This window comes from Enterobacter sp. PL_is379 (assembly GCF_055817355.1).
Genome location: NZ_JBVPGT010000026.1, coordinates 1 through 56,880, shown reverse-complemented (window position 1 = coordinate 56,880; position 56,880 = coordinate 1). Strand labels below are relative to the sequence as shown.

At 53.6% G+C, this 56,880-nt stretch carries 52 protein-coding genes, 3 tRNA genes and 3 pseudogenes (1 of these 58 only partly in view); 17 read left to right on the top strand and 41 right to left on the bottom strand.

The window, feature by feature from the left end:
* Positions 1-665, top strand: the 3' portion of a protein-coding gene (locus AC0TOY_RS08205; protein WP_097751240.1) for an HNH endonuclease. Its footprint begins 193 nt before the window's first position; 665 of the gene's 858 nt are visible here — the last part of the coding sequence; the start codon falls outside the window, past its left edge; the stop codon is at positions 663-665.
* A 210-nt stretch (positions 666-875) separates the two neighbouring features.
* Positions 876-1,037 (top strand): annotated as a pseudogene (locus AC0TOY_RS08200) (porphobilinogen synthase); the annotation flags it as partial.
* 40 nt (positions 1,038-1,077) lie between these two features.
* On the opposite strand, the gene AC0TOY_RS08195 reads toward AC0TOY_RS08200, so the two are convergent.
* Together AC0TOY_RS08195 and AC0TOY_RS08190 are read right to left on the bottom strand one after the other, a co-directional pair.
* Entirely contained in the window at positions 1,078-1,815 is a 738-nt protein-coding gene (locus AC0TOY_RS08195; protein ID WP_267217166.1) for a phosphatase PAP2 family protein, read from the bottom strand.
* Positions 1,812-2,084: a hypothetical protein gene (locus AC0TOY_RS08190; protein ID WP_267217167.1), complete on the bottom strand. Its 273-nt coding sequence runs from the start codon at positions 2,082-2,084 to the stop codon at positions 1,812-1,814. The genes AC0TOY_RS08195 and AC0TOY_RS08190 overlap by 4 nt, the downstream gene beginning before the upstream one ends.
* Before the next feature lie 223 nt (positions 2,085-2,307).
* On the opposite strand from AC0TOY_RS08190, the gene AC0TOY_RS08185 reads away from it, so the two are divergent.
* Together AC0TOY_RS08185 and AC0TOY_RS08180 are read left to right on the top strand one after the other, a co-directional pair.
* Positions 2,308-2,646, top strand: a complete 339-nt coding sequence (locus AC0TOY_RS08185; protein WP_267217168.1) for a response regulator transcription factor — start codon at positions 2,308-2,310, stop codon at positions 2,644-2,646.
* Positions 2,647-2,756: 110 nt separating this feature from the next.
* Positions 2,757-2,963 (top strand): annotated as a pseudogene (locus tag AC0TOY_RS08180) (winged helix-turn-helix domain-containing protein); the annotation flags it as partial.
* A gap of 42 nt (positions 2,964-3,005) precedes the next feature.
* Here the strand turns inward: AC0TOY_RS08180 and AC0TOY_RS08175 are convergent.
* The 6 genes from AC0TOY_RS08175 to AC0TOY_RS08150 all read right to left on the bottom strand — a co-directional run bounded on the left by AC0TOY_RS08175 (position 3,006) and on the right by AC0TOY_RS08150 (position 10,754).
* Entirely contained in the window at positions 3,006-3,779 is a 774-nt protein-coding gene (locus tag AC0TOY_RS08175) for a COG4705 family protein (protein ID WP_267217189.1), read from the bottom strand.
* Positions 3,780-3,792: 13 nt separating this feature from the next.
* Positions 3,793-4,368 carry a class I SAM-dependent methyltransferase gene (locus AC0TOY_RS08170; protein ID WP_085803545.1) on the bottom strand — a complete coding sequence of 192 codons (576 nt, stop codon included), beginning with the start codon at positions 4,366-4,368 and terminating at the stop codon, positions 3,793-3,795.
* A gap of 99 nt (positions 4,369-4,467) precedes the next feature.
* Complete coding sequence (locus AC0TOY_RS08165; protein WP_267217170.1) at positions 4,468-5,874, bottom strand: heavy metal sensor histidine kinase; 1,407 nt, start codon at positions 5,872-5,874, stop codon at positions 4,468-4,470.
* Complete coding sequence (locus tag AC0TOY_RS08160; protein ID WP_267217171.1) at positions 5,855-6,556, bottom strand: heavy metal response regulator transcription factor; 702 nt, start codon at positions 6,554-6,556, stop codon at positions 5,855-5,857. Before AC0TOY_RS08160 ends, AC0TOY_RS08165 begins: the two co-directional genes overlap by 20 nt.
* Positions 6,556-9,633, bottom strand: coding sequence for an efflux RND transporter permease subunit (locus tag AC0TOY_RS08155; protein ID WP_267217172.1), 3,078 nt, complete (start codon positions 9,631-9,633; stop codon positions 6,556-6,558). Before AC0TOY_RS08155 ends, AC0TOY_RS08160 begins: the two co-directional genes overlap by 1 nt.
* The gene (locus AC0TOY_RS08150) at positions 9,633-10,754 is read right to left on the bottom strand and encodes an efflux RND transporter periplasmic adaptor subunit (protein WP_267217173.1); all 1,122 of its coding nucleotides are present in this window, start codon (positions 10,752-10,754) and stop codon (positions 9,633-9,635) included. Before AC0TOY_RS08150 ends, AC0TOY_RS08155 begins: the two co-directional genes overlap by 1 nt.
* A gap of 239 nt (positions 10,755-10,993) precedes the next feature.
* Here AC0TOY_RS08150 and AC0TOY_RS08145 point away from each other — a divergent pair.
* The 3 genes and pseudogenes from AC0TOY_RS08145 to AC0TOY_RS08135 form a co-directional block, all read left to right on the top strand.
* Positions 10,994-11,207, top strand: a pseudogene (locus tag AC0TOY_RS08145) (GNAT family N-acetyltransferase); the annotation flags it as partial.
* 16 nt (positions 11,208-11,223) lie between these two features.
* Positions 11,224-11,436 (top strand): hypothetical protein, encoded by a 213-nt coding sequence (locus AC0TOY_RS08140; RefSeq protein WP_473713222.1) that lies wholly within the window; start codon positions 11,224-11,226, stop codon positions 11,434-11,436.
* A gap of 443 nt (positions 11,437-11,879) precedes the next feature.
* The gene (locus tag AC0TOY_RS08135; RefSeq protein WP_267217175.1) at positions 11,880-13,820 is read left to right on the top strand and encodes a tetratricopeptide repeat protein; all 1,941 of its coding nucleotides are present in this window, start codon (positions 11,880-11,882) and stop codon (positions 13,818-13,820) included.
* A 394-nt stretch (positions 13,821-14,214) separates the two neighbouring features.
* Here the strand turns inward: AC0TOY_RS08135 and AC0TOY_RS08130 are convergent, their stop codons facing one another.
* Together AC0TOY_RS08130 and AC0TOY_RS08125 are read right to left on the bottom strand one after the other, a co-directional pair.
* Positions 14,215-15,867: a coiled-coil domain-containing protein gene (locus tag AC0TOY_RS08130; protein ID WP_001575467.1), complete on the bottom strand. Its 1,653-nt coding sequence runs from the start codon at positions 15,865-15,867 to the stop codon at positions 14,215-14,217.
* Complete coding sequence (locus AC0TOY_RS08125) at positions 15,867-16,952, bottom strand: DUF4297 domain-containing protein (protein ID WP_172951202.1); 1,086 nt, start codon at positions 16,950-16,952, stop codon at positions 15,867-15,869. The genes AC0TOY_RS08130 and AC0TOY_RS08125 overlap by 1 nt, the downstream gene beginning before the upstream one ends.
* Before the next feature lie 218 nt (positions 16,953-17,170).
* On the opposite strand from AC0TOY_RS08125, the gene AC0TOY_RS08120 reads away from it, so the two are divergent.
* Positions 17,171-17,353: a hypothetical protein gene (locus tag AC0TOY_RS08120; RefSeq protein ID WP_473721757.1), complete on the top strand. Its 183-nt coding sequence runs from the start codon at positions 17,171-17,173 to the stop codon at positions 17,351-17,353.
* Positions 17,354-17,806: 453 nt separating this feature from the next.
* On the opposite strand, the gene AC0TOY_RS08115 is transcribed toward AC0TOY_RS08120, so the two are convergent.
* The 3 genes from AC0TOY_RS08115 to proB all read right to left on the bottom strand — a co-directional run bounded on the left by AC0TOY_RS08115 (position 17,807) and on the right by proB (position 20,362).
* A tRNA-Thr gene (locus AC0TOY_RS08115) sits at positions 17,807-17,882 on the bottom strand.
* A 111-nt stretch (positions 17,883-17,993) separates the two neighbouring features.
* The gene (gene proA, locus AC0TOY_RS08110) at positions 17,994-19,247 is read right to left on the bottom strand and encodes a glutamate-5-semialdehyde dehydrogenase (protein WP_473721696.1); all 1,254 of its coding nucleotides are present in this window, start codon (positions 19,245-19,247) and stop codon (positions 17,994-17,996) included.
* An 11-nt stretch (positions 19,248-19,258) separates the two neighbouring features.
* Positions 19,259-20,362 carry a glutamate 5-kinase gene (proB, locus tag AC0TOY_RS08105; protein WP_008501877.1) on the bottom strand — a complete coding sequence of 368 codons (1,104 nt, stop codon included), beginning with the start codon at positions 20,360-20,362 and terminating at the stop codon, positions 19,259-19,261.
* A gap of 304 nt (positions 20,363-20,666) precedes the next feature.
* Between proB and phoE the strand changes: the two genes are divergently transcribed.
* A complete protein-coding gene (gene phoE, locus AC0TOY_RS08100; protein WP_032646978.1) occupies positions 20,667-21,719 on the top strand; it encodes a phosphoporin PhoE in 1,053 nt (350 codons plus the stop codon).
* A gap of 160 nt (positions 21,720-21,879) precedes the next feature.
* Here the strand turns inward: phoE and crl are convergent, their stop codons facing one another.
* The 3 genes from crl to gpt form a co-directional block, all read right to left on the bottom strand.
* Positions 21,880-22,281 carry a sigma factor-binding protein Crl gene (gene crl, locus AC0TOY_RS08095; protein WP_024909470.1) on the bottom strand — a complete coding sequence of 134 codons (402 nt, stop codon included), beginning with the start codon at positions 22,279-22,281 and terminating at the stop codon, positions 21,880-21,882.
* A gap of 57 nt (positions 22,282-22,338) precedes the next feature.
* A complete protein-coding gene (frsA, locus tag AC0TOY_RS08090; RefSeq protein WP_045909843.1) occupies positions 22,339-23,583 on the bottom strand; it encodes an esterase FrsA in 1,245 nt (414 codons plus the stop codon).
* Between the two features lie 104 nt (positions 23,584-23,687).
* On the bottom strand, positions 23,688-24,146 hold the full coding sequence (gpt, locus tag AC0TOY_RS08085; protein ID WP_010427903.1) for a xanthine phosphoribosyltransferase: 459 nt from the start codon (positions 24,144-24,146) through the stop codon (positions 23,688-23,690).
* A 260-nt stretch (positions 24,147-24,406) separates the two neighbouring features.
* Between gpt and pepD the strand changes: the two genes are divergently transcribed.
* On the top strand, positions 24,407-25,864 hold the full coding sequence (gene pepD / locus AC0TOY_RS08080; protein WP_032646976.1) for a cytosol nonspecific dipeptidase: 1,458 nt from the start codon (positions 24,407-24,409) through the stop codon (positions 25,862-25,864).
* Between the two features lie 76 nt (positions 25,865-25,940).
* Here the strand turns inward: pepD and dinB are convergent, their stop codons facing one another.
* The 8 genes from dinB to AC0TOY_RS08040 all read right to left on the bottom strand — a co-directional run bounded on the left by dinB (position 25,941) and on the right by AC0TOY_RS08040 (position 33,147).
* Entirely contained in the window at positions 25,941-26,999 is a 1,059-nt protein-coding gene (gene dinB, locus AC0TOY_RS08075) for a DNA polymerase IV (RefSeq protein WP_473721695.1), read from the bottom strand.
* A gap of 107 nt (positions 27,000-27,106) precedes the next feature.
* Positions 27,107-27,310, bottom strand: a complete 204-nt coding sequence (gene nqrM / locus AC0TOY_RS08070) for a (Na+)-NQR maturation NqrM (protein WP_023615899.1) — start codon at positions 27,308-27,310, stop codon at positions 27,107-27,109.
* Positions 27,310-28,533 (bottom strand): NADH:ubiquinone reductase (Na(+)-transporting) subunit F, encoded by a 1,224-nt coding sequence (gene nqrF, locus AC0TOY_RS08065; protein WP_407859471.1) that lies wholly within the window; start codon positions 28,531-28,533, stop codon positions 27,310-27,312. Before nqrF ends, nqrM begins: the two co-directional genes overlap by 1 nt.
* A gap of 10 nt (positions 28,534-28,543) precedes the next feature.
* Positions 28,544-29,140, bottom strand: coding sequence for an NADH:ubiquinone reductase (Na(+)-transporting) subunit E (gene nqrE, locus AC0TOY_RS08060; protein WP_023334613.1), 597 nt, complete (start codon positions 29,138-29,140; stop codon positions 28,544-28,546).
* A 6-nt stretch (positions 29,141-29,146) separates the two neighbouring features.
* Complete coding sequence (locus AC0TOY_RS08055) at positions 29,147-29,785, bottom strand: NADH:ubiquinone reductase (Na(+)-transporting) subunit D (protein WP_024909466.1); 639 nt, start codon at positions 29,783-29,785, stop codon at positions 29,147-29,149.
* On the bottom strand, positions 29,778-30,572 hold the full coding sequence (locus AC0TOY_RS08050; RefSeq protein WP_024909465.1) for a Na(+)-translocating NADH-quinone reductase subunit C: 795 nt from the start codon (positions 30,570-30,572) through the stop codon (positions 29,778-29,780). The genes AC0TOY_RS08055 and AC0TOY_RS08050 overlap by 8 nt, the downstream gene beginning before the upstream one ends.
* Positions 30,565-31,800 (bottom strand): NADH:ubiquinone reductase (Na(+)-transporting) subunit B, encoded by a 1,236-nt coding sequence (locus AC0TOY_RS08045; RefSeq protein ID WP_061715914.1) that lies wholly within the window; start codon positions 31,798-31,800, stop codon positions 30,565-30,567. The genes AC0TOY_RS08050 and AC0TOY_RS08045 overlap by 8 nt, the downstream gene beginning before the upstream one ends.
* Before the next feature lie 3 nt (positions 31,801-31,803).
* On the bottom strand, positions 31,804-33,147 hold the full coding sequence (locus AC0TOY_RS08040; RefSeq protein ID WP_407820552.1) for a Na(+)-translocating NADH-quinone reductase subunit A: 1,344 nt from the start codon (positions 33,145-33,147) through the stop codon (positions 31,804-31,806).
* Positions 33,148-33,445: 298 nt separating this feature from the next.
* Between AC0TOY_RS08040 and dpaA the strand changes: the two genes are divergently transcribed.
* A complete protein-coding gene (gene dpaA, locus AC0TOY_RS08035; protein WP_024909462.1) occupies positions 33,446-34,186 on the top strand; it encodes a peptidoglycan meso-diaminopimelic acid protein amidase in 741 nt (246 codons plus the stop codon).
* Here dpaA and AC0TOY_RS08030 read toward each other — a convergent pair.
* Both AC0TOY_RS08030 and lpcA read right to left on the bottom strand, forming a co-directional pair.
* A complete protein-coding gene (locus AC0TOY_RS08030; protein WP_267214421.1) occupies positions 34,157-34,924 on the bottom strand; it encodes a class II glutamine amidotransferase in 768 nt (255 codons plus the stop codon). The genes dpaA and AC0TOY_RS08030 overlap by 30 nt on opposite strands.
* A gap of 46 nt (positions 34,925-34,970) precedes the next feature.
* Complete coding sequence (lpcA, locus tag AC0TOY_RS08025) at positions 34,971-35,549, bottom strand: D-sedoheptulose 7-phosphate isomerase (RefSeq protein WP_010427884.1); 579 nt, start codon at positions 35,547-35,549, stop codon at positions 34,971-34,973.
* A gap of 239 nt (positions 35,550-35,788) precedes the next feature.
* Between lpcA and fadE the strand changes: the two genes are divergently transcribed.
* Both fadE and AC0TOY_RS08015 read left to right on the top strand, forming a co-directional pair.
* Positions 35,789-38,233, top strand: coding sequence for an acyl-CoA dehydrogenase FadE (gene fadE / locus AC0TOY_RS08020; RefSeq protein WP_024909461.1), 2,445 nt, complete (start codon positions 35,789-35,791; stop codon positions 38,231-38,233).
* Between the two features lie 108 nt (positions 38,234-38,341).
* Positions 38,342-39,112 carry an amidohydrolase gene (locus AC0TOY_RS08015; RefSeq protein WP_407820550.1) on the top strand — a complete coding sequence of 257 codons (771 nt, stop codon included), beginning with the start codon at positions 38,342-38,344 and terminating at the stop codon, positions 39,110-39,112.
* Between the two features lie 51 nt (positions 39,113-39,163).
* Here AC0TOY_RS08015 and AC0TOY_RS08010 read toward each other — a convergent pair whose 3' ends face one another.
* From AC0TOY_RS08010 to dnaQ, 9 genes are all read right to left on the bottom strand, one after another.
* On the bottom strand, positions 39,164-40,765 hold the full coding sequence (locus AC0TOY_RS08010) for a gamma-glutamyltransferase family protein (RefSeq protein WP_032646956.1): 1,602 nt from the start codon (positions 40,763-40,765) through the stop codon (positions 39,164-39,166).
* Between the two features lie 9 nt (positions 40,766-40,774).
* A complete protein-coding gene (locus AC0TOY_RS08005) occupies positions 40,775-41,650 on the bottom strand; it encodes an ABC transporter permease (RefSeq protein ID WP_048990101.1) in 876 nt (291 codons plus the stop codon).
* Positions 41,651-41,652: 2 nt separating this feature from the next.
* Positions 41,653-42,594 (bottom strand): ABC transporter permease, encoded by a 942-nt coding sequence (locus AC0TOY_RS08000; protein ID WP_015571382.1) that lies wholly within the window; start codon positions 42,592-42,594, stop codon positions 41,653-41,655.
* Between the two features lie 18 nt (positions 42,595-42,612).
* Positions 42,613-44,127: an ABC transporter substrate-binding protein gene (locus AC0TOY_RS07995; protein WP_075201592.1), complete on the bottom strand. Its 1,515-nt coding sequence runs from the start codon at positions 44,125-44,127 to the stop codon at positions 42,613-42,615.
* A gap of 2 nt (positions 44,128-44,129) precedes the next feature.
* Positions 44,130-45,212 carry an ABC transporter ATP-binding protein gene (locus AC0TOY_RS07990; protein ID WP_032646950.1) on the bottom strand — a complete coding sequence of 361 codons (1,083 nt, stop codon included), beginning with the start codon at positions 45,210-45,212 and terminating at the stop codon, positions 44,130-44,132.
* A complete protein-coding gene (locus tag AC0TOY_RS07985; protein ID WP_290094492.1) occupies positions 45,209-46,222 on the bottom strand; it encodes an ABC transporter ATP-binding protein in 1,014 nt (337 codons plus the stop codon). The genes AC0TOY_RS07990 and AC0TOY_RS07985 overlap by 4 nt, the downstream gene beginning before the upstream one ends.
* Positions 46,219-46,938: a FadR/GntR family transcriptional regulator gene (locus AC0TOY_RS07980; protein ID WP_473721694.1), complete on the bottom strand. Its 720-nt coding sequence runs from the start codon at positions 46,936-46,938 to the stop codon at positions 46,219-46,221. The genes AC0TOY_RS07985 and AC0TOY_RS07980 overlap by 4 nt, the downstream gene beginning before the upstream one ends.
* Before the next feature lie 379 nt (positions 46,939-47,317).
* Positions 47,318-47,394 (bottom strand) — tRNA-Asp (locus tag AC0TOY_RS07975).
* Between the two features lie 132 nt (positions 47,395-47,526).
* Positions 47,527-48,258: a DNA polymerase III subunit epsilon gene (gene dnaQ / locus AC0TOY_RS07970; protein ID WP_055726119.1), complete on the bottom strand. Its 732-nt coding sequence runs from the start codon at positions 48,256-48,258 to the stop codon at positions 47,527-47,529.
* Between dnaQ and rnhA the strand changes: the two genes are divergently transcribed.
* Positions 48,212-48,790, top strand: coding sequence for a ribonuclease HI (gene rnhA, locus AC0TOY_RS07965; RefSeq protein WP_175557791.1), 579 nt, complete (start codon positions 48,212-48,214; stop codon positions 48,788-48,790). The genes dnaQ and rnhA overlap by 47 nt on opposite strands.
* On the opposite strand, the gene AC0TOY_RS07960 is transcribed toward rnhA, so the two are convergent.
* Positions 48,787-49,506 (bottom strand): class I SAM-dependent methyltransferase, encoded by a 720-nt coding sequence (locus AC0TOY_RS07960; RefSeq protein WP_024909452.1) that lies wholly within the window; start codon positions 49,504-49,506, stop codon positions 48,787-48,789. The two genes, rnhA and AC0TOY_RS07960, sit on opposite strands and share 4 nt — an antisense overlap.
* A 32-nt stretch (positions 49,507-49,538) precedes the next feature.
* On the opposite strand from AC0TOY_RS07960, the gene gloB reads away from it, so the two are divergent.
* A complete protein-coding gene (gloB, locus tag AC0TOY_RS07955) occupies positions 49,539-50,297 on the top strand; it encodes a hydroxyacylglutathione hydrolase (RefSeq protein WP_267214414.1) in 759 nt (252 codons plus the stop codon).
* Between the two features lie 68 nt (positions 50,298-50,365).
* A complete protein-coding gene (gene mltD, locus AC0TOY_RS07950; RefSeq protein ID WP_032645479.1) occupies positions 50,366-51,730 on the top strand; it encodes a murein transglycosylase D in 1,365 nt (454 codons plus the stop codon).
* A gap of 52 nt (positions 51,731-51,782) precedes the next feature.
* Here the strand turns inward: mltD and AC0TOY_RS07945 are convergent, their stop codons facing one another.
* From AC0TOY_RS07945 to AC0TOY_RS07935, 3 genes are all read right to left on the bottom strand, one after another.
* Positions 51,783-52,556 (bottom strand): class I SAM-dependent methyltransferase, encoded by a 774-nt coding sequence (locus tag AC0TOY_RS07945; protein ID WP_420277808.1) that lies wholly within the window; start codon positions 52,554-52,556, stop codon positions 51,783-51,785.
* A gap of 75 nt (positions 52,557-52,631) precedes the next feature.
* Complete coding sequence (locus AC0TOY_RS07940) at positions 52,632-53,432, bottom strand: endonuclease/exonuclease/phosphatase family protein (protein WP_473721693.1); 801 nt, start codon at positions 53,430-53,432, stop codon at positions 52,632-52,634.
* Positions 53,433-53,568: 136 nt separating this feature from the next.
* A complete protein-coding gene (locus AC0TOY_RS07935) occupies positions 53,569-54,744 on the bottom strand; it encodes an MFS transporter (protein ID WP_473721692.1) in 1,176 nt (391 codons plus the stop codon).
* A gap of 104 nt (positions 54,745-54,848) precedes the next feature.
* Here AC0TOY_RS07935 and yafC point away from each other — a divergent pair, with 104 nt between their 5' ends.
* The gene (gene yafC / locus AC0TOY_RS07930) at positions 54,849-55,754 is read left to right on the top strand and encodes a DNA-binding transcriptional regulator YafC (RefSeq protein ID WP_032646938.1); all 906 of its coding nucleotides are present in this window, start codon (positions 54,849-54,851) and stop codon (positions 55,752-55,754) included.
* A gap of 29 nt (positions 55,755-55,783) precedes the next feature.
* On the opposite strand, the gene dkgB is transcribed toward yafC, so the two are convergent.
* A complete protein-coding gene (gene dkgB / locus AC0TOY_RS07925; RefSeq protein WP_473721691.1) occupies positions 55,784-56,587 on the bottom strand; it encodes a 2,5-didehydrogluconate reductase DkgB in 804 nt (267 codons plus the stop codon).
* 160 nt (positions 56,588-56,747) lie between these two features.
* Positions 56,748-56,824, bottom strand: a tRNA-Asp gene (locus AC0TOY_RS07920).
* Positions 56,825-56,880: the final 56 nt, after the last annotated feature.

Sequence of the window (56,880 nt, the reverse complement as noted above, 5' to 3'; positions counted from 1 at the left end):
ATGAGGAAGACCCTATTGTTGTAGGTCGGTTAAAGAAATCTGACTTTGTTAAGCTTTATGGAAATTATGTTGTTGGGAAGAAAAAGCCTGCTCGAACTATTTATGATGCCCTGATGACTGCTGCTAATGAAAAATGCCCATTTTGTGGTGGGATTGGGCGACCTCGAAATTTAGATCATTATTTGCCTAAAGCTCACTATCCTCAGTTTTCTATATTGCCTGTTAATCTTGTGCCAGCTTGTCGAGATTGTAATATGGATGGTAAAGGGGAAGCTTTTGCAAGAAATGAAGCAGAACAGATAATACATCCCTATTTAGACGATAGCCGTTATTATGATGAACAGTGGATATCGGCTAGATACTTGGTTGGCAAAAATGATGAGCCTGGAGTTATTGAGTATTTTGTTTCGCCACCTGCTGATTGGGATAATGCACATAAACAAAGAGTGGAAAAACATTTTAACGATTTTGATTTATCTTTAAGATACTCTAAAGAAGCTGGTGCGAGGTTAGTTGTGCTTTTAGCTCTATATAACTCAGTACTACCAATCTCCGTAGATAAAAATGCTGCTAAACACCTTATATTTCAAACAATAATCAATAATTCGCCTTTTGTGAATCACTGGGAACGGATTATGTGTTTGGCTCTAATGTCAGACTTGTAGTAATGCTTGGAATGTTTATTTCTGTTCTTATTGATCTGCTCTCCATTGATTAATACGCCGTAATGTGAGTAATGCAACTATTTGACTGCGAGATTAATCGCGAAGTTCCGCTCTTCGCTCACAGCGGACATCGATCTTCGCGCCGGTCCGCTCAGTGCCAGCAGCGGACATTGCTGGCATCATAATATGTTAATCATCGGGTAGCAGGTCAAAGTGAGCGGAGAATACGCGATGATCAAGTTTGCCGCTCAGGCAGACGCGATTGATGAAGACAAAGTGGTGCTGGAAAGCCTCGGCGCCATCAAACGCGCAGGGGCGGATCTGATTTTCAGCTATTTCGCCCTCGATCTTGCCGAACGCGGCACCCTCTGAAACTGTAACCCTCTCCGCCCGGAGAGGGCTTTTTTTCCTCTTACAGAATGTTGTCGCCCGGTGGCGGCAAATAGCGGTTTATCGCAACCACCGACGGACGAGTGAGGATAAACGCCAGGCCAATAGACGCCAGTAAATCCACCGGCCAATGCATACCTAAAAACAGGCGGCTAACCAGTACGCCGGCAGCCCATGCGGTGAGGATAAACGCAGCAAGAAAGCGTTTTCGCGGCCACAGCACGCCAACGCCCAGCAGCGCCCAGGCCGCGGCAAAAATCGAATGCCCCGACGGGAACGACCAGGTGCTCTCCTTCGCCCAGTGATCTTGCTGCCAGCTAGGGATCGCGCGGTTATCATGCAGCGTATTCAGCACGGTCATACCTCGCTTCGCCGGTTCTTCACTGTAAAATTGCGCAACCGCCTGCGGTTGATCATGGTTCAGCCACATCACATAGGGACGTGGTTCCTGTACCACTCGTTTCAACACGCTAACCGCCACCTGTCCCAACGCAATCGGTGCCATAATCAGCAATGCGCATTTCCACCGATGCGCTTTACCCGGTTTCAGCACCCACAGTAACGCAGCCAACAGCACGACGGCAGTGAACACCCCAACGGGGTTGCTCACCGTCTGTGTGAGTAAGTAGAAAAAACCGAGTTGTGGCGATTGTGCTTCCGCCTGCCAGTGCCAACCGGTTAGCCAGGCCACCACCGGCACAGCTATCAGCACAGGCAGGCAAAATCCTAACCCGGTAGCTATCTTTGGACGTTTTTTCATTCCGTGAATAACACCTCAGTGTGGGAATCCTGTTGCGACTGCGCTTTTTTCTGTGTGGAAAGTAGCTTTGCAGAGTCCGTATCACCGGTCGATTTTTCATTTAAATCGAAGGGATAGTTTTCATGGATTTTATTCGGGTTAGGGTGCCAGGCAGCGGGTGAAAGCACCCAGGTTTCCCCAACTTTATTCACTCTGGCTTCCGCGGCGGTTTGCCCGAATGTAAATAGTGCAGAAATGATCAGCAGCAGATAAATCATATTTCGTTTCATTGTGGTATCTCCCGACAGGAATAGTTGACGGAAGAATTATCTCATTAGCGTAGTGACGCGAGTCCAACGTCAACATGACAATATTGTCATGTTGACGTTGAGACCCTCTAATTATTAGACGGTGATAATTGCAGGTAATAAACCCGCCTGGCGGGAAATCTTCTGACAACAAGAGGTGAAGCAATGCAGCCACAAGAAAATAAACCAACCATCTTAATAGCCTATGCCAATAAACATACCGACAATTCGTCGGCATATTAAAATAAAATTTTCGCGTGAAATTTTCGAAAACAGCTATCACGGTTTTAATTTCACGCTAATTAATAAATCTGATTTTATTGTTATTGAATCTCCGCCGCAAAAGGGTCTGGAATTGCTGCAAGCAATAAAACGCCAAAGCACGGTGCCGGTAATCGTCCTCTCTACGCTAAATAACGATAAGGATATGGTGAATGCCCTCAACCTTGACGCGGAGGATTATCTGGTGAAATCCTTTAGCATCGCCGAACTGGTTGCACGCCTGCATGTGATCCGCCGTCGCCTGCTACCTGCTGCAAGCTAGAACGCACAGACATACAACGCCCTCACGGTGGAAATTCATCGCGACACGCACCAGGTGTTTGTAGGCAGCCAGCGTAAAGAGATTTCCGCACTGCTCACGCCACAGAATACTGGCTGCTGTGCCATATTATTCACCAGCCAATGCGTGTATTTTTCCGTTCAGAGTTGTTGCACCACTGTCTGCCAGACCTCGATGGCAGCGAACGAGCGGTAGATGGGCATATCAGCAACTTACGCCGCAAGTTAAGCGATCCTGGCGTCACATTGCTACTGGAGAACGTTCGTGGTTTTGGTTATCGGCTGGGATGTGTGGGTTAAACGTGTAAAGGCGCCCATCAGCGGCGCCCTTACACAAGGTGATTAACGCTTTTGCGTTGGTTTGCGGTATTCCACCAGTGAAAGTCCTCCAACCAGTACAACAATGATGGTACTGAAAATGACACTGGTAACATTGGCGCCAAAACCGAAGCCGCCATTCTCCAGCGGTTGCGATAACAAATCGCCCCAGGCCGCACCAAACGGGCGAGTCAGAATATACGCCGCCCAGAAACAGAACACCGCGTTCGCCCGGAAAACGAACCGTGCCGCAGCAATAAACAGCAACCAAAGGCCAAAAAAGCCGGCAGTAACGTCATATCCCATGCTCAATCCTTCCGCCAGCCAGTCACCCAGCGCGGTGCCCAGCGCAAAGGTAAAGAGGATCGCCAGCCAGTAAAAACCTTCACGTTTTGCGCTATCGACATGATGGATAGAGAGCGTTTTTTCCCGGCGATACCAGACAGCAAAGGTCGTGATCAATGCCAGCGTGAAAAAGGCTGAAGACCATGCCAGCGGCACATGCCAGGCATCGGTTAAATTATCGGTAACCAACGTACCAAACACACTGATAAACACCACGACCAGCCAGTACAACACCGGAATATAACGCGTGGCGCGCATCTGGAAATAAAGTGTCACCGCCAGCAATCCGCCGACGACAAATGATGTATTAATCAGACCAAAGCCTAAATCCATATTCAGAAAATCTGCCGCGGTTTCCCCAACCGTCGTCGACATCATTTTTATCAGCCAAAATATTACCGTGACCTCCGGGACTTTATTAAGCCACGGCGTATTTTTTTGTACAGAGTTCATGATCGCTATCTCGCTAAATAGAGGTTTCGTTAATTTTTCGTGGCGTACAGATATAAACCAGAGCAGGCGGTACATTTTTCACCACCACGACGCGTTGCCAGTAGAAATAACGCGACAATAATTTCTCTGACAGCGGGCTGTATTGAAACTGAATATAGGTTCCCTGCGGCGAGAGACTCTGATGGATTTGTCGCATAATCCGCGTTACCACACGCACCGGCAGCGATAACAATGGTAAGCAGGAGAAGATAGCGTCGTAAGGGCGAAGAAGCTGCTCCGCCGAGGCGGCAACCACCTGCAATCGTCGGTCGTTAATTGCCCCCAGTTGTTGAAGAAAGCGCGGGTTAATTTCGTACGCATCTAACTGGGCGTCTGCGCGCATCCGCGTCAGTAGCCCTTTCGTTAGTACGCCGTTTGCCGCCCCCAGTTCGGCAACGACGAGGCTGTCGCACCAGTCGATCTGATTCATCATTGTTTTGCACAGTGCAGCCGATGACGGAACCACAGACCCCACCGTGCGCGGGGAAGCGATAAACTGGCGAATATAGGAGGCATAAGCGCTGAAGCGTGTTTTCGTGGAATCAGACAAAGAGTGTGTTTGCATAACGTAAACCTGAGTGAGGAGCGGATAATGCCCATTATCCGCCTGCTATGATGACTCTCACTCAACGCCTGGATGACAATTCTGTCAGGTTGGCTTGCGCTGCGGCAGCACCAGCGTAAAGCGACTGCCCTTGCCCTCCTCACTGGTCACCGTGATCTTACCGCCGTGCATTTCGGCGATGGTTTTCACTAACGCCAGCCCCAGACCGGTATTCTCCGCTTTGCTGCGTGCATCATCCACGCGATAGAAACGATCGAAAATGTGCGGCAGATGACGCGAGTCAATGCCTTCGCCATTATCCACTACGCTGAGCCAGACATCGTTAGCCTGCTGCGTTGCGCTGAGCACGATATGCCCGCCTGCAGGGGTATGGCGTAATGCGTTTGACAACAGGTTAGAGAGCGCACGCTGCAAATGAATAGGATCGGCGTAAAACGTCACTTCACCTTCGCTGGTAAGCGTAATGTGTTTCTCTTCTGCCAGCACATCGTAGAAATTCACCAGCCGGGCGAACTCCGTTGCGCTGTTAAGTGATTCAAGCTTCAACGGTTCACGGCTATTGTCTGCACGCGCCAGAAACAGCATCGAGGAGATCATTCGTGACAGACGTTCTCCCTCTTCGACAATAGCGGTCAGCGCTTCGTGATACTCCTGCGCAGTGCGCGCTTTACTTTGCGTGACGCTGGCGGCTGAGATCAGATTGTTGATAGGGCCACGCAACTCATGCGCGATATCCGAAGAAAAGCGAGTCAATTGGGCAAACGAGGCTTCCAGCCGCATCATCATACCATCGAACGAGGCGGAGAGCGTGTTCAGCTCCGAAGGCCAATCTTGTATGGAGAGACGGGTATGTAAATCTGCGGCATGAATATGCGCGATCTCACGGCTCATGGTACGCAGCGGCAGCAGCCCGCGACGAGCCAGCCAGTAGCCAATGGCGGCGAATAGCACAATCGCCAGCGCCACCACACCCTGCATGCGCGTCCAGTAATCTTCAATAATCTCGTTGTTTTGCGACACATTGAGCGCTGCCTGCACCAGCCACGACTGATTGTCTTTAAGGACGAAATTGGTGGAGGCAATCAGGTACTTTTCACTGACCTCGTGCTTATGGTAGCGCCACGAGGTATAACTAAACTCCGGAGACGGCGTGGGGAAATCTTCCTGCGGCACTCGCATCTTGCTCGATTGCGCCCACACTTTACCGTCCGGGCTGATAATGCGCAGCGACAAGCGTTCCTGACGCGCCACGAACTCAAACAACTCCTGCTGCCAGAGATCTTTCGGCCCCTGGCGCTCGCTGATAGTGGCGGCAATCTCCTGCTGAAAGCGCAGTGTACTGCGCAACTCATCTTCGTCCTTCTGGCTCAACTGATTGCGCATGGTGGAGTACAACAGACCCGAAACGATATACAACACCAGCCCCATGGCGATGGAAAAATAGAGCGTCAGCCGCAGGGTAATAGGGAAATTACGCGGGATCAGCATCATTTCGCTCTTCCAGCACATAGCCTGCGCCGCGCAACGTGTGCAACAGCTTCACCTCGTAGCCGTCATCAATTTTGCTGCGCAGGCGGCGGATCGCCACATCGATAACATTTGTTTCCGGGTCAAAATTCATATCCCATACTAGCTCCGCCAGCACCGTACGCGACAGCACTTCCCCGCTGCGACGCATTAACAGGCTGAGCAACATAAACTCTTTCTGGGTCAGTTCAATGCGTTTACCACCGCGCATTACCCGGTGTTTAAGAAAATCGAGTTGCAGATCGCTTATCTGCATTACCGACTCATCCACCACCGGCGTATGTGCCGCTCGCCGCCGCATAATTACCCGCACGCGTGCCAGCAGTTCACTAAAAGAGAATGGTTTGATCAGGTAATCTTCCGCGCCCAGCTCCAGCCCGCGCACCCGATCATCCACATCATCACGCGCGGTCAAAAACATCACTGGCGTTAATCTGCCCGCCTGACGCACCAGCTCAAGGATTTTCCAGCCGTTCATCCCCGGCAGCATCACATCCAGGATCGCAAGGTCATATTCATTGGTCAGCAAATAGTGCAGGCCATCGACGCCATCGTTAGCAACATCGACGACAAAATCATTCTCTTTCAGCCCCTTGGCAATATAGTCAGCGGCCATAGTTTGGTCTTCGACCAGCAGTAATCTCATTATGCCTCCACCCGATCGCGCAACTGCGCTTGCTTGTCACCAACGCTTGCGAACAACAGATAAAACACAGGCGTAATAAACAGGGTAACCAGTTGTGAGAACAGCAACCCGCCGACCACCGCCACACCCATCGGCTGGCGTAGCTCAGCGCCCGCCCCCCAGCCAAACGCGATGGGCAGCGCCCCCATCATCGCGCACAGCGTGGTCATCATTATCGGCCGAAAACGCTGAATACAGGCCTGAATAATTGCATCATGCGGCGACATCCCCTGCGTACGCTGAGCCGCAAGCGCAAAGTCTATCATCATGATAGCGTTCTTTTTCACAATACCTATCAGCAGCAAAATGCCAATCATGGCGATAAACGTCAGATCGAGATTCAGCAACCGCAGCGCCAACAATGCGCCGACCGCCGCCGATGGCAAACCCAGCAAAATGGTCAGCGGATGGATCCAGCTTTCATACAGCACACCTAAGATCACGTAGATCACCGCCAGCGCAATGACAATCAACCAGATTTGGCTGCTCTGGGACTGCTGGTACAGCGCCGCTTGCCCGGCATAGCTGCCAAACACCGAACCCGGCATCTGGATATCCTGCTGCACCTGATTAATGGCGCGCGTGGCGTCCGACAGCGATTTACCCGGCGCCAGATCGAACGAAACCGTAATGGCCGGAAGCTGCCCCTGGTGGTTGACCGCCGTGATCCCCTGGCTGCGCGTCACATGCGTAAAAGTGGTTACCGGTAGCAACGTATTTGCCGACGAACGCACATAGATTTTCGACAGATCGCTCTCGTTTTGCCGGAAAGCATTGTTCACCTCCATGATAACCTGATAGCTATCTTCCGGCGCATAAATTGTCGATACCTGCTGCGTACCAAACGCGGCGTACAAATTGCTGCGGATCTGATCGATATCGACGCCCATCAGCGAGGCTTTGTTGCGGTCGATTTGTAAATCTGCCTGCAAGCCGTTGAGCTGCGCATCGCTGTTAATACCCACAAACACGCCGGTTTTCTTCATGCCGTCCATTAACTTGTTGGCCCAGTCATTTAACGATAGCCCATCACCACTGTTGACCGACTGCAAGGTGTACTGATAACTGCTTTTCGCTGAGCGACCGCCCACTTTCAGATTCTGCACCGCGCTAAAGAACGGCGTGATGCCGGGCAGATACTGGGTTTCTGCGCGCATTTGGGCAATCACTTGTGCCATCGGTGGGCGTTGCGACTGATCTTTAAGCGTCAGCACCAGTTGCGTCGTGTCATGATCGACCTTAGTCAGCATTGCGCTCACCGCCGGATCCGCGACTAGCGTTTTGCCCAACTGTTGCGCCACCACTAATCGCCCGTCATAGGACATATCCTGCGGCGTATCGATATTTACCGTCAGTTGCCCAATATCTTCCTGCGGGAAAAATCCTTTTGGCGCGCTGATATACAGCAACGCGGTCAGTACCACGGTCGCCAGTGCCGCCAGTACCATCCATAATTTATGATTCACCGCCCAGTGCAGCGCCTTGCTGTAACGGCACAGCACCGCATCGAAGCCGCGCTCGAATGCCCGGCTCCAGGCAGGTTCCGCGGCTTCGGCGTGGCTCTTTTTGATAAGCATCGGCACCAGCAGCGGAATAAGCGTCAGTGACGCAGCCGCCGAGACAGCAATCGCCAGCGAGACCACCCAGGCGAACTCATGGAACAGCAAACCCAGCGTGCCCGGCATAAAGAAGATAGGAATAAATACGGCCACCAGCGACAGCGATATCGACAACACGGTGAAAGCCACTTCTCGCACGCCAAGCAGTGCGGCGCGCCAGCTTGTCTCTCCCTGCTCGCGATAGCGCATAATATTTTCCAGCACCACGATCGCGTCATCCACCACCAGCCCAACGGCGATGGTCAGCCCCATCAGGGAAATGTTGTCGAGACTCATACCCAGCGCATACATCAGGGCAAACGCTCCCAATAACGACACCGGCACGCTCAGCGCCGGGATAAGCGTGGCGCGGAAATGACGCAGGAACAGCATGATCACCATAATCACCAGCGCAATCGTCAACACCAGGGTGATATTGACATCATGAATGGCCTGGCGAATCGATAACGAGCGGTCATTAAGCAACTGCATGTTGACCGACGGCGGCATCTGCGCCTGCAATTTGGGCAGCAACTGGTTGATGGCATCCAGCGTAGAAACAATGTTCGCCCCAGGCTGGCGGTTAATGCTCAGCACGATAGCGGTGTGTCCGTTAACCGCACTGTAGCTCAGCGCGTTTTCGATGCTGTCCTGCACGCTGGCAACATCCGACAAACGCACCGGCTGCCCGTTGCGGGTGGCGATAATCACATTGGCGAAATCGGCGGCGTTCATCAGATCGCCGTGCGTTTGCAGCATCATCATTTGCCGTTTGCCGTCGAGTTCACCAATTGGCGAGTTGGCGTTGGCTGCTTTCAGCGCAGCCTGCACATCGGTTAAGGTCAGATCCGTTGCCGCCAGCCGCTCCGGGTCAATTTCCACCCGCACCGCATAGCGTTTTTGCCCAATCACCGTCACTTCCGCCACACCTTTAATGGTCGACAGCGCGGGCGAAATCAGGTTGTCAGTAAGACGGTTAAGATCGGACAGCGTCATGGAGGGCGAATCAATGGCAATCGCGGCAATCGGCGCATCCGCCGGGTTTACCTTGCGAAATGACGGCGGCGTGGTCATCTGCGACGGCAGCTTTTTCATGGTCTGATAGAGCGCCGACTGCACATCCACGGCTGCGGAGTCGATATTCACCGAGGGATCAAACTCCAGCACAATCGTGGTCGCCCCTTGCAGGCTGGTAGATGTGAGCATCGACAAGCCTGGCACCGTGGACAAATTCTTTTCCAGCGGCGTCGCCACCGACGAGGCCATCGTCTGCGGGCTGGCGCCGGACAATGACGCATTGACGCGAATGGTCGGCATATCAAAAGATGGCAGCGCCGCCACCGGCAGTTTTGTCCAGCAGATAACACCCGTGACGATCACCGCCAGCCACAGCAGCATCACCGCAATCGGGCGGGACAGGCAGAGCTCAGCAAATTTCATCAGTTCTGCCCCACGTTTTTCGCTACCGCCACGGTCACGCCAGGACGCAGGTTATTCGCCCCTTCCACCACCACCGCTGTACCCTGCGCGAGGCCATCCACCACCGCCATCGACTGCTGGATCCGCAGCAGATTAACCGGCTGCGTGACCGCCTGGTTTTGCTTATCTACCAGGAAGACAAAATGCCCATCCGGGCCGTTTTGAACGGCCTGCGGTGGCAGCACAACAACTTGCTCGGCCCCCGCTTCAACGGTGACCGACTGAAAGGCTCCCGGCCACAGCAGACGCCCGGCATTAGCGAAATGTGCTTTTAGCGCGATGGTGCCAGTCTCGGTATTCACCGTGTTATTGATAAAATCCAGCGTGCCGCTGACTTTTTCACCTTTGGCATTACTGACTGATACCGCGATCGGCCCCTGAGATTGTGCCGCAAGTACTGCATTGAGGTTTTTTTCCGGCAACGTGAACGATACCCCGATAGGGTCAAACTGACTGACGCTCACCAACGGCGAAGCGCTGCCGGGCTGCACCAGGCTCCCCGGATGAACATTCAACGCACCGGTTTTACCACTCACTGGAGCATAAATGCGGGTATAACCGAGCTGCGCCTGCGCGGTACGGATATCCTCCTGCGCGGCGGTGTACTGAGCACTGTACTGCTGCTGCACACTTTGCAACGTGTCCCAGTCGGAGGCCGAAATGTAGTTTTGTGCTTTCAACCCGCGTCCGCGGACGACATCACGCTGCGCTTTATCCAGCAAAGTGCGCGATTCCGCCTGAGCGGCTACAGCACGGCGTAGCGCCGCCTGCTGGGTGCTATCATCCAGCGTAAAAAGTAGCTGCCCCTGCTGAACAAAATCCCCCTCCCTGAACGCCACGGTTTTCACCGTACCGGTGATCTGTGACTGGATATCCACCTGGTTGAGCGACACCACATGGCCTTGCGTCGTCAGCATTAACGGCAGATTTTTTACCTGCGCCTGCGCCAGGCTCACCAGCGGGCTGGCGGATTTATGCGGCGTGGCAGCGACGCTACTTTGGCGAAAGAAAAGGAGATAAACGACAGAGAAGCCCACCAACAGGCAAATTATCTGAAATGGCCTTGAGTGAAGTAATTTCATGGCAATCATGCGTCCGGGAAGAAATACCGCTAGTCTACAGCGCGCAGAGAGACAGAAAGCGGCTCGCCAGATGACAATTTTGTCATTTAAAAACCGTCCATCGATCACAACCTGCGCGGCTAACCATACGTTAACTGTGATCATTCTCCCGTCTTAAAGTGTCGTTTATTCATTGTAATGAAATGTAAGCGTCATCTTCGGCCTATACTGTCATCGGCAAGATGGGAGGAGAAATCACCATGTTTAGTTTCGATAATGTACTTGAGGATCTCTGGCCACAGGCCAGCCCCCTGGCAAAAAAATCTGCTCAGACGCCTGCTCTATGAGCAAGAGTTTCAGCAATTCGCCGCGCGCCACCCCCACCTGAAAGGGCTGGATATGGTGGAACAAGTACTTGAACACCTACAAATCCGCTGCTCCATTCTCGCTCACTGCTTCAAACAAATCTCTGAACAATATTCGGCAGATTATGCCATCCTGGGAGCCAGCGGCGTTACAGCTGACCGGCGAAGCGTTGATTGATTGCGGTATGATTTATAACACCATGATTCAACGGTCGAACAAGAGCTTAATTGTGGTGGATCACTCAAAATTAGATAAGGTATTTCCTTCCAATTACGCTTCATGGCAGGCTATTGACCGTATTATTACGGACAGCCCACCAGCGGATTCAATACCCTAGTCGATATTTCCGTGTGCGAGTGATGTGCTGTTGGCGGAGCAGGGCTGTGTCATTGTGGAGAGGGCGGTATCTGATATTCCTTCGTAATACCTGTGAATACAACGATAATCTGCTACCACAACTTTACATGTCAGTCTTCCAGTTTCTGGCATGACGTTGAATGTCTGCTCCTCGCTCTAAGCAGATTTCGCGGTGTTCCAGGCGGTCCGCTTCGGGCCAGGAGCGGACATTGCTGGCATCACTATGTATTAATCAACGGATAGCAGTTCAGTTCGCTAGTGATGGGATTGAGTTATCAAAAGTTGTCGCCCGCCGGCACCGCCAGCGGGGATTCCAGGCTGTACACGCTCTAAGTTACAGTTGCTTCAAATTGTTGCCAAAATACTGAAATCGAGTTTAATAGAGAGGTTGATATCTCCGTGCACAGTATATAGGGACAGAAAATGCAGCATTTGAATGATTTCCCCAAAAGAGACAGGAATCATAGGATTGAAAGACTTGCAATATCAGCTTTTGAAAATTTCCTCAGAGATTCAAACGATTTTTTTATTCAAAGTCAGGATATAAATGATTACGGCGTTGACTATCAACTTGAAATTACTACAAATGGTCAAGCAACTAACATTAGATTGTTTGTTCAATTGAAAGGAACTGAACAAGAATTAAACAATGATGGTTCGATTAGTATATCTGTTAATAGAGCTAACCTAAATTACCTACTAATGCATCCTTATTCATTCTATGTATGTTTTCATGCTCCAAGTAATAATCTAAAAATAACATTCGCCGAAGCCGTAATAAGGGATTATGAACAATCTGAAAAACAATGGATTGAGCAAGAAACATTGACTGTAAAGTTCATTGAGGATATTTCCGAGTCTCGTTTGCATGAAATCGCAGAGGTGGCGAGGTTTAACGCCATAAATAATCGCAATGCAAGAATCGATTTGATAACCAAACCTATTTCAAACATTACTAAGGCTATTAATAAAGCCATACCTAAGATACATATACCGGAAGATAAAAAGTTAGCTCAAGAACTGCTTAACTCACTATATGAAAATAATCATGACGATGTGATAAGTGCTAATTTCGATGAGTTTTTAGCTATTTTCGGCGCCAACCATCCAGCTATGATCGTTCCATATATGTCGGAAATAAATAAAGGCATGGACAAAGTTGATAGTAATGAAGAAAGGATCTTGGATGGTATAAAATATCTTAGAGAAAGAATCGATGAGGGTAATATAAATAAGATGAGTTTATATTATTCATTAGGTAATGGATATACAGCTCTTGAAAGAGACAAAGAAGCTATTCAAGAGTATAAGAACGCTCTGGGACATTTGGTTGAGGAAGGAAAACTAGCTGCACAATGTTACAAAAACATGGGTAGCAGTTATTCACGATTGGGGAAAGAAAATGAAGCTTTTGAATGCTATAAGAAGGCACTGGATTTAGAACCGAACTTAAATGAAGCTAATTTAGCGGTAGGTGTTATTCATAATCGTAAGGGTAATTATGAACTAGCATTGGAGCACTTAGATTTAGTTCTTTTCCCAAGGAATCATCAACATAAAATCATCTTTGTTGAAAAGTGGCGCATAAATACTCTTTTCAATATGGAGGATTATCGCTCGGCATATAGAGAGATTAATAGTTTATTAACTCGAAATGATAATAAAGATGAATTGTGGCAATGGTGCTTGATGTTAGTTGCTACGTTCTGTCGAACCTCGCCTGTTTCTACTAAGTTAAGCTTGCCTTTTTGGACTCGCTTTTTAGAAATGCATCCGAACCACCCTGATGCATCAAGAGAAATTCTATTAGCGAAAAATTATCTAAGAGTAAATGATAATTCATCTAAGTACTCGTATCATGAATTTAAAAAAGAGTTTGAGATGCGAATACAAAATGTTAATGATGAAGATACTGCTTTTCTTTGGGATCGTATAGGCCATTGGGCTCAAGATGAAGATGAATGGGAAGATGCAACGATGTATTTTCGTAAAGCTTATGAGATTGCTGGTGGTGAATATGGGTACTGTCTCGGAGTTGCTCTTAATCAACTTGAGCGCTTCAAAGAAAGCTTACCTATCTTAGTTGAGCAAGCTGAAAAAATTCAACCTGATGATTTTAGCTGGTTCCAGGTCGCAGTTGCATACGAATTTCAAGGATATATCCAAGAGGCAATCGATTCTTATGAAAAATGCTTATCATTAAACGAGAAAAACGAACTTGCTTTGTTCAATCTTGGAGGGCTGTATTGGAATTCGCGAAATTATGATGAGGCAAGCCGGGTGTGGAAACTAGCAGTAGAGTATTATCCTGATCATGAACTTTCGCATAAACTTCGAAAGGATATTCCATTTATTTTGAGTTGAGCAACTTCATTAGCAACGAACTTAGCGTCAGAATTTTTAATCAATCATGTTGACCGACCACTTAGTGCTGTGGATTTAACAGGTCGATTCAGTCGTTCAGGTGCCTCTGACCGCCGAACGACAATCTCTGATTCGAGCTGCTAATATGACCTACTCCCAGTCGATTAGCACCCGGCGTGTTAGCAATACCTTACGAACTTCCGCTTTTCGCTCACAGCGGACCTTCAAACCAGCCATCTCGTCCGCTCTGTGCCGAAAGCTGAAGTAGCTAATAGCACTTATTGTTGATCAATGAAGAGCTGGTCAATTGAATAGGCTAATTTAATTGATAGCTAGCGTAACTATGAGGAGACACACTCATAGTGATGAGCGTGTTCCCATATAAATGATCAGATTATGATAACGCAGCTCGTTCATAAAGAGGCATAATCTCTTGATAAACCTGATTGTAAAGCTCTGATTTTAGCAGACTGTATTTTTCAGTCATAATAAGTGTTTTAAACTGATTCGTTTCTCTTTCAAATGAAACTGAGCCGATAATTAGCTGGCTATTAGTTGATAAACCATTAATACATAAATCGAATAACTTTTTTGTTGTACGCGGATCTGGATCTTGTTGTTTAGGCGAGTCAATTACTACTGGAAGCATAGGACTTGTCGATTTATCTTCTATTGTTTTTAGAAGAGCATAGTGATAAGCCAATATTGATCTTGGAGCACGGCTGCCTGTTTCGCTCTTAGAAATCGGACCATATTGAAGAATAGTTCCAACTTTAGGATCTTTGATACCTAACTCAGTTTGCGCAAACTTCAGTGACTCTTTAAACTTATCATTGATTTCTTTTGCTCGCTTTTTATCTTCGAACTTTGCTATTTCTTTTGAAAGCTGAGTTCTAGCAACATCCAATTCGCCTATTTTTAGCAGTAATTCGTTAATTTGCTCATCGAAAGTTACCTCAACCTGCTTACTTGCTTGAGACTTAATAACGTCTTGAAGAGTCAGTTGCTCTTTGACTTCCAGAAGCATGTTTTTGAGTTCTGAGCTTAAGCTTATAGCCTGTTTCAAATCTTCTTTAATTTTAGAGAGTTGATCATCATATACAGATTTTTCCTCATACAACTTTGGTATGATTTGCAATAGCTTTTCTTTATTCTCAAGTACTACATATCTTGCTTCTAAGCCTGCCGATGGTAGCAAAGAATCTATATCATTTTCATCGAGCTGTCTTTTTGATTCCTCTATTTCTGTTACTAATTCATCTCGTAGAGATAATATTTTTATGAGCTTAATTCTGTATTCTGTTTCTTCTTGATGTAAGTCTTGGCACTTACGAAGGAAACGTTCCAGCAGCTCTTCATAATATTTTACATCCACATCGAAAAGTACTCTTCCAAATGACTCTTCGAATCGCTTTTTAGCTCTCTTTAGAGCTTTTAACGTCGTTCGGATTTCAACAAGATCGATATCAATTAAATTAATCTTTCCTTGTAAAGTATAGTACTCCTTTGGTTTTACACCAGTATGAAAATTCAAGATATTTTTTTGCCAGTCCTCATACATAGCCAAACTGCTAAATGAATCTAAAACTTTCCCCCAACCGTTATCTTGATCAATATAGTAAGGGAGATAAAGACTTGCTGGTTGTGCTTGTCCCTGAACCAAATTAGTTTTAGTCACAAGCTCCAAATTGAAATCAAAGACATCACGCACAGCTAATGCAATCTCTGCACGAGAGCTAGAGGTCACTAAGTGATGCTCTTGTCCTGCTGTTATATCGAAAATGGAAATACGTTTTTCGTGGCGAAGAAACGCATAGTCACGATTATTAACACAAATAACAACTTTTGAAACAAAGTTATCTTCTTTCCACTTTTTATCCAGTCGAACATCAGCACCTAATGTATGATATAAGCTCTTAATAAAGCTAGACTTACCTGTGTCGTTCTCACCTGTAATGATATTAATATCAGGTGAGAACTTGAAGGAGAATCCTTTCTTATCGCGAAGGGATAATATATGAGCACTTTTAAAGTATATGCTTTTCATTATTCACCTCCCTCTAAGAGCTTCTGAATTATTGAGTAAATAACTATGCATTCTTTCTTCCCTGACTTTAAAGTCAATGCATAATCTGGACAAAGTGCATCAATTTTGTACATGGTTTCAGTTAGATATAATTTCAAATCCGAGTGAGCACTCGCCTCATCGTAAAGGCTAATTGCATATTCTAGATATACAGTCGAAGGATTTTTTTTGTTTTGGTTAAGGTCGATGCAAATTTGTGAGAACATGGCTTGCAGGATAATGAGCTGAAGCGATGTTTTGCCAAGATCATTGAATAGGGGACTAGCTTTGTCCCAATCAGGCTTTAAACTATTACTTGCATTCAAGGAATCAAGCACACCATTCAATGCTTCTGATGAGAAACCCTTTCGTGAGATAAGTTCAGGAAAATTAATAATATCTGCGGATTTTACCTTGGATTTTTCTCGACACGCCTGTTCAAGCAAAGAAGCTAATGCATTAACACTCAGGCTAATGCTATCGCCAAACTTCTTGCTAAGGAAATCGCATAGTTTACCTTTTAGATGTGTAATGTGGTCATCTAGGCTTAATGAGGATTGAACGAAACGCATAACAGAAAGATCGATACTGGAGTCATCAAGCTTTACTTGATCTTTGATTGCTTTCTTAAAGCTCGTCTGATACTCCACTTTGACTTCATTTGCACCAAAACAAGACTTACCACCGTTTTCCTCACATAGATTGAAAGAAGCATTAGTAACAAAAAGGAGCTTGGGTGAATATTCGGCGAAATTCTTTTGATGAATAAATAACTTACCGATGATAGATATTGGGTTCTTCTTGGTGCTATTACTAAGAGTGGATGCAGTCCAGTGTTTCTCTCTTGTTTTTACTTGAGCAAATGTGAGTTGTGTTGGAGAAACTTCGTCATCAAGAATAAGAACATCATCATGATATTCGAAGATAAACACATAGTTCTTTTCATCTAGTTCATATTCCAGCATTTGAGATAAAGCCCAGCAAGTTTGATAGTCAAACCCACGTTGAGCAATCTCACCGCCTCTTTCAGACTGCGGAATACTAACTAATGTTTCAGCTAACCCCATATACTCCCTTATGTTGAGTTCAATGGACTCGCGTAACAACATCATTAATCCGATTGAATACAAATAGTAGCATTAGCACGAACTATTGGGTAACACATTCTGAAAGTTAAAAATATGTGAGTTGCAACATCGAAACAGGGAAGCTAAGTAAGCGACTTTGTCTCTAGCGAAGTCATAGCTCTATTCGTTCAGAGGAGGACCAAGAGTCTTTGAAGTACGTGCTGGCGGCGCTCGCCAAGCGTTTTGGAGGCGATGAACATGGTGAAGACTATGAGAAGGTGCGATCGGTTGCCTTCACACGTTTCTACGGCGAGGACGACGAAGATGGTCTTGTTAGTCTGCAGCGTTTCACAGTTGGGTTAGTCCAGAGCTTGATGGCTGAGATTGTGACCTGCTCCTAGATGATTAATACGCCACTATGCTGGTAATGTCAGCAGATCGCTCAAAGCTGCCTGTCAATAGTAGGGTATCGAATGCATTTTTTTGTTAGATATGACTAAGTGAAATGCAAATGGGTCGTCAAGTGAATGCAATAACCTAAATGGCAGACTAAACGTGTTTGAATGCCTGCGTAGGTTATTGTAATAACATCCTTTAGGTCAAACTGTGCTGGCTGCGAACTGGACTGACAACATCCGTAACCAGAAACCATCAAAGTAGTAATATTGCTCAAAAGACAAGATCGACGGGAGCTACAAGGTAACACGTGCCGTTAGCATACCCTTGCATTGAGCCACAAACAATCTCACTGTACTTGCCACAATTTTGCCACATCTACAACGCGCAAAATTGCACATTAGTGTTGAACAAAGCAAAACAATGCAATAATAACTTGATGATTTTATTATAAAAGATGGTGCCGATAATAGGAGTCGAACCTACGACCTTCGCATTACGAATGCGCTGCTCTACCAACTGAGCTATATCGGCCCTGAGAGGCCGGTTACGAGTGTAACCACGGGGCAAAAGGTTAGATCTATCCGGGTGATGCGTCAATGCCCTTTTGAATCAAACGGCTACTTTTGCATCACCCGTTATTATTTACGCACGAATCGTATCGTCGCCGAAGCCGATCCACTTGTACGTGGTCAGCGCTTCCAGCCCCATCGGACCGCGCGCGTGCAGTTTCTGCGTGCTGACCGCCACCTCAGCGCCGAGGCCGAACTGGCCGCCGTCGGTGAAGCGGGTGGAGGCATTAACGTACACCGCAGAGGAATCCACTTCGTTCACGAAGCGATCGGCATTGCGCAGCGTACGCGTCAGGATGGCGTCAGAATGCTGCGTCCCATGCTCACGGATGTGTGCAATGGCGTCGTCAAGGTCGGTAACGATTTTCACGTTCAGATCCAGTGACAGGAACTCGTCGTCGTACTGCTCCGCGTTGACGGGAACCACGTTAGCCGGGCCATCCTGCAGCAGCGCGAGCGCACTGGCGTCAGCATGCAGCGTCACGCCGCTCTCTGCCATCTGTTTGCTCAGGGCCGGCAGGAAGGTGTTCGCAATATCCTGATGCACCAGCAGCGTTTCAACGGTGTTACAGGTGCTTGGACGCTGGGTTTTCGCGTTAACGATAATCTTCAGCGCCGGTGCAATCTCAGCGCTATCGTCGACCACGATATGGCACACGCCGATACCGCCGGTGATCACCGGAATCGTCGACTGCTCCCGGCACAGCTTATGCAGGCCAGCGCCGCCGCGCGGGATCAGCATGTCGATGTATTTGTCCATGCGCAGCATTTCGTTGACCAGCGCACGATCCGGACTCTCGATCGCCTGCACAGCACCCGCCGGTAAGCCACACTCTTCCAGCGCCTGCTGAATGACTTTCACCGTCGCGGCGTTGGTGCGCCAGGTCTCTTTCCCACCGCGCAGAATAGCGGCGTTGCCGGTTTTCAGGCACAGGGAGGCGACATCCACCGTCACGTTTGGACGGGCTTCATAAATGACGCCGATAACGCCGAGCGGCACGCGGCGGCGCTCCAGGCGTAAACCGCTGTCGAGCAGCCCGCCGTCGATTACCTGCCCTACCGGGTCGGCCAGATTGCAGACCTGACGAACATCGTCGGCGATGCCTTTCAGGCGGGCCGGGGTCAACGCCAGGCGGTCGAGCATCGCTTCGCTCAGACCGTTGCGGCGCGCTTCCAGTAAATCCTGCTCGTTGGCGAGCAAAATTTCCTGTGACTGTGATTCCAGATAATCAGCGATTTTTTCCAGCACGCGGTTTTTCTCGCGGCTGGAAAGGAGCGCCAGTTTGTAAGAGGCGGCCTTCGCGGCAGCGCCCATTTGTTCCAGCATGTTCTGGCTCCTTAACGAATAATCATGTCATCGCGATGTACGGCAACCGGGCCATATTCGTAGCCCAGAATGGCGTCGATCTGCTGCGAATGGTGACCCGCGATGCGGCGCAGGGCATCGCTGTTATAGCGGCTTACGCCGTGGGCGATGTCGCGGCCTTCGAGATTACGGATACGGATCACTTCACCACGGGAGAAGTTGCCTGTCACGCTTTTAATTCCTTTAGGAAGTAATGAACTTCCTCGTTCCAGAATCGCGGCGGTAGCCCCTTCATCGACGACGAGTTCACCAGCCGGAGGCGCGCCAAATATCCAGCGCTTGCGGTTTTCCAGCGGGGATTCCTGAGCGTGGAAACGGGTGCCGACGGAGATGCCTTCCATCACGTCACCAATCACGCCTGGGCGGCTGCCCGCCGCAATGATGGTGTCGATACCGGCGCGGCACGCGACGTCAGCAGCCTGCAGCTTGGTCCCCATGCCGCCCGTTCCGAGGCCGGACACGCTGTCACCGGCGATGGCGCGCAGCGCATCGTCGATACCGTGAACGTCGGTAATCAGCTCGGCTTCCGGGTTGGAGCGCGGATCGGCAGTGAACAACCCCTGCTGATCGGTCAGAAGCAGTAATTTATCGGCACCGGCCAGAATGGCAGCCAGCGCAGAGAGGTTATCGTTATCGCCTACTTTGATTTCAGCGGTAGCAACGGCATCGTTCTCGTTAATGACCGGAACGATATTGTTGTCCAGCAGCGCGCGAAGGGTATCGCGGGCGTTCAGGAAGCGCTCTCTGTCTTCCATATCCGCACGCGTCAGCAGCATCTGCCCGACGTGGATGCCATAGATAGAGAACAGCTGTTCCCAGAGTTGAATGAGTCGGCTTTGCCCCACGGCGGCCAGCAGCTGTTTGGAGGCTATCGTCGCGGGGAGTTCGGGGTAACCCAGGTGTTCACGCCCGGCGGCAATCGCCCCGGAGGTCACAATCACAATACGATGCCCTGCGGCATGTAACTGAGCGCACTGACGTACAAGCTCAACAATGTGGGCGCGATTTAGGCGGCGCGATCCGCCTGTTAAAACACTGGTACCGAGTTTTACCACCAGCGTCTGGCTGTCACTCATGATTCTCTGCCGTTCAACGATAAGGGAAAGTAATGTCGAACGAACGTTTTAGCAGGAGTCAGCCCCGTTGCCAACTGCCTTAGCACATCGCGAAACACTTTGTTGCGCGGGATCAGGAAGCGTAGCGGGAGAATTTGACACTTTTATTACCGAAATAATAAATCACAGTTTTTTAAAATTATTCTTAGTTTGTCATAAAAGTTTCATTCCAGAACGATAAAACCCTTCCTGTTTTTTCACGGGACTTAAGCATGAGCTTATCGTCCAGCGAATTTTTTAGCGCGTTTATAAGACAGGATCGAAAATGAAAAAGAGCACTCTGGCATTAATGGTTATGGGCGTAGTGGCTTCTGCATCCGTTCACGCAGCTGAAGTTTATAATAAAGATGGTAATAAGCTGGACGTGTACGGCAAAGTGAAAGCCATGCACTACATCAGCGATGATGCCACCAAAGATGGCGATCAGACTTACGTTCGTTTCGGTTTTAAAGGCGAAACCCAGATTAACGATCAGCTGACGGGCTATGGCCGTTGGGAATCTGAATTTGCAGGTAACAAAGCCGAGAGCGACTCCTCTCAGAAAACCCGTCTGGCGTTCGCGGGCCTGAAGCTGAAAAACTTTGGTTCTCTGGATTACGGTCGTAACCTGGGTGCCCTGTATGACGTTGAAGCATGGACCGACATGTTCCCTGAGTTCGGCGGCGACTCTTCCGCGCAGACCGATAACTTCATGACCAAGCGTGCGACCGGTCTTGCTACCTACCGTAACACCGACTTCTTCGGCGCGGTTGACGGTCTGGACATGACCCTGCAGTACCAGGGCAAAAACGAAAACCGTGACGCCAAGAAACAGAACGGTGACGGTTTTGGTACCTCTCTGACCTATGACTTCGGCGGCAGCGATTTCGCCGTCAGCGGCGCTTACACCAACTCTGACCGCACCAACGCGCAGAACCTGCTGGCGCGTGGCCAGGGGCAGAAAGCCGAAGCCTGGGCAACCGGTCTGAAATATGACGCTAACGATATTTATCTGGCAGCGATGTATTCAGAAACCCGCAATATGACGCCAATTTCTGGCGGATTTGCAAATAAAGCGCAGAACTTTGAAGTGGTCGCACAATATCAGTTCGACTTTGGTCTGCGTCCGTCCCTGGGTTATGTCCAGTCTAAAGGCAAAGATATCGAAGGTATTGGTGACGAAGATCTGGTGAAATACATTGACGTTGGCGCGACCTATTACTTCAACAAAAATATGTCCACCTTTGTTGATTATAAAATCAACCAGATTGACGACAAAAATAAACTGGGCGTGAGCAGCGATGACATCGTTGCCGTGGGTATGACCTACCAGTTCTGATGATGCGAAATAAAAAACCGGCCTGTGCCGGTTTTTTTTATTTCGGGGATTAATGCGTGCTGGTGCCCTCACCCCGGCCCTCTCCCACGGGGAGAGGGAGAAAACCATCATTTTTTGTAGGCCGGGTAAGGCGAAGCCGCCACCCGGCGCTGGGACACCATCAGGCAGTCAGCTTCACCGCTTCACTGGAAAAGTTATCTGCGGGCTCGAGCTTGAGATCCAGAGTCGCCAGCAGTGCGCGTGCCTTATCATGGAACTCTTTAAGCGTATATTCCAGGCGGTCAATCACTTCCTGATCTTTAATAGAGGTGGCCTGCCAGTTGCCGTCTTTATTAAACAGGCCAAACTGGTAGCTATACGTAAAGCGTTTTTCCTCTGCTTCCATTTCCATCCACCAGCCCCAGAATTCACGTTTTTCGGGTGCAGGCTTCACGTTGACGCATACAGCCAGGCAGTCGAAAAAAAAGCGATTCTCTTCACACTGCTCTTCTCGAATATACGGGCCGAGAGCCATAAACTTCTTAATCAGTCTACTTTTCGGGTGTCCACTCGGTAACGTCATTGCGATCTCCTTTTGTGAAGCCACTGTTTTACCAAACCAGCAAAATTTAGCAATCTATTAACACAATCTCTGAGCGATCCAGCGCGTAATCTCTTTCAGCGCTTTATCGAAATTCTGATAGACCGGGCTGAACGGCACTTCTAACAATTTGCCATCCGCAGATGACGACGTGATTAAGCGCGACTCTTCTTCCGGACTGAACGGATCGTTTTTCCAGAATCCCGACAGCATCGGCGTTGGGCAGCGACGTCCCAGCAACCCTTGCGTTTTTAACGAGTAGCGATTGAGCTCAACGCGCAGCGCTTCGTCTGATGCATCATGCATGCCAAGACGGCTGGCCAGCACATCAAGGTACATTTCAGGTACGCTCCCCTGGCGTGCAGGATCGCTGAGCAGGGCGTGAACGACCGGACCAAGGCAGGCGACGGCTTTCAGGCGAGAAGATTCAAGGTAAGCCAGACGCACCGCGACGTTTGCACCAAAGCGGAAGCCAAATGCCGCCACGCGGGTGTGGTCGACCCACGGAATGTTTTCCAGCGCTTTTAGCGCATGCTGGTGCAGCAGGCTGGAATCCTGAGTCAGTTTCCATTTGGAGGAGAAGCCGATTGAGGGCATATCCAGCGTCAGCATGGCGATCCCTTTTGGTGCGAAGTAACGCTCATACAGGCTGTAATAATCGATCTGCAACGAATCCAGCCCACCGCACATAAGGACGGTCGGGAACGGGCCTTCACCTTCAGGCATATGCAGGAACCCGGTAATGGATGACCCACCCGGAATGGTAAACTCGAGTTCGCGCATCTGGCCCGGCAGGCGTTGAGCCGCCTCTTCATAGGCGCGATTCGCCAGCGCCTGTGCCTGCTCGGCCAGCTCATCACCTTTCAGATGTGGATACGCGGCAATGGCGTAGAGATTGGCCGCATGCAGCCAGTGCTTGCCGCTGCGCGTGGCATCCTCTTCCTGGGTGGCTTTCTGCTGCCAGAGCATTGCCTGTTTAGACCACTCGTAGATCCAGTTTCCGCCGCGATAGCCCACTACCGTATCATAGAGTTCGCTGTCGGTACGCTCGGCTTCACTCATCACGATACGCGCCTGCACGTCAAGGATTTCACGAGGATCGATACCGCGCCAGACCCACATCAGGCGGTTAATCATACGATACCAGTGGGGCACGTTTTTACCGTCTAACGCGGACTGGACGGCAGGCTGGGTACCCGGATTAAAGCGACGCACCAGCGTCGACGTTTCAGGGTGTTTGAAACGGGGTTTGAAAAGTGTCTCGGTGAGATTCGCCTGCGTCATTGCGTTGCCTCCATGAATACGTCATATGAAGACTATTGTAACGCGTGGCAGGCCAAAAAGAACAACGCCCGGCATTGCCGGGCGTGTAAAGTTACGTACTGGGATTAACGGCCTGAAATCGGCGGTACGAAGACCACGCCCATATCCCATGGCTGTTCAATCCAGGTATCCTGCGGGATATCAATCACGTAATCGTCAACCAGCGGGCGGCCCGCCGGTTTCGCGAAGATAGTGACGAAATGTGCTTTCGGATACATTTCGCGGATAGCGACCGCAGTACCGCCGGTATCTACCAGGTCATCAATCACGATGAAACCTTCACCGTCGCCTTCCGCGCGTTTCAGCACGGTCAGCTCACGCTGGTTGTCATGGTCATAGCTGGAGATGCAAACGGTATCGACATGACGAATACCCAGCTCACGTGCCAGCAGCGCCCCCGGTACCAGACCGCCACGGCTGACGGCAATAATGCCTTTCCACTGTTCGGAAGGCATCAGACGCGCAGCCAGTTTGCGTGCGTGAATCTGCAACATGTCCCAGGTGACGACGTATTTTTCGCTCATGTGAAGTGTCCCAGCCTGTTTTTATACGGCTTAAAAAGTGTTCGAGGGGGAAATAGGTTGCGCGAGATTATAGAGATCTGGCGCACTAAAAACCAGTGTTTAGCGCCCTCTGCCTGTGTTTTTACATGCTTTATGCTACCAGCCAGCGGAGAAAGTGGTATTCTCAGTTTCATCTCGCAAGCCTGACTTGTGGTAACTATTAACCTGCTAACCCTGTGACCTGCAACCTTGTTTGCAGCGCCTCGACAAGGAGACTTATCGTGTCTGAACTGTCTCAATTATCTCCGCAGCCGCTGTGGGATATTTTTGCCAAAATCTGCTCCATTCCACACCCTTCCTACCATGAAGAACAGCTTGCCGAACATATTATGGGCTGGGCGAAGGAAAAAGGTCTGCATGCGGAACGTGACCAGGTTGGCAACATTCTGATCCGCAAACCCGCCACCGCAGGCATGGAAAACCGCAAACCGGTTGTGCTGCAGGCGCACCTGGACATGGTGCCACAGAAGAACAACGACACCGTTCACGACTTCACTAAAGATCCTATTCAGCCGTACATCGACGGCGACTGGGTGAAAGCACGCGGCACCACCCTGGGCGCGGATAACGGCATCGGTATGGCCTCTGCGCTGGCGGTACTGGCTGACGACAGCGTTGAGCACGGTCCACTGGAAGTGCTGCTGACCATGACCGAAGAAGCGGGCATGGACGGCGCGTTCGGTCTGCAGGCGAACTGGCTGCAGGCGGATATCCTGATCAACACCGACTCTGAAGAAGAAGGTGAGATCTACATGGGCTGCGCGGGCGGGATTGATTTCATCTCTACCCTGCCGCTGTCACGCGAAGCGATTCCTGCCGGTTTCCAGACCTTCAAGCTGACGCTGAAAGGTCTGAAAGGCGGCCACTCCGGCGGCGATATTCACCTGGGTCTGGGCAACGCCAACAAGCTGCTGGCGCGCTTCCTGGCAGGCCATGCGGCTGAGCTGGATCTGCGTCTGGTTGATTTCAACGGCGGTACCCTGCGCAACGCGATCCCACGCGAAGCCTTCGCCACCGTGGCAGTACCGGCGGCAAAAGCCGACGAGCTGAAAAAACTCTCCACCGTATACCTGGATATCCTGAAAAACGAACTGTCGGCGAAAGAGAAGAACCTGACCGTGGTGCTGGAATCCGTCTCCACGGATAAAGCCGCGCTGACCGCGAAGTCTCGTGACACCTTCGTTCAGCTGCTGAACGCGACGCCAAACGGCGTGATCCGCAACTCTGACGTGGCGAAAGGCGTGGTGGAAACCTCGCTGAACGTGGGCGTGGTGACCATGAGCGACGACAGCGCGGAAATCATCTGCCTGATCCGCTCCCTTATCGACAGCGGTAAAGAGTACGTGGTGAGCATGCTGGAATCGCTGGGTACGCTGGCGGGAGCAAAAACCTCTGCCAAAGGCAGCTACCCGGGCTGGCAGCCGGATGCAAGTTCACCGGTGATGGCGCTGGTGCGTGAAACCTATCAGCGTCTGTTCAACAGCACCCCGAACATTCAGGTGATCCACGCCGGTCTGGAATGTGGTCTGTTCAAGAAGCCGTATCCGGATATGGACATGGTATCTATCGGGCCAACCATTACCGGTCCACACTCGCCGGATGAGCAGGTTCATATCGAAAGCGTTGGCCATTACTGGACGCTGCTGACGGAACTGCTGAAAGCGATCCCCGTTAAGTAATTCCCTCACCCCAGCCCTCTCCCACAGGGAGAGGGTGAAAAACGCAGGCCCGGTAAGCGTAGCGCACCGGGCTTTTTTACAATCCTAATACCAACTGTCGCTCTAACTGCGGATCCAGCAGCGTGACGTGCAATCCCACCAGCCTCACCCCTCGCCCGCCTCGTCTTTCTTCCCATGCCTTTTTTGCCGTCGCGATAAGATCGTCTTTATTCAGTCGCGGCCAGACGTGTTCCTGCGTGGTCTGCTGGAAGTCGTTGAATTTTAATTTGATACCCTGACGGGCAATCAGCAGGTCTGGCTTCACCTTGCTTAAGCGTCGCTCCAGCTCCGGGTAGAGCTGTTCCGTGATAATGGTTTCGCATTCGGACCAGTCATGAATATCTTCAATGAGGGTGCGCTCAACGCCGACGGATTTCCGCAGCCGTTCGCTGTTCACATCGCGATCGTCAATCCCCTGGCTGCGCTCCCACAGCACGCGGCCAAACTTCCCGAAGCGCTTCAGCAGCATGGCGAGGTCGCTTCGCTGCACGTCTTCACAGGTCCGTAGCCCCATGCTTTCCAGCTTTGCGGCGGAGACTTTCCCGACGCCGGGGATTTTACCGAGCGGTAGCGTTTTCAAAAACGCAGGCACCTCTTCCGGCGTGATGACGTACTGGCCGTTGGGCTTATTTAAATCGGAGGCGATTTTGGCGAGGAATTTAACGGGCGCGACCCCCGCCGATGCCGTCAGATTCAGCTCGTTGAAAATCGTCTGGCGGATCTTCTGCGCCATCAGCGTGGCGGAGCCGTGGCAATGCACGCTGTCGGTCACATCCAGATAGGCTTCGTCCAGCGACAGCGGCTCTATCAGAGAGGTATAGCGGGAGAAGATTTCCCGAATATGAAGGGAAGCCTCTTTATAGGCGTCGAACCGCCCGGGCAGAAGCGTGAGATGAGGGCAAAGCTTTAAGGCCATCGCCGTCGGCATGGCGCTGCGCACGCCAAATTTGCGCGCAGGATAGTTGGCGGTGCTGATGACACCACGCTGAACGCGGCTGCCGCCAATGGCGATGGGAATATCCCGCAGCGCCGGGTTGTCACGCATCTCCACTGCTGCAAAAAAGCAGTCCATATCGACATGGATTATTTTGCGCATAGTAAGCCCTCACTCATCACTGGATAAGTATACAGTAAACAAATGAGGGTTGAGAAGTGTGCGTGGGAATTGTCGGGTGGCGGCTTCGCCTTACCCGACCTGGCAGATTAAATGATGCGCTGCTGCTCGCGGGCCATTCTTTTTTTCCGCGCATCGCACGGTTCCGGGCAGTCGCAGACCTTTTCCATCCCAATGGAGGAAATACCGCCGCAGCTGCCCTGAATGCTTTTCCGTTTAACGATCCAGCCTAACGACATGCCGAAGATGACAAGCACAAAAACCACAAAGGTTGCCAGAAACGTCAGCATCATCAGCCTCCAAAATCATCGAGCATGATGTTCTCATCTTCGACGCCGAGATCTTTCAGCATCTTAATCACGGCGGCGTTCATCATCGGCGGACCACACATATAGAACTCGCAGTCCTCGGGCGCCGGGTGCTGTTTGAGGTAGTTTTCATAAAGCACGTTGTGGATGAACCCCGTATAGCCCGTCCAGCTATCTTCCGGCTGCGGATCGGAGAGCGCCACATGGAAGGTAAAGTTCGGGTTTTCACGCGCCAGCTGTTCAAACTCGTCGTCATAGAACATTTCGCGCAGCGAACGCGCCCCGTACCAGAAGCTGATTTTACGCTTGCTGCCGAGCCGCTTGAGCTGGTCAAAAATGTGCGAGCGCATCGGGGCCATACCGGCACCGCCGCCGATAAAGACCATTTCCGCATCGGTATCTTTCGCAAAGAACTCCCCGAACGGACCGGAGATGGTCACCTTATCTCCCGGCTTCAGAGACCAGATATATGACGACATCACGCCCGGCGATGCATTCGGCACATTCGGTGGCGGCGTGGCGATACGCACGTTGAGCATAATAATGCCCTTCTCTTCCGGATAGTTGGCCATCGAGTAGGCGCGCAGCGTCGGCTCTTTTACCTCGGATACAAAGCGGAAGAGATTGAATTTGTCCCAGTCGGCGCGGTATTCATCCGGCACATCGAAGTCCGCATACGCCACGGTATGCTCAGGACACTCAATCTGAATGTAACCCCCGGCGCGGAACGGAACATCTTCCCCTTCCGGTACGCGCAGCTTCAGCTCTTTGATAAAGGTGGCTTTGTTATCATTAGAGATAACCTCGCACTCCCATTTTTTTACGCCGAAGATCTCTTCCGGCAGCTCAATTTTCATGTTCTGGCGCACCGCAACCTGACAGGCCAGACGACAGCCCTCTTTTGCCTCACGCTTAGTGATATGCGCCAGCTCGGTGGGCAAAATATCGCCACCACCCTCTTTTACCGTCACGCGGCACTGTCCGCAGGAGCCGCCGCCGCCGCAGGCTGAGGAGACAAAAATACCGTTACCGGAGAGCGTGTTGAGCAGTTTATCTCCCGCAGGCGTGCGGATCTGATTCTGCGGATCGTCGTTAATATCAATCACCACGTCGCCGGAATTCACCAGCTTCGCGCGCGCCGCCAGAATGAGTCCTGACAGCACCAGTACAATCAGCGTGAACATCACCACGCCAAGGATAATTTCCATCTGTTAGCCCTTATAGCTGCACACCGGAGAAGGACATAAAGCCCAGCGCCATCAGACCGGTGGTGATAAAGGTGATCCCTAAGCCACGCAGACCCGCAGGCACGTTGGCATATTTCATTTTCTCGCGGATCCCCGCCATGGTGACTATCGCCAGCATCCAGCCGATGCCGGAACCAAAACCGTACACCACGGATTCACTGAAGTTGTAATCACGCTGAACCATAAACGAGACGCCGCCAAAGATGGCGCAGTTCACCGCGATCAGCGGCAAGAAGATCCCCAGCGCGTTGTACAGCGACGGGAAGTACTTATCGAGGATCATCTCGAGGATTTGCACCAGCGCTGCGATCACCCCGATAAAGGTGATGAAGTTCAGGAAGCTGAGATCAACCCCTTCCACCAGCGCGCCGTCCCGCAGCACGAAGTTGTACACCAGATTGTTAATCGGAACCGACAGCCCCAACACAACCGTGACCGCCACCCCCAGCCCAAATGCCGTGGAGACCTTTTTAGACACGGCGAGGAACGTACACATGCCGAGGAAAAACGCGAGCGCCATGTTTTCAACAAACACCGCGCGCACAAACAAACTCAGGTAATGAGCCATCGTCGGTTACTCCTTTTCCTGCTGTTCTGGCTTCAGCGTACGAATCAGCCAGATCAGCAAACCGATAATGAAAAATGCGCTAGGGGCCAACAGGAACAGGCCGTTTGGCAGATACCAGCCACCGTTCTGTACCGTGTCCAGCACCGTGATGCCAAACAGCTTGCCGCTGCCAATCAGCTCGCGCAGGAACCCCACGGTCAGCAGGATCGCGCCGTAGCCCAGGCCGTTGCCGATACCGTCCATAAAGCTCGCCAGCGGCGGCATTTTCATGGCGTAGGCTTCCGCACGCCCCATGACGATACAGTTGGTGATAATCAGCCCGACAAACACCGAGAGCTGTTTGGAGGTTTCATAGGCGAAGGCGCGCAGCAGCTGATCGACCACGATCACCAGCGAGGCGATGATCGCCATCTGCACGATGATCCTCACGCTGTTGGGAATGTGGTGGCGGATCATCGAGATAAACATGCTCGAAAACGCCGTGACCAGCGTGACGGCCAGCGTCATCACCACCGCCGTTTCCAGCTTGGTCGTTACCGCCAGGGCCGAACAGACGCCCAGCACCTGCAGCGTGATCGGGTTATTAGCGAGCAGTGGGCCAATGAGCACCTTTTTCACTTCTTTCAGTTCACCGGTATCAGCCATTGTTCAGCGCTCCTTCACGTACGTTTTTCAGGAAAGGACCAAAGCCCAGCTCGCCCATCCAGAAATCAAAACTGTGCTGCACCCCGTTTGAGGTGAGCGTGGCGCCGGAAAGCCCGTCGACCGCGTAGTCGTCACCGGGACGTGCCGCCCCTTTCATCACCTTCAGCGCAGGCAGACCGTTATCGTCGAGCACTTTCTTGCCGACAAACTGTGCCCGCCAGTTCGGATTTTCCACTTCGCCGCCCAGCCCCGGCGTTTCGCCCTGGTCATAATACGTAATGCCTTTAACGGTGCGGCCATCCGTATCCAGGGCCACAAAGGCATACATCATTGACCACAGGCCGTTGCCGTAGATCGGCAGTACCACTTCCTGAATGCGTTTTTGGGGGTCACGCACCAGGTAAATTTCGGCCAGGTTGCTGCGGCGCTTAATCCCGGCGGGATCTTGCGATGCCTCGAGCGTCACGCTCATCTGCGGATCTTTCAGCGCCAGCGCCTGGTTGAAGGTTGCCGGGTCTTTATCCAGCAGTTCACCCGTTTTTAAATCCACCAGCCGCGCGGAAATACGTTCGGCAAAGACGGCCGAAACGTCGTCTGCGCTCATTCCTTCCTGCATCAGCCCGGCCACGGCCAGAATGTTGCGCTGTTTATCCAGCGCGCGTTGCTCCTGCTGCAGGGGTTTTAACCCCACGGCAGAACCGGCCACGACGATGGAACAGACCAGACAGAGCACCAGCACCACCAGCAGCGTTTTGCTGATGCTGTCGTTATTTTTAACCTCAGCCACGCGCCTTCCTCCGCTTGATGTTGGCCCGCACCACCAGGTAGTCGAACAGCGGCGCAAACAGGTTGGCAAACAGAATGGCCAGCATCATCCCTTCCGGATACGCCGGGTTGACCACGCGGATCAGGACACACATCGCGCCAATGAGCACGCCATAGCTCCATTTACCTTTGTCTGTAAACGAGGCCGAGACCGGGTCCGTCGCCATGAACATCATGCCGAACGCGAAGCCCCCCAGCACCAGATGCCAGTACCACGGCATGGAGAACATCGGGTTGGTAGTAGAACCAATAACGTTGAACAGGGTGGCGGTCAGCACCATGCCGATCATCACGCCCGCCACAATCCGCCAGGAGGCCACACGTCCGAAAAGAATGATCGCCCCGCCAAGCAAAATCATCAGCGTCGAGACTTCACCGATGGAGCCCGGAATGTTGCCAATAAAGGCATCAAGCCAGGTGACTGGCTGACCCGTCGCGTTGTTCACCAGCGTTTCGCCACCGTGGGCTGCCCACTGTGAAAGCGGCGTCGCGCCGGAAAAACCGTCTGCCGCCGTCCAGACCAGATCGCCTGAGATTTGCGCCGGATAGGCAAAGAAGAGGAACGCACGTCCCGCCAGCGCCGGGTTGAGGAAGTTCCGCCCGGTGCCGCCGAAGATCTCTTTGGCAATCACCACGCCGAAACTGATGCCCAGCGCTGCCTGCCAGAGCGGTAAGGTGGGCGGGACAATCAGGGCAAACAGAATCGAGGTCACGAAGAAGCCTTCGTTGATCTCGTGTTTACGGATGATGGCAAACAGCACTTCCCAGAAGCCGCCCACGATAAATACCGTGAGGTAAATCGGCAGGAAGAACACCGCGCCCAGCGTCATCATACTGATCCAGCCCGCGTCTGCAGCGAAGCTCACCCCTAACGAATGGGCCAGACGGTAGTGCCAGTCAGACTGAAGCACCTGCGCCAGCTGCTGCGCATCGTACATGTGGTGCAGCGCCGGAATGGTCTGCAGACCGACGTTGTACATCCCCCAGAACATCGCCGGGAAGACCGCAAACCACACCAGGATCATCATCCGCTTAAGGTCGATGGCGTCGCGAACGTGCGCCGCGCCTTTCGTCACCAGCCCCGGCGTGTAGAAAATGGTCGCCGTTGCTTCATACAGCGGGTAGTACTTTTTGAGCTTCCCTTCGGTAAAGTGCGGCTCAATTTTTTCAAAGAGGTGTTTTAAGCCCATCGGTTATCCTTCCTGCTCAATGCGGGTTAACACCTCGCGCAATACCGGTCCATATTCGTATTTTCCAGGACAGACATAGGTACAGAGCGCCAGATCTTCTTCGTCAAGCTCCAGACAGCCCAGCGCCTGCGCGCTGTCGGTATCACCGGCGAGCAGATCGCGCAGCAGCATGGTCGGCAGAATATCCAGCGGCATGACGCGCTCGTAGTTACCAATCGGGACCATGGCGCGCTCGCCGCCGTGCGTACTGGTCGAGAAGCTAAACAGCTTATTACGCAGGAAATGGCCCAGCGTAGTGCGGGTAACGGAATATTTTTCCGCACCGGGCAGCACCCAGCCGAACAGCTCTTTCTCACGCCCTTCCTGCACAATGCTGACCTGCAAATGAAAACGTCCCAGATACGCGTGTGCATTGGCAGCATGGCGTCCGCTGAGGACCGAACCGGAAATCAGGCGGTTTTCACCCTCTTTGGTTTCCCCCACCAGCAGTTCATTGATGTCTGCTCCCAGCAGCGTCTTCACCAGGCGCGGGTGTGCAGCCTGCGGCCCGCCGATGGCGATGACGCGTTCCGCGCAGAGTTCACCCGTCGTAAAAAACTTACCGATGGCGATAACGTCCTGGTAATTCAGATGCCAGACCCGCTTCGTCAGGCTTACCGGCTCAAGAAAGTGGATGTGCGTTCCGACCAGACCCGCCGGATGCGGGCCAGCAAACTCATTAAACGTGACCTGCCCCTGCGGATGCCCGCCAAGCTTGCCGCCGCCGGCCTGGCAAACGTGGACTTTCCCTGACGTGAGGCGGGTTAAAACGGTCAACCCGGCATCGAAGGCTTTGCGCTGCGCCAGGATAACCGGCTGCGGGTCCACGCTAAGCGGATTGGTGTCGATGGCCGTGACGAAAATCGCGGCCGGTTCCGTGCCCGGAACAGGGGATTTGCTGAAGGGACGCGTACGAAGCGCGGTCCATAAACCGGACGCCAGAAGCTGAGCCTGAACGGCGTCACGGCTCAGCGACGCGAGGTCTGCGGCATCGTAATGGGCGAATTCACGCTGTTCGTTGCCTTCAATGCGAATAACCACCGACTGCAGAACGCGTCGTTCGCCACGGTTAATCGCCACAACGGTGCCGCTCGCGGGCGCCGTAAACATCACGCCGGGATTTTTTTTGTCCTCAAAGAGCGCCTGTCCTTTGATCACGCGATCGCCTTCCTGTACCAACATAGAAGGTCGCATTCCCAGGTAGTCGTCGCCCACAATGGCGACATGATTAACGCTTGCGCCTGTCGAAACGTGCTGCGCGGGCACGCCTGCAATCGGCAGATCAAGTCCTTTTTTTATTTTAAACATGTGGTTAGCAGGTTTCCATGAACAACAATCCAGTGGGCGCGAAGTGTAACATTTTCCCCTTCTCGCGGGCAGGGAATCCGCCGTAGCGCGTGCCAAATTGCGAGCTAATGCGCAAAGTTCCTGGAGCCATCGCGATTTTGATGGTTTATAAAGTAAAACTAATTTGTAAACTCACCGCCCGGCTCTTGCGAAAATCTATAGCGGTGCTAATGTGAGCGCTCCTAACAGAATAATCTGATTTCGGGTCTCTTTTGCCGTCCTGGCAAGTTGGTCATGGTTTTATCAAGGAACTAGTAGTATGCGTAAAATCGCATTGTTCATTGCGATGCTTCTGATTCCGTGCATGTCGTTTGCCGGACTGCTCAGCAGTAATAGCTCAACGACGCCGGTCAGCAAGGAATATAAACAGCAGTTAATGGGATCGCCGGTTTATATTCAAATCTTCAAGGAAGAACGCACTCTCGATCTGTTTGTGAAAATGGGCGAGACCTATCAGCTGCTTGATAGTTACAAAATTTGTAACTACTCCGGCGGGCTGGGGCCAAAACAGCGTCAGGGCGACTTCAAAAGTCCGGAAGGGTTCTACAACGTTCAGCGCAGCCAGCTCAAGCCTGACAGCCGCTTCTATAAAGCCATTAACATCGGCTTCCCGAATGCCTATGACCGTGCGCACGGTTATGAAGGTAAATACCTGATGATCCACGGTGCCTGCGTGTCTATCGGCTGTTATGCGATGACCGATTCCGGCATTGATGAGATATTCCAGTTCGTGACCGGCGCGCTGGTCTTTGGACAGCCTAGCGTACAGGTCAGCATCTATCCGTTCCGCATGACGGACGCCAACATGGCGCGTCACAAGTACTCATACTACGCGGATTTCTGGAAACAGCTGAAGCCAGGTTACGACTACTTTGAGCAGACCCACAAGCCACCGGTGGTCTCTATCGTAGATGGCCGTTACGTGGTCAGCAAACCGCTGAGCCACGAAGTCGTCCATCCACAGCTGGCGTCAAATTACACGGTCCCCGAGACAAAATAGCACCCACTCGCCTGGCATAATCTTTTGCCAGGTTTCGTTGCCCGTCAGCGGCTGCGTTGCAATGACTGTGACCACATCGTTCGGTGTGGTCTCCTTCTGAAAGTCTATCTCCACATCCTGATCCAGCAGCGTCGCCACGCCAAACGGCGCACGGCGGGTGATCCAGAACAGATTCGTCGAGCAGAACGCCATCACATAGCGGCCGTCAGAGAGCAGCATGTTGAACACGCCTTTTTCACGCAGCTCGGTCGCCAGCGTCGCGATGTATTTGAACACGGCAGCCATGTTGCTGGGCGTGCGGGGATAGCGCTCCGTCAGTTTGTGCAGCAGCCAGCAGAAGGCTTTTTCGCTATCCGTTTCGCCGACCGGGCGGAAATTGCCCGTCTCCAGCGACTTATAGCCCGTGAGTTGCCCGTTGTGCGCGTAGGTCCAGTTACGGCCCCACAGCTCGCGGGTAAACGGATGGGTATTTTCCAGCGCCACTTCGCCACGGTTAGCCTGACGGATGTGGGCGATCACCGAGCGGGACTTGATGGGGTAGTCCTGCACCAGTTTGGCAATCGGTGAGTTAAAGCTGGGCTGTGGATCTTTGAACGTGCGACACCCTTTGCCTTCGTAGAAGGTGATGCCCCAGCCGTCTTTATGCGGCCCGGTTCCTCCACCGCGCTGAACCAGCCCGGTGAAACTAAAGCAGATATCGGTTGGCACATTGGCGCTCATCCCGAGCAGTTCGCACATACGTCACCTCCACAACAGCGGGGGCAAGAGTGCCCCCAGCGAAGTCTTACTTAACCATCTCTTTTTCGATCAGCTGGATCAGGATGTGGATCACTTTGATGTGAATTTCCTGAATACGGTCAGCATAACCGAAGTGCGGAACGCGGATTTCAACGTCCGCCGTACCGTCCATCTTACCGCCATCTTTACCCGTCAGGGTGATGACTTTCATCCCTTTTTCACGCGCGGCAGCGATCGCTTTGATCACGTTGCCGGAGTTGCCGGAGGTAGAAATCCCCAGCAGCACGTCGCCTTCACGGCCTACCGCTTCAACGTAGCGGGAGAAGATGTGATCGTAACCGAAGTCGTTGCCTACGCAGGAGATGTGGCTCACGTCTGAAATCGCAATCGCCGGGTAGCCCGGGCGGTTTTCGCGATAGCGTCCGGTCAGCTCTTCTGCGAAGTGCATCGCGTCGCAGTGGGAACCGCCGTTACCGCAGGAAAGCACTTTGCCGCCGGCTTTGAAGCTGTCGGCCAGCAGGACCGCTGCGCGCTGAATAGCGTGAATATTGGCATCATCTTTCAGAAAGTTCGCCAGCGTTTCCGCCGCTTCGTTCAGTTCGTTACGAATAAGATCCTGGTACATGAGGATAATCCTTCAGTATTGATGAAATAACACAGTGGAGTGTACCGGATAGCGCGAAAAGCGAGAAGCTAAAGCCATGCGAATCGTCCGGCGTTTTGATTTTTTGTGCCGGCTAAAACACGAACAATGTGAACCAGGTTGTAATTATTTTGTAAACACATTGCTAAAGGAATTTACATCAACTACAACCATATCATCACAAGTGGTCAGACCTCCTACAAGCAAGGGAGCTTTTCTTTATGATGATTTTGAGCATTCTCGCAACCGTTGTTCTGCTCGGTGTGTTGTTCTATCACCGCGTAAGTTTATTCCTGAGCAGCCTGATTCTTCTGGCCTGGACGGCTGCGCTTGGCGTCGCAGGTCTCTGGAATATCTGGCTTTTAGTCCCTCTTGCCATCATTCTTCTGCCGTTTAACCTGGCGCCGATGCGTAAATCAATGATCTCTGCGCCGGTGTTCAAAGGCTTCCGCAAAGTGATGCCGCCAATGTCGCGTACCGAGAAAGAAGCGATTGATGCGGGCACTACCTGGTGGGAAGGCGACCTGTTCCAGGGCAATCCGGACTGGAAAAAGCTGCATAACTATCCGCAGCCGCGCCTGACCGCGGAAGAACAGGCGTTTATTGACGGCCCGGTAGAAGAAGCCTGCCGTATGGCAAACGACTTTGCCATCACCCACGAAATGGCCGATCTGCCGCCAGAGCTGTGGGCGTACCTGAAAGAGCATCGCTTCTTCGCGATGATCATCAAGAAAGAGTACGGCGGTCTGGAGTTCTCCGCTTACGCTCAGGCTCGCGTGCTGCAAAAGCTGGCAGGCGTTTCCGGGATCCTGGCGATTACCGTTGGCGTGCCTAACTCCTTAGGGCCGGGCGAACTGCTGCAGCATTACGGTACGGAAGAGCAGAAAGATCATTACCTGCCGCGTCTGGCACGCGGTCAGGAAATTCCGTGCTTCGCGCTGACCAGCCCGGAAGCGGGCTCCGATGCGGGCGCGATCCCGGATACCGGCGTGGTCTGCATGGGTGAGTGGCAGGGCGAGCAGGTGCTGGGCATGCGCCTGACCTGGAACAAGCGTTATATCACCCTGGCACCTATCGCCACCGTGCTGGGTCTGGCCTTTAAGCTCTCTGACCCGGAAAAACTGCTGGGCGGTGAAGAAGATCTGGGCATTACCTGTGCGCTGATCCCAACCTCTACCCCAGGCGTCGAGATTGGTCGTCGTCACTTCCCGCTGAACGTGCCGTTCCAGAACGGTCCGACCCGCGGTCAGGATATCTTTGTGCCGATTGACTACATCATCGGTGGCCCGAAAATGGCCGGTCAGGGCTGGCGTATGCTGGTGGAATGTCTGTCGGTGGGCCGCGGCATTACCCTGCCGTCGAACTCAACCGGCGGTCTGAAGTCGGTCGCGATGGGGATTGGTGCCTACGCTCACATCCGCCGTCAGTTCAAAATCTCCATCGGTAAGATGGAAGGTATCGAAGAGCCGCTGGCGCGTATCGCGGGCAACGCCTACGTGATGGACGCCGCCGCCACGCTGATTACCTACGGCATTATGCTGGGCGAAAAACCAGCCGTACTGTCGGCCATTGTGAAGTACCACTGTACCCACCGCGCGCAGCAGTCAATCATTGACGCGATGGATATTGCAGGCGGTAAAGGCATTATGCTCGGCGAAGGCAACTTCCTGGCGCGCGGCTATCAGGGCGCACCGATTGCCATCACCGTGGAAGGCGCAAACATCCTGACCCGCAGCATGATGATCTTCGGTCAGGGCGCAATTCGCTGCCATCCTTACGTTCTGGAAGAGATGGCCGCCGCGCAGAACAACGACGTGGATGCCTTCGATAAGCTGCTGTTCAAACATATCGGTCACGTGGGCAGCAACAAGGTGCGCAGCTTCTGGCTGGGCCTGACGCGCGGCCTTACCAGCGCCACGCCGACCGGCGATGCGACCAAACGTTATTACCAGCATCTGAACCGTCTGAGCGCCAACCTGGCCCTGCTGTCTGACGTTTCCATGGCGGTGCTGGGCGGCAGCCTGAAGCGTCGCGAACGTATCTCTGCCCGTCTGGGCGATGTGCTGAGCCAGATCTTCCTGGCCTCTGCGGTCCTGAAACGTTACGACGATGAAGGCCGTCAGGAAGCGGATCTGCCGCTGGTGCACTGGGGCGTGCAGGATGCGATGTATCAGGCTGAACAGGCGATTGACGATCTGCTGGCGAACTTCCCGAACCGCTTTGTGGCAGGCGCCCTGCGCGTGGTGATCTTCCCGACCGGTCGTCACCACCTGGCGCCGTCCGACAAGCTGGACCACAAGGTGGCGAAGATCCTGCAGGTACCGAGCGCAACCCGCTCCCGTATCGGTCGTGGTCAGTATCTGACGCCGACGCCACATAACCCGGTGGGTCTGCTGGAAGAGGCGCTGCTGGACGTGATGGCTGCCGATCCGATTCACCAGAAGATCTGTAAACAGCTGGGCAAAAACCTGCCGTTTACCCGTCTGGACGAACTGGCAAAACAGGCGCTCGCCGGTGGCATTATCAATAAAGATGAAGCCGCTCTGCTGGTGAAAGCTGAAGAGAGCCGTCTGCGCAGTATTAACGTGGATGATTTCGAACCGGACGAACTGGCGACGCAGCCGGTAAAGCTCCCGGAGAAGCACCGTAAACCTGAAGCGGCGTAACGCGTTTCGCTTATACAAACCCCGCCGCGCGCGGGGTTTTTTATTGCCACATTTTCTCGTTATGTCGTGCTACAGTGTCAAAAAGTGGTCGTTTGAGGAGTCTGAATTGTGCCTGGTCTGAAGATTTCTATTTTGCAGCAACCTTTAGTGTGGATGGATGGCCCCGCCAACCTGCGCCACTTTGATCGTCAACTGGAAGACATTACCGGGCGTGATGTGATTGTCCTGCCGGAAATGTTCACCACCGGCTTCGCCATGGAAGCGGCACAACAGTCAATGCCGCAGGATGAGGTGGTCGCCTGGATGCATGCCAAAGCTCAGCAGACCAACGCGCTGATCGCGGGTAGTGCCGCCCTGCAAACCGAACGCGGGCCGGTGAACCGCTTCCTGCTGGTGGAGCCGGAAGGGAAAGTGCATTTTTACGATAAACGCCACCTGTTCCGCATGGCGGATGAGCATCATCACTATGAAGCAGGTCACGAGCGCGTGGTGTTCGAGTGGCGAGGCTGGCGTATTCTGCCGCTGGTTTGCTACGACCTGCGTTTCCCGGTGTGGTCGCGTAACCGCAACGATTACGACCTGGCGCTGTATGTCGCCAACTGGCCTGCACCGCGCTCCCTGCACTGGCAGTCGCTGCTGGTGGCGCGCGCGATTGAGAACCAGGCGTACGTGGTGGGCTGTAACCGCGTGGGAACGGACGGCAACGGACATCACTATCGCGGCGACAGTCGGGTGGTGAATCCGCAGGGCGAGATCATCGCCACCGCCGAGCCGCACCAGGCGACGCGCATTGATGCGGAGCTGTCGTTAACGGCGCTGAAAGAGTACCGGGAGAAGTTTCCGGCGTGGCAGGATGCGGATCCGTTTAGCATCGGCTGAAATTTTCCCCTCACCCCGCCCCTCTCCCAAAGGGAGAGGGAGGATAAAACATTAACTCACCAGCGCCTGCCCATCCTTGCGGCTTTCCGTCGCGGCCACGTAGTGCCCTTCCGGCAGGCGGTAAATCACCTGCGCACCGCCGAAGTTGTAGTCCTGAAGCGGATCTTCCACCACGATCTGATGCCCGCGCGCGCGCAGGGCGGCAATCGTGTTGCGATCGAACGTCGATTCAACGATCACCTCCCTGCCCTGCACCACGCGCCAGCGCGGGGCGTCGATTGCCGCCTGCGGGTTTTGCCCGTGCAGCATGATGCGCAGCGCCATCTGCATGTGCCCCTGCGCCTGCATCGGGCCGCCCATCACGCCGAAGGACATCAGCGGCTGGCCGTTGCCGTCCATCGCAAAGCCCGGAATGATGGTGTGGAACGGACGCTTGCTGCCCGCCAGCGCGTTCGGGTGATTAGGATCCAGCACAAACCCGCAGCCCCGGTTTTGCAGGCTGATCCCGGTATCCGGCACCACGATGCCTGAACCGAAGCCCATATAGTTGGACTGAATAAACGAGACCATCATCCCGCTGGCATCCGCGGTGCTGATGTAGACCGTGCCGCTCTGCGTCGGGGAACCGTAGACAAAATCAGATGCGCTGTCGTGGTTGATCAGCGCCGCGCGCGACTTCAGGTAATGGTCGCTCAGCAGCTCTTTCGCCGCGAACGCCATGTGCTCTTCGTCCGCCACATAGCGGTCGAGATCCGCCAACGCCAGCTTCATCGCCTCGATGGAGAGATGCAGAGACTGCACGGAATCCGGATGATGCTTCTCAATGCCGCACTGCTCAAGAATGCCGAGCGCAATCAGCGTGGCGATCCCCTGACCGTTAGGCGGCAGCTCCTGCACCGAACCGCCCGCGAAGTCGCGCGACAGCAGCTCGACCCAGTCCACGCGGTGGTTGGCCAGATCTTCAGCCGTCAGGTGCGCGCCATGTTCTTTGGCGAAAGCGGCAATTTTCTGCGCCAGCTCGCCGCGGTAAAAGGCTTCGCCGTTGGTGCGGGCGATCAGCTCCAGCGAGTTCGCCTGCGCCGGGTTGCGGAAGATCTCCCCCACGCGCGGGGCGCGGCCTTCCGGCGCGAAGCAGGCGCTGAAGCCCGGCTGATCTTTCAGCTTGCTATAACCGCGCTGCCAGAGATGCCCAATCAGCGGCGAGACCGGGAAACCGTTGCGCGCATAGTCAATGGCAGGCTGCGCCAGGGTGGTCAGCGGCAGCGTGCCGAAGCGTTCCGCCAGCGCGACCCAGCCGGATACCGCCCCCGGCACGGTCACCGCGTCCCAGCCGATTTCTGGCACCGCTGTTTTACCGGCAAACAGATCTGCATGCCAGCTGGCTGGCGAACGACCGGACGCGTTCAGACCGTGCAGCTTTTCGCCGTCCCAGACGATGGCAAAGGCATCGCTGCCGATCCCGTTGCCGGTCGGCTCGACTACCGTCAGCGCCATCGCGGTGGCAATGGCCGCATCCACGGCATTCCCGCCCAGCTGCAGCATCTTCATGCCCGCCTGCGCCGCCAGCGGCTGAGACGTCGCAACGGCGTTATGGCCCAGCATCGGCGGGCGGCGTGAATCGTAACCGGACGTAAAATCAAGCGCTTTGGTCATCATGACTCCTTAGTCATGGCGCGGATCGAGCGCATCGCGCAGCCCGTCGCCGAGTAAATTAAAGCCCTGCACGGCAAGAAAAATCGCCACGCCGGGGAAAATGGACATCCACGGGGCCTGCTCAAGAAACCCTTTCGCGGTGTTAAGCATGGACCCCCAGGACGGATTGGGCGGCTGCTGCCCCAGCCCCAAAAACGACAGGCTGGCTTCAGCGATAATCGCCGAGGCAATGGCCAGCGTGGCCTGCACCAGGATCGGCGACATCACGTTGGGCAGGACGTATTTAATGATGATCCAGCGATCCGGCAGGCCAATCGCCCGCGCGCCGTCGATATACTCTTCGTTGCGAATGGCGATTACCTGGCCGCGCGTCAGGCGGGCGAAGATCGGCATCGCCGAAAGGCCGATGGCGATCATCGCGTTGGTCAAGCTTGGGCCCAAAAATGCCCCCAGCGCGATCGCCATGATCAGGAACGGACAGGCCAGCAGCGCCTCGATAAAGCGCGAGATCACGCCGTCCCACATCTTCTGGAAGTAGCCCGCCACCAGCCCCAGCGGCACGCCGATAACCACCGCAATCACCACCGACATACAGCCCGCCATCAGCGAGGTGCGAGCCCCCCAGATAATGCGGGATAAGATGTCGCGCCCCAGCTCGTCGGTGCCGAACCAGTACATCGCCGACGGCGCTTTGCGCACCGCCAGGAAGTTGGCTTTCACCGGATCGAACGGGGCGATCCACGGCGCCAGCAGCGCCACCAGCACAAAGAACCCCACCGCCACCGCGCCAATGACCGCGCTTTTATTGCCGAGGAATTTCTTCAGTACCCGGTTCTGCGCGCGCGGCAGCGCGGGCGTAACGGTTTGCGTCGTCAGTTCCGCCATGGTTAACCTCGCATTTTCGGGTTGATAAGGACGTAGAGCACGTCGGCCAGCAGGTTGAGCATCAGGAAGCCGATTGCCACGATCAGCACCACACCCTGCACCACCGCGTAGTCACGGTTGAATACCGAGTCGACGATCATCTTGCCGAAGCCCGGAATGGTGAAAACCTGCTCGGTCAGCACCGCGCCGCCCAGCAGCTCGCCAAACAGCAGCGTGGTGAGGGTAATCACCGGCACCAGCGCGTTGCGAAACGCGTGCTTTAAGATCACCGCCTTCGGCAGCAGCCCCTTAGCGCGCGCGGTGCGGATGTAATCCGCTTTCAGCACGGCAATCATCGAGGCGCGGGTATGGCGCATCAGCGTTGCCGCGAGGCCCGTTCCGAGAACGGACGCGGGCAGCAGCAGCGTACGCAGGTTCTGGATCGGATCTTCACTGAACGGCACGTAGCCGGAGGCGGGTAGCCACTGCAGGTTCACCGAAAAAACCAGAATCAGCAGGATCCCCAGCCAGAAGTGCGGGATCGAGATCCCCGAGATCGCCACGAAGTTCGCCCCGTGATCGACCCAGCTGTTTTTGTTCACAGCCGCGAGGATCCCCATGCTGATGCCAAACACCAGCGCGATAATCATCGCCAGCAGCGACAGCTCCAGCGTGACCGGCAGCTTGCTGGCGATCAGCTGCGTCACCGGCTCGTGCGTGCGTAAGGAGACGCCCAGATCCCCCTGCAGCGCCCGCGTCAGCCAGTGGAAATACTGCACGGGGATCGGCGCATCGAGGTTCAGCTCCGCACGCAGCTGAGCGATGACCGCCGGATCGCGCTCCTCGCCGGCCATGGCGATCAGCGGGTCGCCGGGCAGCAGCTTTTGCAGCCCGAACACCATCATGCTCACCAGCAGTAGCGTCGGGACGGCCAGCAGCAGACGTTTGCAAATCAGTTCCAGCATGGGCTCTCCTCAGGACGGTTATTTCGCCAGCGTCAAACCCGCCAGACGCACGATGCCGTCCGGGTAAGGCTTAAAGCCCTGCACGCTTTTGTTCAGGCCGAAAATGCGCGGCTCGAAGTAGAGGTAGGCAATAGGCATGTCGGTTTGCAGCTGCTTCACCACCTTGTCGTACAGCGGCTGGCGCGCGGCCTGGTCGGTGTTCTGGCGTGCCTGGGTCAGCCATTCGTCAACCTGCGCGTTGCTGTAGCGGCCGTCGTTAAGGGTGCCTTTGCTGTTGATAAAGCCGTAGATGCTGCCGTCCGGATCCGGGCGTCCCGACCAGCCGGAGAAGCTCAGCTGATAGTCACCGCTCTGCTGGCGATCCAGCAGCGTGGCGAATTCGGTCATCTGCAGGTTCAGGGTGAAGCCCGCCTCGGCCACCATCGCCTGCAGCACCTGTCCCACCTGCTGCGAGGTAGGGTTGTTCGGCACCAGCAGGTTGACGGTCAGCGGCGTGGTCACACCGGCGGCTTTCAGCAGCGCTTTGGCTCTGTCGACGTCACGCGGCGGCACCGGCAGGTTGACGTGATACGGGCTGACCGGTGAAAACGCCTGGTTGGCCGGGGTGTAGAGCCCTTCAAAGACCACCTGGTTTAACGCATCGCGGTCGATAGCCTGCGAGAAGGCCTCGCGCACGCGGGCATCCTTAAACGGATCGTTAGCTGGCACCTTGCCGTTGTTGATGTTAAAGGTGATGCCCTGATAGCCCAGGCCCGTTACCTTCGCCAGCGCCAGCTTACTGTCAGCCTCGACGGTTTTCACATCGCTGGCGGCGATGCCTTCGGTCAGGTCGAGATCGCCCGCGCGCAGGTTCGCGAGACGCACGGAGGCATCCGGGATCGGCAGATAGATAATTTTGTCGAAGTGGTAGGCGTCTTTATTCCAGTAGTTGTCGAAGCGGGTCAGAACAATACGGTCCTGGGACACGCGGCTGTCGAATTTATACGGGCCGGAGCAGACCGGATGGGCGGCAAAGTCAGGCTTTTTCGCCGCCTCGGGGGCCATCATCGCGCCCGCGCGGTCGGTGAGCTGCATCAGCAGCGCGGCATCGGGGGTCTTCAGGTGCAGCGCAATCTGCATTGGGCCGGTGACCTCGACCGATTCAACGGAGGAGATCTCGCTTTTACGCAGGGAGCCTTTCAGGGTCAGGGCGCGGTCGAGGTTATATTTTGCCGCGGCGGCATCGAATTTCTCTCCGTCGTGGAAGGTGACGCCTTCGCGCAGATTGAGCGTCAGGGTTTTACCGTCCTCACTCCACGCCCAGTCTTTAGCCAGACCGGGAACAACCTTCAGATTTTCATCCACGTCCACCAGCCTGTCGCACAGGGAGGCAAACACGAAGCGGCCATAGTAGGTGCGCGCCAGATGCGGGTCGAGCATGTCCGGGTCAGCGCCCAGACCGATTCGCAGCACGCTTTCAGAATGGGCGGGCAGCGCCGCGCCAAGCAACATAACACTTCCCAGTACGGTCAAAAGAGAATTACGCATTGTCATTATCATGAGTTCCTTGAAGGAAGGGACGAGTGAGTGGCCGCGTGTTCAAACAGCGCGCGGCGGCGCAGAAAAGCGGCGGATGGCGGTGCAATCTGGATAACGCTGCGATCGCGGTTGATCTCCTGCCAGCGGTGGCAGGCAACCTGACGCCCGCCGTCGAGCACCTGATTGATCGGCTCGACCTGACGGCATTCGTCGGTGACGTACGGGCAGCGGGTGTGGAAACGACAGCCGGACGGCGGGCTGGCTGGGTTGGGCAGATCCCCCTGCAGCAGCGGCGCATCTCGCTCAATGCCCGGCTGCATCTGCGGCGCCGAGGCGATCAGCGCCTGGGTATAGGGATGCAGCGGCGCGTCAAAAATCTCATCCACGGTGGCAAGCTCGACGATTTGCCCAAGATACATGACCGCCACGCGGTCGCTCATATGGCGGATCACCGCCAGGCCGTGGGCGACAATCACCATCGTCAGCCCCAGCTGGTGCTTCAGGCTTTCCAGCAGGTTGACCACCTGCGCCTGAACGGAGACGTCCAGCGCGGATACCGGCTCATCACCCAGCAGCAGCTTCGGTCCCGAGGCCAGCGCGCGCGCAATGCCGATACGCTGGCGCTGCCCGCCGGAAAACTCGTGCGGATATCGGCCGGCCCAGGCGGCGGGCAGGCCTACAGTCTTGAGCAACTCGGCAACGCGGTACTGGCGATCCGCTTTTTTCATGTTCTGATGCAGCCACAGCGGCTCGCCGACGATCTGCTCCACCGTCATGCGCGGGTTGAGCGAGGCGAAGGGATCCTGAAAGATGATCTGCAGCTCGCGCCGGAGCTGATTGAGGCGCGCCCCCGAGGCATGCGTGATCTCTTCCCCCTGGTAAAACACGCGCCCTTCGCTGGCGGCCAGCAGGCGCAGCAGCAGACGGCCAAGCGTGGATTTTCCGGAACCGGACTCGCCGACGATCGCCAGCGTTTCGCCCGGCATCACGGCAAGCGAAACGCGATCGACCGCCGTGACAAACCGTGCCGGAGTAAAGAGTTTTTTCGGGCCGGGGAAAAGCTTGCTGAGGTCACGGGCTTCAAGAATGGGCGTGGTCATGCTATTTCTCCCAGGGCAATGTGCTGTTCGAGCGGCACGCGGAAGCAGGCGACCTGATGGCCCGCGCCGAGCGTGGTGAGCTGCGGTTTTTCAGCGTGGCAGCGCGTCTGCGCAAACGGGCAGCGCGTCGCGAAACGGCAGCCCTTCGGCATGGATTCCGGGAGCGGGACCGCGCCGGGAATGGTGGAGAGCTGGCCCTTACGTGCGCCCAGCGAGGGGATCGAGCCCATCAGGCCGATGGTGTACGGGTGCTGCGGATCGGCAAAAATAGCCTCCACGCTCCCCTGCTCCACCACCTGCCCGGCATACATCACGGCGACCTGCTGGGCTACTTCTGCCACCACGCCTAAATCGTGGGTGATCATCAGCACCGCCGTGCCGGTTTCCTCTTTTAAGGCGTTGAGCAAGGCAAGGATTTGCGCCTGGATGGTGACGTCGAGCGCGGTGGTGGGCTCGTCAGCAATCAGCAGTTTGGGACGGTTAATCAGCGCCATCGCAATCATCACGCGCTGGCGCATGCCGCCGGAAAGCTGGTGGGGATACGCTTTCAGGCGCATCTCAGCCGCCGGGATCTGCACCTTCTCGAGGATCTGCAGCGCGACCTTCATCGCCTCTGCGCGCGAGACGTTCTGGTGTCGTATAACCGCTTCGCTAAGCTGATCGCCCAGCGTAAACGCCGGATTGAGCGAGGTCATCGGCTCCTGAAAAATCATCGCCAGCTCGCTGCCGCGCAGATCGGCATATTCCCGCGGTGAGAGCTTTAGCAGGTCGTGGCGGCGAAACTGCATCTCCCCGCTGACGATCCGCGCGCTGGGGGGCAGTAACCCCATCAGCGCCAGTGAGGTGATACTTTTCCCGCAGCCGGACTCCCCCACCAGCGCGAGCGTTTCGCCTGCCCTAACGGTCAGAGAAATACCATCAAGCACGCTAACCGGCGAGCCAGCAAACGTAACGTTGAGGTTTTGCACTCGCAATACGGGCGTGGCGTCCTTAAAGGGTATTGTCGTCATGGCGTGAAGTCGTCCTCGAGGTGGATCGCCTGAATCAGGGCGGCTTGCAGGCTGAGCAGGTGTTCGCGCATGGCGGCCGCGGCTTCATTAGGCTGGCGATGGATAATCGCAGCCATGATCTTGTGGTGGTGGTCGTTATAGCTGTCGACACGTTCGGGGGTGCGTGCCAGCTCGCGAAGATGCTGCCAGCCCGGTTCACGCCGCACGGCATCAATCGCATCAAACAGGCCGAGCATCAGACGGTTGCCCGCCGCCTCGGCAATCGCCCGGTGAAAGGCGCTATCCCACAGTTCGTTGAGATCGCGGTCATCCGGGCTGACCTTATCGATGCGTTCCAGCATGCGCTGCATGAGCGCGAGGTTTTCCCTGGTGGCACGCAGTGCCGCAAGCCGGGCTAAGCCGGGTTCGAGCTGTAGACGAGCTTCCATCACTTCCAGAAGGTTGGTCTGCTGAACCAATCCCTGAAGGGCCAGCGGTTCAACAGGTGCCGCCGGACCAATAAAGGTCCCTTTGCCCTGCTTACGCCAGATGCGCCCCTCTTCTTCCAGCACGTCCAGCGCACGACGCACTTCACGTCGCCCTACGCCGAGAGTGTCCGACAGCTCACGTTCCGTGGGCAGCGGTATGCCTGGTGTTGACTCATGCTGGTTGATTAGCCCGCGCAGCTGCTCAAGCGCGGTGCTGGAATTGGCCAGAAACCGTGACGGTTTTTCCATATTGGTTCGCTCGCTTTCATCATAATTTTATTTTTATTAACGATAAGTTATTGATATGGAATGAAGCTTATCGTGCTAATGATTAAGCAATAACCAAACCAATATGCAATTGGTTCGGTGTTTTTTTGGAAAGCGGAAGATAACCAAATGATTCTGCGTGAATTATTTTTACAGAAAGACACATTCTGACTGAGGTCTGAAGAGAGGTTCGGTGGTTAAATGCACAATACCAGTGCAGATAACGCACTATATTTGTGCAATTGTTAATTAATTGCACCATATATATTAACTTTTTGTTAACGATAGTTGAGGGGATGAGATTACAGAATGCTGAAACGACGAAGGCCTGAATCATTTCTGATTCAGGCCTTCTGAATAGTGGCGGAACGGACGGGACTCGAACCCGCGACCCCCTGCGTGACAGGCAGGTATTCTAACCGACTGAACTACCGCTCCACTGTTCCCGTTTGGGGAACGAGGCGCATATTACGGTGCGCCTCCGATCTCGTCAACGCTTTTTCTCGCGTTTTGAATCGTTTGCTGCAAAAATCGCCCAAACGATGATTTTACAGGCATTCCGGCGTTTTTTCAGGCGCGCCACATACAGCTACCGCCCTTCTTCTGGACCAGATCAAGCCGGGATTCGTGGTTATGAAGCTCTTCATCACTGGCTAAAACAACCCGCAACCGGCTTGCCTGACGGACAACACGCTGAATGCCCGCTTCGCCTTGCGTCTGCTGGGATTCATTTTCCATACTGAACTTCATTGAGGTCTGCCCGCCGGTCATCGTCAGATAGACATCCGCCAGGATCTGGGCATCGAGCAACGCCCCGTGGAGCGTTCGTTTGGTATTGTCTATCTCGTAGCGCGAGCAGAGCGCATCCAGGCTGTTACGCTTGCCGGGAAACATCTTCCTTGCCAGCGCCAGGCTGTCCGTCACCTTACAGAAGGTATTCGTCTTCGGGATATCACGATTAAGCTTGCTGAATTCATAATCCATAAAGCCGATATCGAACGAGGCGTTATGGATGACAAGCTCGGCACCCTTGATATATTCCAGGAACTCGTCAGCGACATCAGCAAACGTCGGCTTATCCAGCAAGAACTCATCGGCAATCCCGTGAACGCCGAACGCTTCCGGATCCACCAGCCGATCGGGTTTGAGGTAGACGTGGAAGTTGTTCCCCGTAAGACGACGGTTCACCACTTCAACGGCGCCGATCTCGATGATCTTATGCCCTTCGTAGTGCGCGCCGATCTGGTTCATACCGGTGGTTTCGGTATCGAGGACAATCTGGCGAGTAATTGCAGTGCTCATAGCGGTCATTTATGTCAGACTTATCGTTTTACTGAACGTTTCGAATACAGGAAGTCTACCAGAGATGCGTAAACAGGTAGAAATTTTCACCGATGGATCTTGTCTCGGTAACCCAGGACCCGGCGGTTACGGCGCGATTATGCGCTATCGCCAGCACGAAAAAACTTTTAGCGAAGGCTATTTTCTGACCACCAACAACCGGATGGAGTTGATGGCGGCCATCGTGGCGCTGGAGGCGTTAAAAGAACATTGTGACGTGGTGTTAAGCACCGACAGTCAGTACGTGCGCCAGGGGATTACCCAGTGGATCCATAACTGGAAAAAACGCGGCTGGAAAACCGCCGATAAGAAACCGGTCAAGAACGTCGATCTCTGGAAACGTCTTGATGCTGCGCTGGGCCAGCACCAGATTAAGTGGGAGTGGGTTAAAGGCCACGCAGGCCACCCGGAAAACGAACGCTGCGACGAACTGGCGCGTGCTGCGGCATCCAATCCCGCTCATGAAGATGCGGGCTATCAGCCCGACGTTTAATCGGTTTTTTTGTACTGCCGCGTGGCACCGACGGTCTGGCGGATGGGCGTTTTCGACTTGCTCTGCTTCATGGGGTTAAGCGTAAGGGGAATGGTTCGCTTACGCGCGACGATAAACTGCAAACAGCCCAACGCGGGGAGGTGGGTACTCAGTACAACGCCCCCCTGCCGCGCCCAGGGCAGCACCTGAAAACCACCGTAGCAGAGCACTTCAAAGTTCAGCAGCGAAAGCCAGTCGAGCTGGCGCATCATGGTGAACATCCGGCTGTTGTAAGGTGGGGCCCGGCGTAGTACCGGTACCAGCTTACGCAGGCCCATCAGGCTTAGCGGATTAAATCCGCTCAGTACCAGCCAGCCGTCATCAATCAGCACACGATCGGCTTCGCGAAGCAGACGATGCGGATCGCTGCACCAGGGCAGCGTGTGGGCGAGCAAACAGGCATCAACGGATTTCTCTGCAAACGGCAGATGCAACGGGTCTGCCTTCACCTGAACCGGCGCTCCGCCGAGAGAGACGTTGACCTGATGCGAGATAGCGCAGCTTTCGGTATTGATTTCCGCGCTGAGATTGCCAATCTTAAGCAGGTGAAAGCCATACATCTTCGCAAGCCAGGGCTTCAGCTGTTGTTCTAACGCTTCGCGATAGTATTCACCCCAGGGCAATTCCGCCCAACGTTCCGGTGCTGCGACAGTCTGAGGTATCCTTGCCGGTTTCATCAAAACACCCGCCACGCTATAAGAGGTAATGTATGAATCTTATCAGTATTCCAGCCTTTGAGGACAATTACATCTGGGTTTTGGTTGACGACGATCGCCGATGCGTCATTGTCGATCCCGGAGAATCCTCCCCCGTTCTGCGCGCAATAAAAGAGAACGGCTGGCAGCCGGAAGCCATTCTGTTGACGCATCACCATCACGATCATACTGGCGGCGTGCCTGAACTGCGCGCTCATTTTCCGCATCTGGTGGTTTACGGACCGGCGGAGGCACAAGATAAGGGCGTCACGCAAGTAGTCGAAGAAGGCGAAACTATCCTCATACGCGAGTGGGAGTTTTCCGTATTTGCTACACCAGGTCACACTTTGGGACATCTGTGTTTCTACAGTAAACCTTATCTTTTTTGCGGCGACACGTTGTTCTCCGGAGGCTGCGGAAGACTGTTTGAAGGTACACCAGCTCAAATGCACCAGTCTTTACAGAAGATTAATGCGTTACCCGATGACACCATTATTTGTTGCGCCCATGAGTATACATTAGGAAATATGAAGTTTGCCGTGAGCCTCTTACCCGAGGATCGGGCGATTCAGGATTATTATCACAAAGTGAAGGAGTTACGTGCAAAAGACCAAAAAACACTACCCGTAATTCTGAAAAACGAGCGCCAAATTAATTTATTTTTACGAACAGATGATATTGATTTAATTAATAAAATTAACCAAGAAACAAATTTGCAACAACCAGAACAGCGATTTGCATGGTTAAGGTCAAAGAAAGATAACTTCAGATAATTGCGGGTTGCCTTTTCAAAATTTCGCCGTTATTATCGCTCGTCTTTTAAGCAACTATTGACACACACATGAAGGCAAAAGCGATATTACTCGCCTCTGTCCTGCTTGTAGGTTGCCAGTCGCAGAACGGCAGCAACGTACAACAGCACGCACAGAGCCTTTCTGCAGCTGGTCAAGGGGAAGCAGGGAAGTTTGCAAGTTCGGCGCGCTGGATGGACGATGGAACATCTTTCGCGCAGGATCAAGACTTGTGGACCTCTATTGGCGACGAGCTAAAGATGGGAATTCCGGAAAATACCCGGATTCGCGAACAGAAACAGAAGTATTTAAGTAATAAGAGCTATCTCCACGATGTAACGTTACGGGCAGAGCCGTATATGTACTGGATAGCCGGGCAAGTTAAGAAACGTAACATGCCTATGGAGCTGGTACTCCTACCCATAGTGGAGAGCGCTTTTGACCCACACGCGACGTCTGGCGCCAATGCCGCAGGCATTTGGCAGATCATTCCGAGCACCGGGCGAAACTATGGTCTGAAACAGACCCGCAACTATGATGCGCGTCGCGATGTTGTCGCTTCAACGACAGCCGCTCTCGACATGATGCAACGTCTGAACAAGATGTTTGACGGTGACTGGCTGTTAACGGTCGCAGCGTACAATAGCGGCGAAGGTCGTGTACTGAAGGCAATGAAAGCGAATAAAGCACGGGGTAAATCCACCGATTTTTGGTCGCTCTCACTGCCACAGGAAACAAAGATTTACGTACCGAAAATGCTGGCATTGAGCGATATTCTCAAGAACAGCAAGCGTTACGGTGTACAACTGCCAACACCAGACGAAAGTCGTGCACTGGCGCGTGTTCGCCTCAGCAATCCGGTTGATATTCAACAGGTTGCTGATATGACGGGTATGTCGGTAAGTAAATTGAAAACCTTTAATGCTGGCGTTAAAGGCTCAACCCTGGGGGCAAGTGGCCCGCAGTATGTAATGGTTCCGCAGAAACATGCTGAGCAGTTACGTGAGTCTTTAGCTTCGGGTGAAATCGCCGCCGTTCAGTCAACGCTGATCGCGGATGTCTCATCAGTTAACAGCCGCAGTTATAAGGTTCGTTCAGGTGATACGCTTTCGGGCATTGCGTCACGTCTTGGCGTGAATGCGAAAGATCTGCAGCAGTGGAATAACCTGCGCAGTTCAGGCCTGAAAGTGGGTCAGACTCTGACGGTAGGTGCAGGTAGCAGCGCACAGCGTCTCGCCAGCAACAGCGATAGCATTACCTATCGCGTGCGCAAGGGCGATTCACTGTCCAGTATCGCAAAACGACACGGCGTGAACATCAAGGATGTGATGCGCTGGAACAATGATACTGACAATCTGAAACCTGGCGACCAGCTGACGCTGTTTGTGAAGAACAGCGCGACGCCAGACTCCTGATAGCACGATCGAAAGATAAAAAGGCACCGATTCCCCTCGGTGCCTTTTTTGTTTATCCCGCTTTTTGCGCTTCAGCCATGATGGTATCGCTGGTAAACGAGCCATCGTCCTGCAGTTCAAAGTATGCCTTTACCTCTGCGGACGCACTCTCCTGATACAGCCTGATTGCCTGGCTTAATGCTTCCGGGGTGCGCATACGCGCGATCCACGAGCTGAACTCAAGCGGTAAGCGGTCTGTAATCAACGCACGCGCGATCAGTCCCGCTTCAGTGATGAATGACAACCACTCTCCGCCGGCGTAGTTTTGCACGTGCGAGGTATCGCGCAGCGCTTCGACCGTCTGCAGCCAGATATTGCGCACCGGATGTCCAGGGGACATCACATCCATAATAATGAAGATGCCGCCCGGCTTCAGAACACGTTTGACTTCGCGTAATGCCTGGCCGACATCATGCCAGTGGTGCGCGGAGTAACGGCTGATAACCACCTCAAACGACGCATCATCGAAAGGTAAGGATTCGGCATAGCCCTGGCGCGTATCAATGTTGTCCAGCCCCTTCGCTTTCGCCGCCTCGGCAACGACGTCCAGCATCTGGCTGGATAAGTCATACGCGGTAACGTGCGCGACATGCTGTGCAGCCGTAAAGCTGGCATGCCCTGCCCCGCAGCCTAAATCCAGCACGTGGGCCTGCGGGAATGCCGCCAGACGTTCACCGAGACGCACCAGATCGCGGCCAGAAGCATGTACGGCGCTGCTCAGATAGGCACTTGCCTGAGAACCAAACTGTTTTTCTACGTTGTCATGTTGGGAGTGTGTTGTTGTCATCGTACTGTCCTTTGTGAGTGAAAAATAAAGGGCAGCACCCGCGCAGGCCTGCCCCACGGCAGACCTGACACACCATTATTTATCAGGTTTGCCGGGACTGAATTCGACTAGTAGAGGGTTATGATCCGAGGCGCGCGTCACCAGAACAGAGGCGTCATGCACGCTCAAACCACGATAGAAGACAAAGTCGAGAGGACGACCAAAGGCTTTTTTGCGCTGGTCATCGCTAAAACGAACTTCACGCAGCGACATTTCGCGCGCAAAGCGATACAGCGCATTCATGCGTGGACGGCTCCAGGCATTGAAATCGCCTGCCATAATAATGGGTCCGCTGTGATGCGCTATCTGATCGCCAATGGGAAGTAACTGCTTACTGTAGACATCCACGCCCAGGCTGAAGTTTACCGCGTGGATATTCACGACCATCAACATACGGGTATCCGGCAGCAGATAGACCGTCACCAGCGCCGATTTTGCCAGACGCAGAATAGGTTCACGTTCGCGCAGAGGACAGCAATAGACGGGATGTGCTGCTGAAAGCGTCATCACGCCTGAGGGGTGTTGTGGCAGAACAAATGCAGGCACCTGGTCGGCGGCAAGATAGTTCGTGGTGGCAAACCGGACCAGCTCAGGGGTGGTTTGCGCCTCCTGGAGCAGAACCAGATGGGCATCTTTGCCAAAATTCTTGAGGACCGATAACCACTCTGCACGCTGCTGCTTAAAGATATTCCACACCAGTACACGGATTTTTTCATCGCTGCTTAACGGAGTGCCGGCGGGTAATGCCTGGCTTATGCTCGCAAATGACCCCGGAGGCAAGATCCTCTCCGCGGGCATTCCGGCAACATAACGCATGGCATAGGTATTTTTTCGCACTTTTGGAAACAGCCTCTGTAACATGAACCAGCCCGGAAAACGGACTGGTTCTAATGTTATAGGGACTTTAGGTCATACTTTCAACGCAATTTCTGAGAAACCGCTTTCCAGTTTTGTAAGCAAGCACTTACTGATTTTATCCCAGCGCGACACGAGCGGGTTTATCAAGACGTCCACTCTGGCCAATCAACAGGAAGGCGACCAGGACAATCACCGCACCAATCCACGGGGTCTGGGTTAATCCAACATGCGCTACGGTTTGTCCGCCAATGATGGAGCCCAGCGCGATGCCGATATTAAATGCGGCAATGTTCAGACCCGATGCCACATCCACCGCATTTGGCGTATAGAGCTCGGCTTTCTGGACAACGTAAACCTGAAGACCAGGCACATTACCAAAGGCAAAGATCCCCATGACCAGCACCGTGACCAGCGCGGCGTAGTGTAGCGAAGCCGTGAACTGGAAAATCATCAGCAGAACAACCAGGGCGGCGAAGATGAATTTCAGCGCCGGTACCGCACCATGCTTATCCGCAAGCTTGCCGCCCCAGATATTGCCAATCGCAACGGAGATACCATATCCCAGCAAAATCCAGCTCACGGCATTGGGGGAGAAGCCTGCCAGGTCCTGCATCATCGGTGCAAGGAAGGTGAAGGCGGTGAATACGCCGCCATAGCCCAGCGCCGTGACCGCGTAGATGATCAGCAAACGCGGATGCGTGAGCACCTTCAGCTGATCGCGCAGGCTGGCGCTGGCCCGGCCAGGAATATTCGACGGTACCAGCAGCAGGCTGGTCACCAGGGCAATGACGCCCAGTAAGGAGACGGCCAGGAACGTTTCACGCCAGCCGAAGTGCTGTCCGATAAACGTGCCCAGCGGTACGCCCGTAACAAGAGCGACGGTCAGCCCACCGAACATGATCGCAATGGCAGACGCCGCTTTCTCCTTGGGTACCAGGCTGGTTGCAATAGTAGAACCAATCGAGAAGAACACCCCGTGTGCAAGGCCGGTCAACAGACGAGCGATGACCAGCGTGGTGTAGTCCGGTGCCTGCCAGGCCAACACGTTGCCGGCGGTGAACAGCACCATCAGCGCGACTAACAGCTGCTTACGCGGAAAACGTCCGGTCAGGGCCGTCAGCACGGGCGCACCGACGGCGACGCCCAGGGCGTAGATGGACACCAGCAGCCCGGCGGAGGGCAACGAGATCGCAAGCTGGTTAGCAATAGTGGGAACCAGCCCCACGATAACAAATTCGGTCGTGCCAATTGCAAAGGCACTGATCGTCAGGGCAAGAAGCGCCAGTGGCATAAAATACTCCGTATCATCAGGATTAAGATGACAGGCAGTATGCGCCAGTGCTTAAATAACAAAAATGGTCAAAATATCAATAGAATTTTGCAGGTGGTGCAACAATGAAAGCAACGTCAGAAGAGCTGACAATCTTTGTCGCCGTCGTCGAAAGCGGCAGCTTTAGCCGCGCGGCCGAACAGCTGGGACAGGCTAACTCAGCCATTAGCCGCTCGGTAAAAAAGCTGGAGATGAAGCTTGGGGTGAGTCTGCTCAACCGAACGACGCGTCAACTGAGCCTGACGGAAGAAGGAGAGCGTTATTTTCGCCGCGTGCAGTCGGTACTGCAGGAGATGGCTGCAGCGGAGACGGAGATTATGGAGACCCGCAGCACGCCGCGTGGGTTACTGCGCATTGATGCGGCCACGCCGGTGGTGCTTCACTTTCTGATGCCGCTGATTAAACCTTTCCGCGAACGTTATCCGGAGATGACGCTCTCGCTGGTCTCCTCAGAGACGTTTATCAACCTCATCGAGCGTAAAGTGGATGTGGCTATCCGGGCAGGAACCCTGACCGATTCAAGCTTGCGTGCCCGCCCTCTGTTTGCCAGCTACCGCAAAATTATCGCATCACCAGAGTATATTGCTGAACATGGTAAACCGGAGACGGTTGAAGAACTGAAGCAGCATCTGTGCCTGGGCTTTACGGAGCCGGTGTCGCTGAACACCTGGCCTGTCGCCTGTCATGATGGTCAACTTCATGAAATTACCTGCGGATTATCCTCAAACAGCGGGGAAACGCTGAAGCAGCTGTGCCTTACCGGGAATGGCATCGCCTGTTTATCGGATTACATGATTGATAAAGAAATTGCGCGCGGTGAACTTGTGGAGTTAATGGCCGATAAGCGTCTGCCGGTCGAGATGCCTTTTAGTGCGGTCTATTACAGTGACAGAGCGGTGAGCACGCGCATACGGGCCTTTATTGACTTCCTGAGTGAACATATAAAAACAGCTCCCGGAGGAGCTGTGTGAAGGTTCAGGTTACAGAGGGTGGGTAAAACTTAATCCCAGTGAGGGGCTAAGCCTTCCGGGCTGACCAGGCGATCGTTGCACTCCAGGGCTTCGATCGCTTTTTTATCGTCAGCATCCAGATGAAGATTTGTTGCTAACAGGTTGCTGGCCAGGTTTTCACGCTTAGTTGATGATGGGATCACGGCATAACCTTCCCCCATTGCCCATGCCAGAATCACCTGCGCAGCAGTCGCGTTATGTTTCTCAGCGATACGCGTAATCACTTCATCTTTCAGCGCCTTACCATAGGCCAGCGTCATGTATGAGGTGATGTGGATCCCGTGCTGTTTTGCCCAGTCCACGACTTTGCGGTTTTGCAGGTATGGAGACAGTTCAATCTGGTTGGTCGCAATATTTTCTGCACCAACAGCAGCAATGGCTTTTTCCATCAGCGGAATGGTGAAGTTGGAGATCCCAATTTCGCGGGTTAAGCCCTGCTTTTTCGCTTCCAGCAGCGCCTGCATGAATTCTTCTACGGAGACGGCATCGTTTGGTGATGGCCAGTGGATCAGCGTCAGATCGACGTAGTCAGTACGCAGTTTTTTCAGGCTCTCTTTCAGGCTAGGGATAAGCTTGTCTTTGCTGAGATTCTCAATCCAGATTTTCGTGGTAATGAACAGCTCATTACGCGGTACACCGCTCTCTTCGAGAGCTTGTCCAACGGCAGCTTCGTTTTCATAGATCTGTGCCGTATCAACTGCGCGATAGCCCAGTTCGAGTGCGGTTTTAACTGATGCGATAACAACGTCGTCTTTCAGGCGGAAAGTGCCAAGACCAAATGCAGGGAGAGTCATAATATTCCTCAATCGTTATGTTCGTAAACTGAGGACGATTATCGCTGGCGGTGTTATAGAGAAAAAGATCGCAAAACGCAGAGGATTTTTGCTAATTTCGCAATAATTAAACGTCAGATAAGAAAAAAGCCCTGAGCGTTAGCTCAGGGCTTTTAATAAGTGGCGGAACGGACGGGACTCGAACCCGCGACCCCCTGCGTGACAGGCAGGTATTCTAACCGACTGAACTACCGCTCCACCGAAGACTGCTTGTAACCACCGGATTTATGCACCGGCTTACTACTTAATTTGAT

What these genes read in the sequence shown, in the direction of transcription:
- AC0TOY_RS08195 (WP_267217166.1), bottom strand. Translation starts at nt 1,815, where the DNA reads ATGAAAAAACGTCCAAAGATAGCTACCGGGTTAGGATTTTGCCTGCCT.
- AC0TOY_RS08190 (WP_267217167.1), bottom strand. Translation starts at nt 2,084, where the DNA reads ATGAAACGAAATATGATTTATCTGCTGCTGATCATTTCTGCACTATTT.
- AC0TOY_RS08185 (WP_267217168.1), top strand. Translation starts at nt 2,308, where the DNA reads ATGCCAATAAACATACCGACAATTCGTCGGCATATTAAAATAAAATTT.
- AC0TOY_RS08175 (WP_267217189.1), bottom strand. Translation starts at nt 3,779, where the DNA reads ATGAACTCTGTACAAAAAAATACGCCGTGGCTTAATAAAGTCCCGGAG.
- AC0TOY_RS08165 (WP_267217170.1), bottom strand. Translation starts at nt 5,874, where the DNA reads ATGATGCTGATCCCGCGTAATTTCCCTATTACCCTGCGGCTGACGCTC.
- AC0TOY_RS08160 (WP_267217171.1), bottom strand. Translation starts at nt 6,556, where the DNA reads ATGAGATTACTGCTGGTCGAAGACCAAACTATGGCCGCTGACTATATT.
- AC0TOY_RS08155 (WP_267217172.1), bottom strand. Translation starts at nt 9,633, where the DNA reads ATGAAATTTGCTGAGCTCTGCCTGTCCCGCCCGATTGCGGTGATGCTG.
- AC0TOY_RS08150 (WP_267217173.1), bottom strand. Translation starts at nt 10,754, where the DNA reads ATGAAATTACTTCACTCAAGGCCATTTCAGATAATTTGCCTGTTGGTG.
- AC0TOY_RS08140 (WP_473713222.1), top strand. Translation starts at nt 11,224, where the DNA reads ATGCCATCCTGGGAGCCAGCGGCGTTACAGCTGACCGGCGAAGCGTTG.
- AC0TOY_RS08135 (WP_267217175.1), top strand. Translation starts at nt 11,880, where the DNA reads ATGCAGCATTTGAATGATTTCCCCAAAAGAGACAGGAATCATAGGATT.
- AC0TOY_RS08130 (WP_001575467.1), bottom strand. Translation starts at nt 15,867, where the DNA reads ATGAAAAGCATATACTTTAAAAGTGCTCATATATTATCCCTTCGCGAT.
- AC0TOY_RS08125 (WP_172951202.1), bottom strand. Translation starts at nt 16,952, where the DNA reads ATGGGGTTAGCTGAAACATTAGTTAGTATTCCGCAGTCTGAAAGAGGC.
- proA (WP_473721696.1), bottom strand. Translation starts at nt 19,247, where the DNA reads ATGCTGGAACAAATGGGCGCTGCCGCGAAGGCCGCCTCTTACAAACTG.
- proB (WP_008501877.1), bottom strand. Translation starts at nt 20,362, where the DNA reads ATGAGTGACAGCCAGACGCTGGTGGTAAAACTCGGTACCAGTGTTTTA.
- phoE (WP_032646978.1), top strand. Translation starts at nt 20,667, where the DNA reads ATGAAAAAGAGCACTCTGGCATTAATGGTTATGGGCGTAGTGGCTTCT.
- crl (WP_024909470.1), bottom strand. Translation starts at nt 22,281, where the DNA reads ATGACGTTACCGAGTGGACACCCGAAAAGTAGACTGATTAAGAAGTTT.
- frsA (WP_045909843.1), bottom strand. Translation starts at nt 23,583, where the DNA reads ATGACGCAGGCGAATCTCACCGAGACACTTTTCAAACCCCGTTTCAAA.
- gpt (WP_010427903.1), bottom strand. Translation starts at nt 24,146, where the DNA reads ATGAGCGAAAAATACGTCGTCACCTGGGACATGTTGCAGATTCACGCA.
- dinB (WP_473721695.1), bottom strand. Translation starts at nt 26,999, where the DNA reads ATGCGCAAAATAATCCATGTCGATATGGACTGCTTTTTTGCAGCAGTG.
- nqrM (WP_023615899.1), bottom strand. Translation starts at nt 27,310, where the DNA reads ATGATGCTGACGTTTCTGGCAACCTTTGTGGTTTTTGTGCTTGTCATC.
- nqrF (WP_407859471.1), bottom strand. Translation starts at nt 28,533, where the DNA reads ATGGAAATTATCCTTGGCGTGGTGATGTTCACGCTGATTGTACTGGTG.
- nqrE (WP_023334613.1), bottom strand. Translation starts at nt 29,140, where the DNA reads ATGGCTCATTACCTGAGTTTGTTTGTGCGCGCGGTGTTTGTTGAAAAC.
- AC0TOY_RS08055 (WP_024909466.1), bottom strand. Translation starts at nt 29,785, where the DNA reads ATGGCTGATACCGGTGAACTGAAAGAAGTGAAAAAGGTGCTCATTGGC.
- AC0TOY_RS08045 (WP_061715914.1), bottom strand. Translation starts at nt 31,800, where the DNA reads ATGGGCTTAAAACACCTCTTTGAAAAAATTGAGCCGCACTTTACCGAA.
- AC0TOY_RS08040 (WP_407820552.1), bottom strand. Translation starts at nt 33,147, where the DNA reads ATGTTTAAAATAAAAAAAGGACTTGATCTGCCGATTGCAGGCGTGCCC.
- dpaA (WP_024909462.1), top strand. Translation starts at nt 33,446, where the DNA reads ATGCGTAAAATCGCATTGTTCATTGCGATGCTTCTGATTCCGTGCATG.
- AC0TOY_RS08030 (WP_267214421.1), bottom strand. Translation starts at nt 34,924, where the DNA reads ATGTGCGAACTGCTCGGGATGAGCGCCAATGTGCCAACCGATATCTGC.
- lpcA (WP_010427884.1), bottom strand. Translation starts at nt 35,549, where the DNA reads ATGTACCAGGATCTTATTCGTAACGAACTGAACGAAGCGGCGGAAACG.
- fadE (WP_024909461.1), top strand. Translation starts at nt 35,789, where the DNA reads ATGATGATTTTGAGCATTCTCGCAACCGTTGTTCTGCTCGGTGTGTTG.
- AC0TOY_RS08010 (WP_032646956.1), bottom strand. Translation starts at nt 40,765, where the DNA reads ATGACCAAAGCGCTTGATTTTACGTCCGGTTACGATTCACGCCGCCCG.
- AC0TOY_RS08005 (WP_048990101.1), bottom strand. Translation starts at nt 41,650, where the DNA reads ATGGCGGAACTGACGACGCAAACCGTTACGCCCGCGCTGCCGCGCGCG.
- AC0TOY_RS08000 (WP_015571382.1), bottom strand. Translation starts at nt 42,594, where the DNA reads ATGCTGGAACTGATTTGCAAACGTCTGCTGCTGGCCGTCCCGACGCTA.
- AC0TOY_RS07995 (WP_075201592.1), bottom strand. Translation starts at nt 44,127, where the DNA reads ATGACAATGCGTAATTCTCTTTTGACCGTACTGGGAAGTGTTATGTTG.
- AC0TOY_RS07990 (WP_032646950.1), bottom strand. Translation starts at nt 45,212, where the DNA reads ATGACCACGCCCATTCTTGAAGCCCGTGACCTCAGCAAGCTTTTCCCC.
- AC0TOY_RS07985 (WP_290094492.1), bottom strand. Translation starts at nt 46,222, where the DNA reads ATGACGACAATACCCTTTAAGGACGCCACGCCCGTATTGCGAGTGCAA.
- AC0TOY_RS07980 (WP_473721694.1), bottom strand. Translation starts at nt 46,938, where the DNA reads ATGGAAAAACCGTCACGGTTTCTGGCCAATTCCAGCACCGCGCTTGAG.
- dnaQ (WP_055726119.1), bottom strand. Translation starts at nt 48,258, where the DNA reads ATGAGCACTGCAATTACTCGCCAGATTGTCCTCGATACCGAAACCACC.
- AC0TOY_RS07960 (WP_024909452.1), bottom strand. Translation starts at nt 49,506, where the DNA reads ATGAAACCGGCAAGGATACCTCAGACTGTCGCAGCACCGGAACGTTGG.
- gloB (WP_267214414.1), top strand. Translation starts at nt 49,539, where the DNA reads ATGAATCTTATCAGTATTCCAGCCTTTGAGGACAATTACATCTGGGTT.
- mltD (WP_032645479.1), top strand. Translation starts at nt 50,366, where the DNA reads ATGAAGGCAAAAGCGATATTACTCGCCTCTGTCCTGCTTGTAGGTTGC.
- AC0TOY_RS07945 (WP_420277808.1), bottom strand. Translation starts at nt 52,556, where the DNA reads ATGACAACAACACACTCCCAACATGACAACGTAGAAAAACAGTTTGGT.
- AC0TOY_RS07935 (WP_473721692.1), bottom strand. Translation starts at nt 54,744, where the DNA reads ATGCCACTGGCGCTTCTTGCCCTGACGATCAGTGCCTTTGCAATTGGC.
- yafC (WP_032646938.1), top strand. Translation starts at nt 54,849, where the DNA reads ATGAAAGCAACGTCAGAAGAGCTGACAATCTTTGTCGCCGTCGTCGAA.
- dkgB (WP_473721691.1), bottom strand. Translation starts at nt 56,587, where the DNA reads ATGACTCTCCCTGCATTTGGTCTTGGCACTTTCCGCCTGAAAGACGAC.